This window comes from Novosphingobium sp. G106 (assembly GCF_019075875.1).
Taxonomy (GTDB): domain Bacteria; phylum Pseudomonadota; class Alphaproteobacteria; order Sphingomonadales; family Sphingomonadaceae; genus Novosphingobium.
On sequence record NZ_JAHOOZ010000001.1, the window covers coordinates 3,926,824 to 3,982,507 of the forward strand.

The following is a 55,684-nucleotide window of genomic DNA, read 5'->3' on the forward strand; positions in this document are numbered from 1 at the left end:
CCTCACCGAACGATTTGTGACTCGGCCCGGTGACGGCCTTGGCAGCGGACGCCGAAGCGCGCGTCTCCACCCGGTCGAGCAGCGCCACCACGGCCACCGTCAGCGCCTCGCTGCCCGTCAGGATGGCGCGGACATAGTCGGCGTGCGCGGTGCTCAGACCCTCGTCCATGAGGAGCAGTTCGGCGAACCCGCTGATCGAGTTCAGCGGGTTCCTGAGCTCGTGCGAAATCTGATGGAATACAGAGCCGAAGCCCTGCGCATCGGTTTCAATTGTAGTGAATTCATGCCCCTGTATGCCCATCACAAGAACCCCGTGTGAAATCTTAAACAGCCCAGCGATTCGCTGTTAACCATGTTGGGGTAACCCACGTTCGGGGCACTCCCTTCACAATCAGCGACACTGGATTGCCAATCCAAGACTCTTGTTCTCGGACGGTAGAATCACCGTAAGGGGCATGTCTATTGAGACGATGCCTGCCAAATATTGGCTTGGATTATGTAAGTTAGCTGACGGTATTTAACGTCGCGCGATCTGGACTCAGCCAACCTCAGTAGGCGGCGGAAGCCAGCCCGCCGCGCGAACCCGGCATGGCCTGCGCGAAAGTGCCGCGCGGCGCGGGATCGGATGCGGGCGAGGGCTGCAGCCGCGTCCAATGCGCCATGTCGGCCGTGCTCAGCCACTGCGCCCGCGCGAAAGGCGTGGCGTTAGTCATGGCATAGAACGCCCGCGCCTCGCCCTCGCTCATGCCCATCGTCCGGTAGTAGTCGAGATAGGACCGGTTCTTCGGCGCATCGACCGAATAGTCGTTCGGCCCGCGGCCGGTGTCGTCCTCCCACGAATGCACGGCGGATCGTGCGGTGGGCTCGGCCGAGCGCTGCGTGCCGGCGAGGAACAGCTCGACTGCGCCCGAAGCGACCCAGCCATTGGCCGGAACATAGGTGACGAGGCCCTTGGCGCGGATCATCCGGCCGAGGCGCAGGTTGGCGCGGTCGTCCTCCGTCCCCGGGCAATCGACCATGTCGAGCCGGGCGATGCCGGGATAGTCGCGCAGCATCGCCTCGAAGGCGGCCGGGGTGCGTGCGTCGGTGACTCCCGCCATTGCCGCGTGGGTATCGTCGATTACCCGGAAAGGACCGTAAATGACCGGCCGTGTGGCCGGCGAGGCGGGCGCGGCGCGGGCAAATTGCGGCGCGTCTGCCTGGACCGGCAACGGCTTGCGTGCGGGATCGTCGAACCGCGTCCAGCGGTCCATCTCGCCCGCGGTCATCCACTTGGCGCTGGAGAAGGGCACCGAGTTGGTCATCGCGTAGAACGAGCGCGCCTCGTCCTCGCTCATGCCCATGGCGCGGTAATAGTCGAGGTAGGCGCGATTCTGCGGCGCGTCGGCGGCATAGTCGCCGGGTTCGCGGCCGGTATCGTCCTCCCACGAATGCACCGCGAATTCCGCGCCGGGTTCGGCGCGGCGGCGGACGCCGGCGAGGTAGAGCTCGACCGCACCCGAACCGACGAAGCCGTCGCCGGGGACATGGGTCGCGATGCCGCGGGCGCGGATCATCCGGCCGAGGCGCAGGTTGGCGCGATCGTCCTCGGTACCGGGGCAGTCGATCATCTCGATCGTCGCGATGCCGGGATGGTCGCGCAGCATTGCTTCGAAGGCGGCGACGGAGGTTTCGTCCGTAATCCCCTCGAGCGCGGCCCGGGAATCGTCGATCAGGCGAAACGGGCCATAGGCCTGGCCGCCGTGCGAGGCTTGCGGCTGTGCCAGTTCGACCACCCGCTCGCTGCCATTGTCCGGCACGGGCGAGACGGGCGCGGGATCGGCTTCGACGAAGGCGAGATCATAGGAGATGACCTGCGCCGCGATCGGCTGCGGAAGCAGGGCAAGCAGGGGAAGGAGGGAACGGACAAACTGGCGCATGCCGCATTGCTGCGGCCGAGCTGGTTACAGTGAGGCTGAATTCCACGGTTAAAGCAGAGTTAACCATGCGATTTAGCTACAAACGACTAACCCGGATCGAAGCGCGACTGTTTCGCCGCAGTCCAGCGCGGTGGCAGGCACAAAAAAACGGAGAGAGCCGGCACGGCTCCCTCCGATATTCGAGGTTGAGGAATGATCTAAATGCGACTCAAGTATGCGGGTAGAGGAAAAGAGGAACCCCGCACGCTGTCTATCTTGCATGGATTAGCGCAGCTTGCTTCGCGGATCGCGACGATAGTTTTGCAGTTTTCGCCAAAATCGTCGGGGGGACGGGGAATTTCCAACCTCGGCCAGGCTCGCCCGAATGGGCCGCGATTCTCCCGGAATCCCGCGCGCCCCTTGACCTGACGCGACGGAACGCGCATCGGCGGCGCCAACAGAATCCGTTCCGCGCTGCAGCATTTGCTTGGCCGCGGGCCGCTCGGCACAGACAAAAAACCATCGAGGGAAAAAAGGCGCATGACCCAGGTCGGACAGGACTCGCTCGGCACCCGCAGCACCATGAACGTCGGCGGCCAGGAGGTCGCTTATTACTCGCTCAAGAAGGCGGGCGAGAAGCTGGGCGACATCAGCCGCCTGCCTTTCTCGATGAAGGTCCTGCTCGAGAACCTGCTCCGCTTCGAGGACGGCGGCTTCACCGTCTCCACCGCCGACATCCAGGCGCTGGCCGACTGGCAGAAGAACCCGCGGGAATCGCAGAACGAGATCCAGTACCGCCCGGCGCGCGTGCTGCTGCAGGACTTCACCGGCGTGCCCTGCGTGGTCGACCTCGCGGCGATGCGCGATGCCCTCGCCAAGCTCGGCGGCGACACCAGCAAGATCAACCCGCTGGTTCCGGTCAACCTCGTCATCGACCACTCGGTCATGGTCGACGAGTTCGGCCACCCCAAGGCCTTCGAGCAGAACGTCGAGATCGAGTACCAGCGCAATTTCGAGCGCTATGACTTCCTCAAGTGGGGCTCGAAGTCGCTCAACAACTTCTACGCCGTGCCCCCGGGCACCGGCATCTGCCACCAGGTGAACCTCGAGAACATCGCCAAGGCGGTCTGGACCAGCAAGGACCAGAACGGCGTCACCGTGGCCTATCCCGACACTTGCGTCGGCACCGACAGCCACACGACGATGATCAACGGCCTGGGCGTGCTCGGCTGGGGCGTCGGCGGGATCGAGGCCGAAGCCGCGATGCTCGGCCAGCCCGTGTCGATGCTCATCCCCGAAGTCGTCGGCTTCAAGCTGACCGGCGAGCTGCAGGAAGGCGTCACCGCGACCGACCTCGTGCTCACCGCCACGCAGATGCTGCGCGCCAAGGGCGTGGTTGGCCGCTTCGTCGAATACTTCGGCCCGGGCCTCGCTTCGCTGAGCCTGGCCGACCGTGCGACCCTGGCCAACATGGCGCCCGAATATGGCGCGACCTGCGGCTTCTTCGGCATCGACGACAAGACGCTCGACTACATGCGCCTCACCGGCCGCACCGAAGAGAACATCGCGCTGGTCGAAGCCTATGCCAAGGAGCAGGGCTTCTGGATCGATCCGTCGGTCGAGCCGATCTTCACCGACACGCTCGAGCTCGACATGGCCACGGTCGTGCCGTCGCTCGCCGGCCCCAAGCGCCCGCAGGACAAGGTCGCGCTGACCGAAGTCGACGACGTGTTCAACAAGGACCTCGCCGAAGTCTACAAGAAGGCCGCCGCGCGCGTTCCGGTCGCGGGCAAGATCCACGATATCGGCGACGGCGACGTTGTCATCGCCGCGATCACCTCGTGCACCAACACCTCGAACCCCAGCGTGCTGGTCGCCGCCGGCCTCGTCGCCAAGAAGGCCAACGAGCTGGGCCTGACGCCCAAGCCCTGGGTCAAGACCAGCCTCGCCCCCGGATCGCAGGTCGTCACCGACTACCTCGTGCGCGCAGGTCTGCAGGAGCATCTCGACGCGGTGGGCTTCAACCTCGTCGGCTATGGCTGCACCACCTGCATCGGCAACTCGGGTCCGCTCGCCGAGCCGATCTCGGCCGCGATCAACGGCAACAACCTCGTCGCCGCCTCGGTCATCTCGGGCAATCGCAACTTCGAAGGCCGCGTCAGCCCCGACGTCCGCGCCAACTTCCTCGCCTCGCCGCCGCTTGTCGTCGCCTATGCGCTGAAGGGCACGGTCACCGAGAACTTCACCACCACGCCGATCGGCAAGGGCAAGGACGGCAAGGACGTGTTCCTGCGCGATATCTGGCCGACCAATGCCGAAGTCACGACCGTGATGAACGGCTGCATGGACCGCGCCATGTTCCAGGCGCGCTATGCCGACGTCTACAAGGGCGACAAGCACTGGCAGGCGATCAATGTCGAGGGTTCGGACACCTACAAGTGGCGCGCCGGCAGCACCTACATCGCCAATCCGCCGTACTTCGAGGGCATGACGATGACCCCGGCGCCGGTCACCGACATCATCGACGCCAAGCCGCTGGCGATCCTCGGCGATTCGATCACCACCGACCACATCAGCCCGGCCGGCAACATCAAGGCCGACAGCCCGGGCGGCAAGTACCTGATGGACCACCAGGTCGCGAAAGCGGACTTCAACTCCTACGGCGCCCGCCGCGGCCACCACGAAGTCATGATGCGCGGCACTTTCGCCAACATCCGCATCCGCAACGAGATGGTCCCCGGCGTCGAGGGCGGCATGAGCCGCCATGGCGACGAGGTCGGCTTCATTTACGACGTTGCCATGAAGTATAAGGCCGAAGGCACGCCGATGGTCGTCGTCGCGGGCAAGGAATACGGCACCGGCTCGTCGCGCGACTGGGCGGCCAAGGGCACCAACCTGCTGGGCGTGCGCGCGGTCATCGTCGAGAGCTTCGAGCGTATCCACCGCTCGAACCTCGTCGGCATGGGCGTGCTGCCGCTGCAGTTCAAGAACGGCGACACCCGCCAGAGCCTGGGCCTGACCGGCGACGACACCTTCACCATCCTCGGCGTCGGCAAGCTGCAGCCGCGCCAGGACGTCGCGGTCAAGGTCACCCGCAAGGACGGCTCGAGCTTCACTTTCGCCGCGCTCTGCCGGATCGATACCGCCAACGAGGTCGAGTACTTCATGAACGGCGGCATCCTGCAGTACGTGCTGCGCAAGCTGGCGGCCTGATCATCGGCTCGTCGTCCCGGCTCCGGCCGGGACGACGCCGCATTCAGCGCGCATAAACCCGATGCGCAGCAATCTTCCGTCCCGACAGGGATGCGGGAGATTGCCATGAAGCATGCTTTGACGGCTCTGCTGGCGGCCTTCGCCGTGCCCGCGGCAGCGCAGGAACGCCCGGCCAATCCACAGTTCGACTATGCCGGCTTCTCACGGCTGGTCGAGGAACTCGGCCCGGTGCGCGAGGCGCATCGCCTGCCCTGGGCTGAATTTTACGCCCGCGCGCGGACTGGGGGCGCCATCCTGCTCGATGCCCGCTCGACGAGTGCCTTCGCGCGCGGACACCTCAAGGGCGCGGTCAACCTGCCTTTCAGCGACTTCTCGGCCGAGACGCTACGCGAAGCCCTGGGTACGGACACGAACCGACCTATCTACATCTATTGCAACAACAATTTCCGCGATCATCGCCCACCGGTCATCCTCAAGGCCGCGCCGCTGGCGCTCAATATCCCGACTTTCGTCAACCTTCACGGCTATGGCTACACCAACGTCTGGGAGCTTGCCGACCTGATCGGCACGACCGACGCAGGGGTCGAATGGGTCTCCTTGGAAGGTGCCGAACCCGCCACGGCGGCGCCGCTCGGGCGAATCCGCTAGCGGTTTCAACTGCTAAGCGCTTGTCGGCGAAAGCGGAGCAGGCTGCGCTGCGATGTCCTAGGGGTCATCGTGAGCCAATCGGTCGTTTCCGTCCCTCCTAGGGCCGGTTGGCTCCACCTTTCGCGCTCTTCGCAGGCGCAGCCCCGGTGGAGTTCCAATGGACATGTTCGAGCCGCCGTTCTCCCAGTTCGCTGCCGGCCTTGCCGGGCGGCTGCGGCGGCGCGCGCAGGCCATCGGCGCAGAAGCCGATACGCAGGAGCGCATGCAGGCGATCGCCGAATATGCGATCCTCGACACCGCGCCCGAACCCGCATTCGATTCGCTCGCCCAACTCGCCGCGGAGATCTGCACCACCAACATGGGCGCGATCTCGCTGGTCTGCGATCATCGCCAGTGGTTCAAGGCCGCTTACGGCACGAGCCTGCGCGAGACGCCGATCGAGCAATCGATCTGCGCCCACGTCATCGCCGATACGGGCGTCTTCGTCGTCACCGACGCGCAGAACCATCCGGTGTTCGGCAGCAACGAACTGGTCCGCGGCGAGCCGGGTGTGCGGTTCTACGCCGGCGTGCCGATCCATTCGCGCGACGGCGTGCCGATCGGCGCGCTCTGCGTGGTCGATACCGTGGCCCGGCCCGAGGGCCTCACCGCGGTCCAGGCGCGCGCGCTCACCGTTCTGGGCCAGCAGGTCGAGACCCAGCTCGAGCTGCGCCGCGAGATCCTCGTGCAGGAAGGCCGGATCGAGCGCGAACAACGCCTGTCGCGCAAGCTCGAGCATTCGGCCAACCACGACAGCCTGACCGGGCTGGCCAATCGCGGCCACCTGATCCGCGAGTTCGAAAAGCGCATGAGCGCGCCGCTCGGCTATCGCCACCCGCCCGCGCTGCTGCTGATCGACGTCGACAATTTCAAGACGATCAACGACGGCTTCGGCCATGCCGCGGGCGACCTCGTGCTGATCGAAGTGGCGAACCGCCTGCGCGAGACGCTGGGCGAAGATGCCGTCGCCGCGCGCGTCGGCGGTGACGAATTCGCCATCCTGCTGCGGCAATGCGCTTCGCCCGAAGCGGCGGTGGAGATCGCAGGCACCCTGCTCCACGCGGTGAACCTGCCTTTCATCCACGACGGGCGGACGCTCGATTGCCGGATCGGCATCGGTTATGCGCTCGCCGAGGCGGAGGACGAGACCTTTGCCGCGCTGCACCGCAAGGCCGATCTCGCGCTGGTCAGCGCCAAGGCCGCGGGGCGCGGCTGTGCCCGCGCCTTCAACGCCGTCCTGGCGTGCGCCTACGATCGCGAGCGCGAGATGATCGAGCAGGCGCAGGACGCGCTCGTTGATGGCCGCATCGTGCCTTTCTACCAGCCCAAGGTGGAACTCGGGACCGGGCGTCTGGCCGGTTACGAAGCCCTGCTTCGCGTGCTGACCCGCGAGGGCCTGGTCGAGCTGCCCGCCTCGATCGCCGCAGCCTTCGAGGACCGCGAGCTTGCCGTCGCGATCACCGACTGCATGGTCCACTGCGTGCTGTCCGACATCGCCGATGCCATGGCCCGCGGCATCGACCTCGGCCATGTCGCGATCAACACCACCTCGTTCGACTTCGCCACCGGGGACTTCGCCGACCGTCTGCTCGCCAGGCTGGCGCTGCGCGGCATCCCGCCCGCGATGATCGAAGTCGAGGTCACCGAATCGGTCGTGCTGGGCCGCGGGCGCGACCATGTGCGCCAGGCGCTGGTCGAGCTGGCCGAGGCCGGCGTGCGCATCTCGCTCGACGATTTCGGCACCGGCTATGCCTCGCTGACCAACGTCAAGCAGCTGCCGATCACCCCGCTGAAGATCGACCGCAGCTTCGTCTTCGATCTCGGCAGCGAGACCGACGATTCGATCATCCTCGCCATATCGACGCTCGGCACGCGCATGGGCCTGGCCATCGTCGCCGAGGGCATCGAAACCGAGCGCCACATGACGATGCTCCGCCGCTTCGGCGTGCCCTATGGCCAGGGAAATTACTTCAGCCCGGCCGTGCCGAGCGGGCAGTTCGCCAGGCTTACGGAAATGTCGGCGAGCGGCCGCTGGGCGCCTGCCAAGCCGGACAGCACCGGCGAGAAGACACAAACGGCCTGACGGGTACGGCCTATGCCGCAAAGGCGGCGATCACCTCCTGCGGCGGTGCCTTGCGCCAGGCGGCGGGGGACTTGCCGAACTCCTCGGTGAACCAGCGGCTGAACGAGCTGATCGTCGAATAGCCGAGCAGCAGCGCGATATCGGTCACCGACTGATTGGAACCGCTGAGATAGCGCAAGGCCAGCTCGCGCTTTGCCTCGCTCAGCAGTTCGCCGAAATTGGTATCCTCGCGGCTCAGGATGCGCTGCAGCGCGCGCGGGTGGATCGCCAGGTTCTCGGCGACCTTTTCCTTGGTGGCATTGCCGCTGCTGATCAGCAGGAAGATCGCCTGGCGCGCCTGCTCGGTCACCGAGCTCGAAGGGCGCTGCTCGGTCAGCATGTCGATGAAACGCTGCGCATGCGCCGCCATCGCCGGGTCGGCCCAGGGGTTGGGTACGTCGAGCGAGGCGGAAGTGCAGAGGATACCGTCGAACTCGCTGTCGAACACGATCGGGCAGCCGAAGACGCGCTTGTGCGTCGCCAGATCCGGGGGGCTCCATGGCGGAAGTGGATGGATTCGGGCTGCCAGGCGCCGACCATGAGCTCGCAGTAGGACCGGCAGGCGATCGCCACGGTCGATTCGATCGTCTGGCGCGAGGCGAAGCCGGGCAGCATCTCGATCCTGACCATGGCGATCTGGCCATCGTCCTGGATACGCGCCTGGACGATGTCATTGAGCAGCCGCATGTTGATCGCGACCTGATCGATGATCGAACGGACCGTGGGCTGGTAGCGTAGCAGCAGGCTGATCGGCCCGAGCGACGCGACGCTGCGGCTTTCCGCGATCAACAGGCCGAAGTCCGGCCGGCCCGAGGCGACGGCACTGTCCTCGTAGAGCTTGAGCAGCGCGCTCGCCGCAATCATGTTCTGGGGGTCGGCAATATCTTCGGAACGGATGTTGTTCTTGCGCATCCAAAGATAAGGATCGAGCCCAACGAATCGGGCAACGCTGAAGTAGGTTTGCAACGCGGAAGCCCGGACCTGCCGTATGAGACGCGGTCCCATCGCCTTTGTCATAGCTTTGCACCGATTCTTATCTTTGGGTGAGCCTACTCTCAACTTATTGATGCGATACCGGAAAACTAATCCGATTTGGATACGACCCGACGAAACGAGGTTCCCGGTCGTTCAGTCCATTCCATAAGAAAAGGGCGGCCTTTCGGCCGCCCTTCCCCCCGCTTTCAATGTACCGGATCTCAGGCCGCAGCGCGCTGCTTCGCCAGGCGGCGACGGCCGAAGACCGTCGCCGCGGCGGCGCCGAACAGGACCAGCATCGGCGGAGCGGGAACCTTGTGCCCGCCGCTCGTGCTGGTGCTTCCGCTGGTCGAGGAGGAACTCGACGACGAACTGGAGGACGACGAGCTCGACGACGAAGACGAACTGGTCGATCCGCCCGACGAAGTCGTCGTGGTGCTCGTCATGCCGCCCGTCGAGGTCGAGGTCGAACCGCTCGACGACGAGGAGCTGCTGCCGCTGGTGCTCGTGCTGGTCGATCCGCCCGAGGTAGCGCCGCTGGAAGTCGCGCCGCCCGAGCTCGAGGTCGACGAGGAGCCGCTCGACGAGGACGAACCGGACGACGAGCTCGAACCCGACGAACCGCTGGAACCGGAGCTGCCGCTCGATCCCGAGCTGCCGCTGCTGCCGTGATGGCCGCCCGAACTGCTGCCGTGATGATGATCCTTGCCGCCGGTGCTGCCGCCCGACGAACCCGACGAGGAGCCGGAGGACGACGACGAGCTGGAACTCGAAGACGAGGACGACGAAGAGGACGAACTGCTCGAACCGCCCGACGAGGTGGTCGTCGTGCTGGTCATGCCGCCCGTCGAGGTCGAGGTCGAACCGCCGCTGGTGGAAGTGGAGCCGCCGCTGGTCGACGTCGAGCTGCCGCCCGTCGTGCTCGTCACGCCGCCGGTAGTGCTGGTAACACCGCCGGTCGAGGTCGAGCTGCCGCCCGAGCCACCGCTGGAGGTCGAGGTGGAACTACCGCCCGATCCGCCGCTCGAGGTCGAAGTCGAGCCGCCGGTGCTGGTCGACGTGATGACGATCGAGCCGCCGCTGCTACCGCCGCTGCCACCGAAGAAACCGCCGAAGAAGCCGCCGCCGAAGCCGCCGCCGCTCGATCCGCCGACAATCACCGGCGCGCCGCCACCCGACGTGGTCACGACGACCTGCGGCGGCGGGGGCGGAATGTAGGCCGGGGAGCAGGCTGCTCGATCACGCGGCGGGCAGGCGGTTCGATCACCCGCGCCGCCCGCGGCACGACGCGACGCGCCGGACGCTTGACCACGCGGCGGGCCTTAGCCTGCTTGACGTGCTTGACGTACTGCGGGTTTTTGGCCGGCGGCTCGGCGACGTGAACCGCCCCGCCCCCGATCAGCGCACCGCCCGCAACGGCGGCGGACAATTTCGCGATGGCCATACGAACCGACATAAGCAGTGCTCTCTTCGTTTCCCTGTGCGACGGCCTTGGAAAGGTCCTGGCCAGATCGCCCCATGTCATGAAAAGCGCAGAGAGTTATTAATGGGACAACGGCGTTAACCCTGTTCCGCCTGTCCCGAAGTGAGATTTTTCCTTTATTTACCAAGTGTCGAACAGGACTGTCCCGGAATGGAACTGTTCATTAGCAAACCCCAAACAAACCCGACTATCGCCGCCTAGAAAGGTCCGTCATCAGGGGCTGGATCGAAAAGGCCCGTCTGGCTTCCCGCCGGCGGTGAAAGCTCCAGATGGCGCCAGGCGAGATCGTTGAGGCAGCGCCCACGCGCGGTGCGCGCGACGAGACCGAGCTGGATCAGATAGGGCTCGATCACTTCCTCGATCGTGTCGCGCGGCTCGCTGAGACCGGCCGCCAGCGTCTCGACACCGACCGGGCCGCCTTTGTAGATTTCGGCGATCATCCGCAGGTAGCGCCGGTCCTGTGCATCGAGCCCGAGCGGATCGACTTCCAGCCGGGTCAGCGCATCGTCGGCGCCGGCGCGCGTCACCACGGCGCTGCCCGCGACATGAGCGAAATCGCGCACGCGCCGCATCAGCCGGCCCGCGACGCGCGGCGTGCCGCGCGCCCGGCGGGCGATCTCGCGCGCGCCGGCCGGCTCGATCGCCATGCCGAGCAGGTTTGCGCCGCGCGTGACGACGCTCTCGAGCTCATCCACCGTATAGAAGTTCAGCCGCACCGGAATGCCGAAGCGGTCGCGCAGCGGCGTCGTCAGCAGGCCCTGCCGCGTGGTTGCGCCGATCAAGGTGAACGGCGGCAGGTCGATCCGCACCGAGCGCGCCGAAGGCCCCTCGCCGATGATCAGGTCGAGCGCACGGTCCTCCATCGCCGGGTAGAGCACTTCCTCGACCACGGGATTGAGCCGATGGATCTCGTCGATGAAGAGGACGTCGCCCTCTTCCAGATTGGTCAAAAGCGCGGCGAGGTCGCCCGACTTGGCGATCACCGGGCCTGAAGTGGCGCGAAAGCCCACGCCCAGCTCGCGCGCGACGATCTGCGCCAAGGTCGTCTTGCCGAGCCCCGGCGGGCCGAAGAACAGCACATGGTCCATCGCCTCGCGCCGCGACCGGGCGCTCTCGATGAACACGCGCAGATTGCCCTTGGCGGCCGCCTGGCCGACGAATTCGTCCAGCGTCTTCGGACGCAGCGCCGCGTCGACATCTTCGGCCTGGCGTTCGGGCGCAGTGATGCGCTGCGGTTCAGTCACTGTGCTCTATCCCCTCGCCGACGATCTCCACCCAGGGATGGCGGCGATCTTCGTAGACCGAGAACCAGGGTGCGGGAAACGCCGGATCGGCGAAGGCGCCGATCGGGACCGCAACCGCGTCCGACAACGGCCGCGACCGGTACCAGACCGTCGAACCGCATTCGGGACAGAAATGATGCTCGACCGGCTGGCCGCTGTCGGCGATCCGCGTCCATTCGCGAGATTGCCCTGCGATCCGGACCTGCGCGTCGGGAAACCGCACCTGCGCAGCGAAAGGTCCTCCGCTGCGCTTCTGGCAGGCAAGGCAATGGCAGACCGAGATACGCACCGGCTCGCCCCAGCAGGCAACCTGGAGCTGGCCGCACTGGCAGGATGCGTGCCGCGCGTCGGCGGGGATGGGGGCGTCAGCCATTCCGCTCCTCGGGCCACCACTTGGCCAAGGCCTGCTCGACCTTGCTCCAGGCCTGCGCGACGGCCTGTACGCCCGGCGAGCGGCGCGAGGTGAACGCACCCAGCGGCGCGCGGCGCTGGCTCATCGCTTCGAAAGCGCTAGCCATCGGGATCACAGGCCAGTCGGGCTCGGCGGCAAGCGCGTCGCGGTGGAGCGCGCGGCGGCGGTCGGTCATCGAGAAGACCGGCAGCAACGGCGCGTCGAAGGCCTTGCGCCCCGCGACGTGCTCGGCGACGGTCGCCAGCGCGCGTTGGGCGAGCGGCGACGGGATCACCGGCACGACCACCAGATCGGCCGCGCGCAAGATCTGCTCCGAGGTGTCGGTCAGCCCCGGTGGGCAATCGATGACGATCAGCTCGCGCGACGGACCGCCGAGTTCCTCGGCCATCTTGGCCAGCCGCTTCTTCTTGTCGAGATCGTGGAAGGTCACGTCGAGATCGCGCAGCGAGGCGTCAGCCGGGAGCAGATCCAGCCCCTCCACCGCAGTCGGTACGACGAGCTTCGCGGCATCGCCGCCCTTGCGGATCGCGGCTTCCGCCTTCTTTCCGTCAGCGTCATGGCCCAGCAGGTAGGTTGCCGCCGCCTGGGCATCGAGATCCCAGAGCAGGGTTCGCCGGCCCGACAGCACCGCCGCCGCCCAGGCCAGATTGACCGCCAGCGTCGTCTTTCCGACGCCGCCCTTGAGGCTGTAGACCGCCACGATCGGAGTTTTCATCTCGCCGCCTTTTTCAGCGCCACGCGGATCAGCGCATCGAGCTGAGCGCCTTCGCCCAGCTCGTCAAGCGCCTGCGCCACCGCTTGCGTGGCGACCAGAGGCTTGAACCCGAGATTTTGCAATGCGGAGACAGCGTCGTTGCTCGCCGCACCGGCGGGCAACGCGGCGGCCAGGCCCGGCGCGCCGGGAGCCGTGGGCAGCGCGCCGGCCTTGTCCTTGAGCTCGTTGACGATGCGGCTTGCGAGCTTCGGCCCGACGCCCTGCGCGCGCGCCACCGTGGCCGCGTCGCCGCCGCCGCAGGCGCGCTGCAATTCCTCGGTCGACAGCGCCGAAAGTACCGCCAGCGCCATCTTGCTGCCGACGCCCTGGACGCCGGTGAGCAGCCGGAACCACTCGCGCTCGGCGCCGCTGGCGAAGCCGATCAGGCGCATGTCGTTCTCGCTGACCTGGAGCTCGGTATGCACTGTGGCGACATCGCCGCGAATGCCCAGCGCGGCCAGCGTCTTGGCCGAGCAATGGACCAGATAGCCGACGCCGGCGACATCGATCACCGCCCAGTCGGGGCCGGTATCGTCGAGTATGCCGGTCAATTTGGCGATCATGCTTTGTTCCTGCCGCATGTCGGCAGGCGATGCAAGCTAGCCGAGCAGCGTGCTCAACAGGTCCGGGTGGAAAGCCCAGCCCATGAAGCCGCAAAGCCCCATGAACAGCCCGAAGGCGCCGAAGAACCACGATGCCCAGAGCAGCCAGCCACTTTCGGCAAGCGCCGCCACAGCCGCGATCGAGATTGCCGTGGCAGTCGCCGCATCGCTGGCGTCGAACTGGTCGTCGTGGACGTTGAGCGCGTCGTAGAGCGCCGATTGCTGCTTGGCCTGAGCAGACAGCGCCGGGCCTTCGGTGCGGTACTTGGCGATGTCCCCGTCGAGCTTCGCCAGCGCCGGCGCGGCTAGAGCGGGACTGGCCGTCAAGGTAGCGATCTGCAGGCGGCTGTTCTCGGCGAGGTGCAGCTTCGTGCGGCTCGCCTGATATTCGTTCCAGCGGTCGACCGAAGAGGCCTGCGCCTGCTGCATGGCCTGGACGATGTTGCCGTCCTTGATGTTGCAGAGCCCGGCGCAGACCGAGAGCACGACGACGGTCACGGCGACCTGGCGGTTGAGCCGCTTGTCCTTGGCTTCGGCGCTGACTTCGATCTCCATGCCGCCTGAATGACAGGCGCGACATGGCGCCAGGGTGGCCCCGACCCTACCGTTTCTTCATCTTGTCAGCGGTGGCTGCCGAGCATGTTGCCGTGGGTGATCGCCACCGCGAGCGCGTCGGCCGCGTCTGCCCCGGCGAGCTTCACGCCCGGCAGCAGGATCCGCAGCATCGCCTGGACCTGCTGCTTCTCCGCGCCGCCGGTGCCGACCAGCGCCTTCTTGACCACCTTGGTCGGATATTCGGCGACGGGCAGCCCGGCCCGCGCCAGGCTGAGCATGGCGACGCCCCGCGCCTGGCCGAGCTTGAGCGTCGACTGCGGATTGACGTTTACGAAGACCTCCTCGACCGCGCCGGCATCGGGCTGGTGGCGCAGGATCACGTCGGTAAGCGCGGCGTCGAGCTCGACCAGCCGCTCGGCCATCGACAGCGCAGTATCAGTGCGGATCTGGCCGTTGGCGACGTGGCTGAGCCGGCTCCCCGCCTTGGCGATGATGCCCCAGCCGGTACAGGTCAGACCGGGGTCGATGCCGAGGATGATCATGTCAGAGCCGGATGCCCAGGCTCGGCCCGAACCGCGCCGTCACGAGATAGAGCGCCACGGTCAGCGCACAGCCCAGCCCCAGCGAGAGCCAGAAACCCACGCCGTGTCGCAGCAGCACCGGGATCAGCAGGAACATCGGCAGCGAGGGCAGCACGTACCAGAATGTCGCCTGCGCATGCACGGCCATGTTCTCGGCATCGGGCCGGGCGCGCCAGAGCAGGATCATGCCGAGCACCGAAACCAGCGGCAGCGAGGCGACGAGCGCCGCCACCGTGGGCATACGCTTGCCGATTTCCGAAATGAGCGCGATCAGCAGGCCGGAGACGAGCGCCTTGGCGAGCAAGGCGCCCATATCAACCGAGCTTCTCCATGATCTCGTCGGAGATGTCGTAGTTGCCCCAGACGGTCTGGACGTCGTCGTCGTCGTCGAGCACGTCGATCAGCTTGAGCAGCGTGCGCGCCTCGTCCTCGCCGACTTCGGCCTTGAGGCTGGGCCGCCAGGCGAGCTTCACCGCCTCGGCCTCGCCGAGCGCCTTCTCGAGCTCGCGCGACACGGGGTGGAGGTTCTCGACAGAAGTCCAGATCGAGTGAATGCCGTCCTCGCCGGTATCGCTCTCGACGTCGTCGGCACCGGCCTCGATCGCGGCTTCGAGGACCTTCTCCTCGTCACCGACCTTGGCCGGGTACTCGATCAGGCCGAGCCGCTCGAAGCCGTGGCTCACCGCGCCGGAGGCACCGAGGTTGCCGCCGTTCTTGGCGAAAGCGGTGCGGACATTGGTGGCGGTGCGGTTGCGGTTGTCGGTCAGCGCCTCGACGATCAGCGCGACGCCGCCGGGGCCGTAACCCTCGTAGCGCACTTCCTCGTAATTCTCGCCGTCACCCTTGCTGGCCTTGTCGATCGCGCGCTGGATGTTGTCCTTGGGCATCGACTGCGCCTTTGCGGCGTTGACCGCGGCGCGCAGGCGGGGGTTCATGTCGGGGTCGGGCATGCCCATCTTCGCGGCGACGGTGATTTCGCGGCTGAGCTTGGAGAACTGCGCCGAGCGCTTCTTATCCTGCGCACCCTTGCGGTGCATGATGTTCTTGAATTTGGAATGGCCTGCCATTGGGTTGCCTTCGGGCTCGTTTCGTCAGCGGGATTGGTTGCGCCGCCCCTAGCCCAGCAAAGCCAAATCGGCAATCCGCCCCCGCCCGCTGCGCGGGCGAGGGAACATGCAGTCCTCAGCCCCGGAGATCAACCAAGCCCGAGCGCGGCCTTGTAGAGGTCGAGGATCGCTTCCATTTCCTTGCGGTCGTCAGGCGCCATCTTCCGCAGGCGGACGATCTGGCGCATGATCTTGACGTCGTAGCCGACGGCCTTGGCTTCCAGGTAAACGTCCTTGATGTCGTCGCCGATGCCCTTCTTCTCTTCCTCGAGGCGTTCGACTCGTTCGATCAAAAGGCGCAGGCGGTCGTCACTGGCATCGGCCATCGGGGTGTCTCCAAGGGTCAGGGTGAATCGGTTGGCCGGGCCTTAGCGGCGGCTGGCGAAACTGCAAAGCGCGGCGAGGCTACTTTCCCCCCTCCCGCTTGCGGGAGGGGTCAGGGGTGGGCCTTTTGGTCGTGGTAGAGCATCTCGCAGCTGCCTCGTGAGACAATGCCGAATCTAGTCCGTGATTTCTACCAGGCCCCGTACTGCATATCGCAGGATATAAGGCATCTCGGCGGGCTTACCCTCTGGGAAGACCTGGCCGAAGAACGCGATATAGCAATCGAACATGCCCATCTCGTCGTCGAACCAGCAGTGAACCACTATCCCGAATTCGGAGGTAGGATGCTCGTCGTCATTCCAGACGGCATCCCGGCGAACTTTCGTGCCCGGAGCGATATAACGATCTTCTAGAACCATAGCAGAAACGGTCCTCCCTCATGCAAAACGAGGGCGGGAGATTTCAATGCGTCCCGCCGTTCAGCTTCAGGCTCTCTTCCATCCGCGCCATCTGCTCGGGCGTGGCTTCGGCCTGGAACTTGTCCTTCCACTCGCCCGCCGGCATGCCGTGGATCAGCTCGCGCGCCGCGGCCTTGTCGCCCTCGTAACCGGCATCGCGAATCCAGTCGGCCAGGCAGTTGCGGCAGAAGCCTGCGAGGCCCATCAGGTCGATGTTCTGCGCATCGTGGCGGTTGCGGAGGTGGCGCACCAGCCGGCGGAAAGCCGCCGCGGCCTGTGCGTCATCCAGCGTATCCAACTTGTCATTTGGCTCGGTCATCTTGGGGCCTCTCGATTTTCGGACGCGATCATCCTTGGTCTTTGCCCGCCGCTTTGCCATAGGCCGGTCGCCTTTGGAATTGGGCGCATTTGAAAGAGGTATCGTCTTGGCCAAACCCGCTCCCCGTTCTCCCTCGGACGAACCGCCGGTCGAGGGCCGCAAGGTCAAGATCCTGGCGACGCTCGGGCCGGCCAGCCGCAGTCCGGAGATGATCGGCAAGCTGCTGCGCGCCGGCGCCAACGCCTTCCGCGTCAACATGAGCCACGGCGACCACGAAACCCACGCCGCGACGATCGCCGCGATCCGTGCCGCCGAGAAGGATTTCGGCAAGCCCATCGGCGTGCTCTGCGACCTGCAGGGCCCCAAGCTGCGCGTCGGCACGTTCAAGGACGGCCGCGCGGTGATTCGCCACGGCAGCCATTTCACCCTCGACCGCGATCCGACCCCCGGCGACGAGACACGCGTCTGCCTGCCGCACCCCGAGCTGTTCGGCATCCTGCAAAAGGGCCAGCGCCTGCTGATCGACGACGGCAAGCTGCGGCTGCGCGTGCTCCGCGCCGATGCCGACGCGATCCTCTGCTCGGCGGAAGTCGGCGGGCCGATCTCCGACCGCAAGGGCGTCAACGTGCCCGATGCCGTGGTGCCGGTGCCGGCGCTGACCGACAAGGACCGCCGCGACCTCGCCTTCGCGGTCGAGCACGGCGCCGACTGGATCGCCCTGTCCTTCGTCCAACGTCCCGAAGACGTGGCCGAGGCGCGGCGGCTGATGGGCGGCTACGGCGCGCTGATCGCCAAGATCGAGAAGCCCGCGGCGATCGACCGGCTCGACGAGATCATCGAGCTGTCGGACGGCATCATGGTCGCGCGCGGCGACCTCGGCGTCGAGCTCAATCCCGAGGAAGTGCCGCCGCTGCAGAAGCGCATCGTCGCCGCGACGCGCCGCTCGGGCAAGCCAGTGATCGTCGCCACGCAGATGCTCGAATCGATGATCGAGAGCCCGGCACCGACCCGCGCCGAAGTGTCCGACGTCGCCAACGCGGTCTACGACGGCGCCGATGCCGTGATGCTCTCGGCCGAAACCGCCGCGGGCGCCTGGCCGGTCGAGGCGGTGACGATCATGCACCGCATCGCCACCCAGGTTGAGAACGACCCGGGCATCGGCGAGCAGATGTCCTATTCGAAGGTCGTCCCCGACCACACCACCGCCGATGCGCTGGCCGCGGCCTGCGCGCAGATCGCGAGCACGGTGACGCTGTCAGGGATCATCGTCTTCACCGGCTCGGGCTCGACCGCGCGGCGCGTCGCGCGCGAGCGGCCGGCCGTGCGGATGCTGGTGCTGACCCCCTCGCTCAAGACCGCGCGCAAGCTGGCGCTGCTCTGGGGTGCCTATCCGGCACACACCAAGGATATCGGCTCGTTCGAGGAGATGATCGCCAAGGGCAAACGCATGGCGCTGCGCCACGGCTTCGGCGTGGCCGGCTCCAAGCTGATTGCGCTGGCCGGCGTCCCCTTCGGCACGCCGGGGGGCGACGAACCTGCTGCACGTCGTGACGCTCGCCGGCGACGAGTTGAAACGGCACGGGGGGTAGGATCAGGTCAGCGACCGATCGAGTTATCCACTTCGGACCTATTCGGCATTGTGAATCAATGCCATATCGAGCAGAATATAGCGGGGCTGTCGTCCTCGCGACCTCTATTCCCGTTTACCACCCCAAACGGGGCGGCGACGGCAGCCTCGTTCGACCCTATCCGCGCGCGCCGAACAGGGCCGAGCCCACGCGAACATGCGTCGCGCCGAGCGTGACGGCGGTATCGAAATCGTCGCTCATCCCCATCGACAGTCCGGTCAGGCCATGGTCGTCGGCCAGCTTGGCCAGCAGGGCGAAGAAGGGAGCCGGCTCCAGCTCGAGCGGCGGCACGCACATCAGCCCGGCGAGCGGGATCTGCGCGGCACGTGCTTCGGCGAGCAGCAGCGGCAGGTCGGCAATCGCGCAACCGCCCTTCTGCTCCTCGGCGCCGATATTGACCTGGACGAAGCAAGGAACCTGCCGCCCGGCCTTGTCCATCGCCTTTGCGAGCGCGGCAACCAGCGAGGCACGGTTGAGCGAGTGGATGCAGTCGAACAGCGCGACGGCATCCTCGGCCTTGTTCGACTGGAGCTGGCCGACGAGATGCAGCGCGATGCCCTCATGCCGCTCGCGCAGCGCGGGCCATTTCGCCTCGGCTTCCTGGACGCGGTTTTCGCCGAAGACGCGCTGGCCGGCGGCGATCAGCGGCGCGATGCGCTCGGCGGCGTGCGTCTTGCTGATCGCGACGAGCGTGACTTCGTCCGCCTGACGGCGGGCAACCTTGGCGGCGGTGGCGATGCGGTGCTGAATGTCCGCGAGCAGGGTGGCTGGTTCCTCCATGGCGCGCTGCTATAGCGGCGCGATGCCGCAGCGCTACCCCGCACTTCCCCACATCTGGCTGATCAGCGATGCGCGCAACGACGCGCAGCTGGAACGGGCATTGGCCAACCTCCCGCGCGGCTCGGGGCTAATCTACCGGCACTATCACCTCGCGCCTGCCGAACGGCGCGCGCGGTTCGACAGACTAGCGAGGCTGGCGCGGCGGCGGGGGCACTGGCTGGTGCTGGCAGGTTCGGCTCGGGACGCCCGCAGCTGGCGTGCTGATGGCGCCTATGGATCGCCCACACAGCTCGCCGGCGGTGCCGCCATGCCGCGCCTGGTTACCGCGCATTCGCTGGCCGAGATCGGCGCGGCCCGCCACACCCGCGCCGACGCGATTCTGCTCTCGCCGGTCTTCGCCACGCGCTCGCATCCTGGCGCCGCTACGCTTGGCGCACTGCGCTTTCGCCTGCTCGCGGCCCACGCCGGCGTGCCCGTGATCGCGCTCGGCGGTATGACCGCGGCGCTCGCGCAGCGCATTGGCGCAACACATTGGGCCGCTATCGACGGACTGATTCCCAAGGATTCTTGACGGGGAGTCGCCGCAAGGCGCATTATCGAGCCAGGATCAGGGGAAGACCATGGCTACACGCGCAACAGTACCCAGCGGACGGATCGCCGCGCCGAACTGGCGGGCGGTGCTGCGGCGCAGTGTCCGCCGGTCCACCGAGATCGGCGGCGCGCTGCTGCTTTTCGGCGGAATGATCTTCCTCGCGCTCGCCATGATGAGCTACCACCAGACCGATCCCTCCTCGTCGACGGCCTCCGGCAGCGCGGTGCAGAACTGGATGGGCCCGCTGGGCGCCTATGCTGCCGAGCGCGCGCTGTTCCTGTTCGGCCCCGTCGCCGTGCTGTTGCTGCCGCTGCTCTACGTCTTCGCGCGCAAGCTCTGGCGCATGGTCGAGGAAGAGGACGGCGTGCTCGAACACAGCGACCAGCGCTGGTGGCGGCCGATCGGCGTGCTGCTGCTGGGCATGGCGCTGCTGTCGACCGTGCTGTCGCTGTCCTTCACCCAGCCCGGCGGCTCGCTGCCCGCCTCGATGGGCGGCATATCGGGGCTACTCGGCGCCAAGGCCATCCGCAGCCTGGCCGCATTGCTGCCGGCCGCTTTCCAGTCGTGGACGATCCTTGCTGCGGCGCTGGCCTGCCTGGGCTCGGGCGCCATGCTGGCGGGCCGGGTCTTCGCGCTCGACTGGGCGGCGCTGCTGACCCTGCCCGGGCGCCTGCGCGGCCTGCGCCGGTATCAGGAGGGCGACGAGGCGATGCCTTTCATCGCCCCGCGCGAGAAGAAGGTGCGTGAGCCCAGGCCTGCTCCCGCTTCGGCCCTCACCGAAGTCCAGCGCCGGCCCACCGAGATCGCCGATCCCACCCGCCCGGCCAAGCCCGCGCAACTCAGCGCGAAGAGCCGCCAGGGCGACCTGTTCGACGCTCACGAACTCCCGAGCCTCGACCTGCTCGACGATGCGCCGCCGAATGCGCACAAGAAGATCGACAAGCTCAGCCTCGAGCGCAACGCCCGCCTGCTCGAAACCGTGCTCGACGACTTCAACGTCAAGGGCGAGATCACCGCGGTGCGTACCGGCCCCGTCGTGACGATGTACGAGCTGGAGCCCGCGCCCGGCATCAAGGCCAGCCGCGTCATCGGCCTGGCCGACGACATCGCCCGCAACATGAGCGCGATCTCGGCGCGCGTCTCGTCGATCCCCGGCCGCACGGTCATGGGCATCGAGCTGCCCAACGCCGACCGCCAGATGGTCTCGTTCAAGGAGATGGTCGGCTCGGAAGTCTTTGCCGGCCACAAGGGCCTGCTGCCGATCATCCTGGGCAAGGACATCGCCGGCGAGCCGATCGTCGCCGATCTCGCGACCATGCCCCACCTGCTCGTCGCCGGTACCACCGGCTCGGGCAAGTCGGTCGGCCTCAACACCATCCTGCTCTCGCTGCTCTATCGGCTGACGCCCGCGCAGTGCCGCCTGATCCTCGTCGATCCCAAGGTGCTCGAGCTCAAGAGCTACGACGATATCCCGCACCTGCTTTCGCCCGTAGTCACCGAGCCGGCAAAGGCCGTGCGCGCGCTCAAGTGGGCGGTCGAGGAGATGGAACGCCGCTACCGCATGATGAGCGAGATCTCGGTGCGCAACCTCGCCGGCTTCAACGAGAAAGTCCGCACCGCCGCCGCCAAGGGCAAGCCCCTCGGCCGCCGCATCCAGATCGGCTTCGATCCCGACACCGGTGAGGAACTCTACGAGGACCGCCAGCTCGACTACGAGGTGATCCCGCAGATCGTCCTGATCGTCGACGAGCTCGCCGATCTCATGATCACCGTCGGCAAGGAGATCGAAGTGCTAATCCAGCGGCTCAGCCAGAAGAGCCGCGCCGCGGGCATCCACCTGATCATGGCCACCCAGCGCCCCTCGGTCGACGTCATCACTGGCGTGATCAAGGCCAACATGCCGACGCGCATTTCCTTTGCCGTGACCAGCCGCATCGACAGCCGCACGATCCTGGGCGAACAGGGCGCCGAGCAGCTACTGGGCAAGGGCGACATGCTCTACAAGCCCAACACCGACCCGATCAAACGCGTCCACGGCCCCTTCGTCAGCGACGAGGAGGTCGAACGCATCGCCGACCACTGGCGCGCGCAGGGCAAGCCCGAATATGTCGATTCGGTCACCGAGGAGCCCGAGGACGGCGGCTTCGGCTTCGACGACATCGACGCGGCTTCGGACAATCCCGACGAGCGCAAGTACCGCCAGGTCTGTCAGCTGGTGTTCGAAAGCCAGAAGGTCTCGGCAAGCTGGATCCAGCGGCAGATGGGCGTCGGCTACAACACTGCCTCGAAGTGGGTCGAGCGGATGGAGCAGGACGGCTTCGTCGGACCCGCCAACCACGTCGGCCGGCGCGACATCTATCGCGACCGGGACGGCAATCCGCTTTAACTAGCGGAAATCGCGGGCGAAGGTGCGCAGTTCGTCGATGAAGGCCACCGGCTGCTCGAAGGCGGCAAAGTGGCCGCCCTTGGGCATCTCGGTCCAGCGCACGATGTTCTTGTAGATCTGGTCTGCCCAGAGCCGCGGCGTCGGCCTGATCTCGGCCGGGAAGAAGGCGTGGCCGGTGGGCACGGTGATGTTCTGGATCAGCCCAGCGTTCTCGCGCCCCGGCCCACCCTCGTAGTAGAGCCGCATCGCCGAATTGATCGTGCCCGTGACCCAATAGAGCATGATGTTCTCGAGCAGCTGGTCCTTGGTGTAGGAGCTTTCGATATCGTCGCTGCAATCGCTCCAGGTCTTGAACTTCTCGACCACCCAGGCGGCGAGCCCGGCCGGTGAATCGGTCATGCCGTAGGCCAACGACTGCGGCTTGGTCGACTGGATGATGCGATAGCCGTGTTCGTGCAGGTCGTAGTTCGCCTTCCATTCGACCAGCGCGCGCTCCTTGTCGTTGAGCCCCGCAAGCGGGTTGGCCGGATCGGGAGGGAAGCCGACGATGAAATTGAGATGCAGCGCGATCAGCCGCTCGGGCGCCTTGGCCGCCATGGCGCTCGATATGCCCGATCCCCAGTCGCCGCCCTGCGCGATGTAGCGGTCGTAACCGAGCAGCTCCATCAGCCGCAGGTTCACGTCGGCCGCCTTTTCCAGGTTGAAACCCTTGTGCCGGGTCGGCCCCGAAAAGCCGTAGCCGGGGATCGACGGCGCGATCACATGGAAAGCGTCGCGCGGGTTGCCGCCGTGGCTGGCGGGATTGGACAAAGGCCCGAAGATGTCGAGGAATTCGGCGACCGTACCGGGATAGCCGTGGGTGATGATCAACGGCAGCGCGTCGGGCTCTGGCGAGCGGATATGATAGAAGTGGAGCTGCTCGCCGCCGATCTCGGTCATGAACTGCGGAAAGGCGTTGAACCGCGCTTCGGCCGCGCGCCAGTCGAAGTGATCGCGCCAATATCCGCAGAGCGACTGGAGGAAGCCCATTTCGGTGCCGTAGTCCCAGCCCGCGTCGGGCAGCTGATCCGGCCAACGCGTGCGCGCCAGGCGATCCTTGAGATCGGCCAGAACCTCGTCGGATACATGGCAGGTGAAAGGCCGGATTTCCTCGGTCATATTCCTCTCCGCAGCTGCATATTTCGAACGATATGCCGCAATTGGGAACGATCTTAGGCGGACGCGAAGAGGCGGGCAAGCCGTAAGGCCTGCCCGCCACTCCACAATGGTCCGGCTTACTTCTCCGTCGCCGCGCGTTCGATCAGGTCGGCGACCGCATCGGGCTTGGAGACGTAGATCGCGTGGCTGCCCGCCGCTTCGACGACCTTCGCCTTGGCGCGCGCCGCCATCTGCCGCTGCGCCGGCGGCGGGATCATGTGATCGTTCGAAGCAACGAGGTAGTAGCTCGGCTTGCTGCGCCAGGCCGGAACGGTCACCGCGCCGTTCAGCGCTTCGAGGCCCCAGGGCACCTGCGAGTCCGCCATGAAGCGGGCGGTGGCGGGATCGACGTCGGCGGCGAAGGACGCGGCGAACTTGCCCTTGTCGAGCGCCAGGAAACCGTCGACGGGCGGCAGGATCGGCGGAACGGGCGCGCCCAGAGGCGGATTGGCGATCAGGCTGGAAACGGATTCGCCTTTGTCGGGGGCGAAGGCGGCGATGTAGACCACCGCCTTGACCTTGGGATCGGTGCCCGCTTCGCTGACCACCACGCCGCCGTAGGAATGGCCGACGAGGATCACCGGGCCGTCCTGCTGGGCGATGGCGCGCTTGGTCACGGCGACGTCGTCGGCAAGCGAAATCGTCGGGTTCTGGACGATGGTGACGTTGTAGCCGTCCTTGCGGAGGCGGTCGTAGACGCCGCGCCAGCCGCTGCCATCGACGAAGCCGCCGTGAACGAGCACGACGTTCTTGGCACCGGCGGGGGTCTCGGCCTGGGCGGGCACTGCAAGCGTGGCAGCTGCGAGGCTGGCGGCGGAAATCAGGGTCTTGATCATGGCTGGCTCCTTTGCTTTTGCGATATTTGTTATCGCGACAATTATTATCTGCCATGGGCGCACGGGCTTGTAAAGCAGGTATTTATCGCGATATGCATTTTTGCGATAGCAAGGCCGCATCCGGCCCGGAGACCTCTCGATGACCAAGCCCGTCAGTTCTGCCCCGCCGCTCGATGCTCAGCTCTGTTTCTCCATCTATTCCGCGGGTTTGGCGATCAATCGCCTCTACAAGCCGATGCTCGATGCGCTGGGCGTCACCTATACCCAGTACCTCGCGCTCAGCGCTCTCTGGGAAAGCGACGCAATGACGATCTCGGCGATCGCCGCGCGTCTGTCGCTCGAACCGAGCACGATCACGCCTGCGGTCAAGCGACTCGAGTCGGCCGGTTTCGTCACGCGCAAGCGCAATCCGGCCGACGAACGCCAGGTCGAGGTGTATCTGACCGCCAAGGGCCGCGCGCTGCAGCCCGAAACCGATTGCCTGACCGAGACGCTGCTGCGCAGTTCGGGCCTCGACATACCCGAGATCATCGCGCTCAACACGCAGGTGCGCCAGCTCTGCGACCGCGTGCGCGAAGCGTCGGAAAGCGCATAACCGCACAGTTCGATTGAACCTCGGCCCAGCGCTGCCCATCTAGCGCGCGAGGGTGAAGCGAAAGGAACAGCCATGCGTGTCGGCACCGTCCGCGAGATCAAGGATCACGAGTACCGGGTCGGCCTGACGCCAGAGAGCGCGCGCGAGCTGGTGTCGCACGGCCATGAGGTCTGGGTGGAAAGCGGCGCCGGGCTCGGCATCGGCGCCACCGACCGCGACTACGAGGAGGCCGGCGCGGAGATCAAGGCGGGAGCAACCGAGGTTTTCGTCGGTTGCAAACTGATCGTGAAGGTCAAGGAACCGCAGCCCGCCGAGCGCAAGATGCTGCGCGAAGGCCAGGTGCTGTTCACCTATCTCCATCTCGCCCCTGATCCCGACCAGGCCGCAGACCTCGTGAAATCGGGCGTCACCGCCATCGCCTACGAAACCGTGACCGGTGCGGGCAATTCGCTGCCGCTGCTCAAGCCGATGAGCCAGGTCGCCGGGCGCATGTCGGTCCAGGCCGGGGCAACCGCGCTCGAGAAGGAGCACGGCGGTCGCGGGGTGCTGCTCGGCGGGGTTCCGGGCGTGCTGCCGGCGAAAGTCGCGGTGATCGGCGGCGGCGTGGTCGGCTTCAACGCGGCGCAGGTCGCGGTCGGCATGGGCGCCGACGTGACGATCCTCGACCGCGATCCTGAAGTGCTGGAAAGGTTAGGCATCCATTTCGAAAGCCGGGCCAAGACGCGCTTCTCCAACCGCGCCAACATTGCCGCCTGCGTCGCCGAGGCGGACCTCGTCATCGGCGCGGTGCTGGTGCCCGGCGCCGCGGCGCCCAAGCTCGTCACCCGCGACATGCTGCCGACGATGAAGCTGGGCGCGGTGCTCGTCGACGTCGCGATCGACCAGGGCGGCTGCTTCGAGACCAGCCATCCCACCACGCACAGCCACCCGACTTTCGTCGTTGACGGCGTGGTCCACTACTGCGTCGCCAACATGCCCGGCGCAGTGGCGCGGACCAGCACCTATGCGCTCAACAACGTCACCCTGCCGCACGTGCTCGCGATCGCCGAGAAGGGCTGGAAAGGCGCACTCCAGGCCAACCCACACCTCGCCGCCGGGCTCAATGTCCACGCCGGCAAGGTGACCTACGAAGCGGTGGCGCGCGAGCTCGGCTACGAGACCACCCCGCTCGCCGAAGCCTTGCGATAAGTTGCTTTGGATTAACCCTATTTTGAATGTCCGGGCGCTATGCCTGGACGATGATCTGGGGGCCGATCCGTTTGCTGGTGCTGTGGCTCGCCGCAGCCATCGGCGTGGCAGCGGCTGGGCCGGCATTCGCCCAGGCTTTTGCCCCAGGCTCGACCTGCCATGCCGCCGCAGCGACGGATGAGAGCTACGATCGACTAGCCCGCCAGCCAGCGCGTTGGGTCTGCACCACCGGCGACTGGTCGGTCGATGCCCCCGCAGGCCTCCTGCGCTTCGACCTGCGCGGCGCGGGCTATACGCCGACCGCCTTCACCACCCGGCTGACTCGCTTCAAGGCGATGCAGCTGACTGTAGTCGGCGCCAAGGGGGGACAGTGCGACCCGCGAGGTGACCCAGGCGGACATGACGCCAGCAACCAGCGATTGGCTGATGTCGACGCAGCTCCCCCGGATCGCCGGGCCGGTCGAGGCCGTGGTCGTGCGCGTCGAGGCATCGCGGCATGCCGGCATGCTGTCCGACGCCAGGCTCTCCGCCCAGGCCAGCGACACCCCCGAGACGCTGCGCCAGGAACTGCTCATCGCCGGGCTCTGCGGGATGCTGTGCATGCCGCTGCTGTTCAATTTCGCCTTCTTCCGCGTGCTGCGCGAGCGGTTCCTCCTGTGGCATGCGCTCTCGACCGCCTGCATGCTCGTGCACACGCTGGTGACTTCGGGGCTGATCAACCGCTTCGTCACGCTCAGCCTCGACCAACTCAGCATCATATCGTCGATCACGGTCGGGGGGGCATGGCCGCCGCCTCGCTGTTCTCGGCCGACCTCGTCGAGCCGGGCAAGCTCGATCCGATCCACCGCCGGCTGCTGCGCTGCGTCGGGCTCTGGGTCGCGCCGTGGACCGCGTTCTACCTCTTTGCCGACGGGCCTTTCCGGCCCTACGCCGCGCCGCTCTATCTCGCCTCGTTCCTGCCGCTGATCGTGCTGTTCGTATGGGCGATGACCGTGGCGAAGCGCCGCGGCAGCCGTGCGGTCAATTACCAGATCGCGGCCTGGCTGCCGGTGATGACCACGGCCGCGATCCGCATCGTATCGGCGCTCGGTGCCACCGACGCGCCGATCGAGATGCTGGTCGCGCAGCACTATGCGATGGGCATGGAAGTGCTGATCACCTCGATGGGCGTGTTCGACCGGCTGCTCGCGATCCGCCGCCAGCGCGACCTCGCCATGGCCGACCTGCGCATCTTCGAGGACCGCTCCGAGCGCGATCCGCTGACCGGGCTGCTCAACCGCCGCGCGGTCGAGCGGCGCTTCGAGACGCTCCGCGCCGACGGCTATCACACCATGGCGGTGATCGACCTCGACAAGTTCAAGTCGGTCAACGACACCTATGGCCACGTCACCGGCGACACCGTGCTGCGTGTCGCCGCCCAGGCGCTCGAGTCCGACGCCGACACCTTGGCGATCCGCATGGGCGGCGAGGAATTCATGCTGCTGCTACGCGGCAAGGACGCTGCGGGCCGCGCCGAGCGCCGGCGCCAGGCGATCGCGGTGCGGATCTCCGCCCAAGTGCCCGGGCTCGACCGCGTCGTCACCGCCTCGATGGGAATGGTCGAGCAGCCGCAGAACGGCGACCTCCGCGCCGACTTCGCCACGCTCTACGGCCACTGCGACCGCCTGCTCTACGAAGCCAAGCATGCCGGCCGCAACCGCACGATGCGCGAGAGGATGCAGAGCTTCGCCGCCGGCAAGAAGGCCCACGCCGCCTGATCAGACCATGAAAGTCGCGGTCACCTCGGCCGGCACGCGCATGATGCGGCCGCTGTTGCGGTCGATCATCACCCAGGTGGTCCGCGCTGCCACGATGACCTTGCCTGCGGAATTGCGGAATTCGACGCAGCGGTCGAACCGCGCGCCGCTCGGTTCGTCGGGAATGAAGGTCTCGGCGGTGACGCTCTCGCCCTCCAGTATATTGCCGCGATAGTCGATCTCGTGCCGCGACACGACCCAGGCATAGGCGGCCTGGTGCGCGGCCGGGGCGACCGCCTCCCAGTGCGCCGTGGCCAGCGCTTCCATCCACTGCACCCAGACCGCGTTGTTGACGTGGCCCATCACGTCGATGTGCTGCGGTTCGGCAGTGAAGGTCAGGGTGTAGCGATTGCTCACGATTCCCTCGCTAGAAGTTTCGCTCGCCTCCGGCTCACGACGGGACGCCGAGCTGCCAGAGGATGAAAGCGAATTCCTCGGCCGTTTCGCGCAGGGACTCGAACCGCCCCGACTTGCCGCCGTGGCCCGCGCCCATGTTGGTCTTGAGCAGCAGCTCGTTCTGGTCGGTCTTGAGCTCGCGCAGCTTGGCGACCCATTTGGCCGGCTCCCAATAGGTCACGCGCGGGTCGTTGAGCCCGGCGGTGACGAGCAGCGGCGGATAGGCCTGGGCACTGACCTGGTCATAGGGGCTGTAGGAGCGGATCAGCTCGAAGGCGGCCTTGTCCTCGATCGGGTTGCCCCATTCGGGCCATTCGCCGGGGGTCAGCGGCAGGCTCTCGTCAAGCATCGTCGCCAGCACGTCGACGAAAGGCACATGCGCCGCCACTGCGCCGAACAGGCCGGGGTCCGAATTGATCACCGCCCCCATCAATTCGCCGCCGGCAGAGCCGCCCGAGATGGCGATCTTGCCCGCCTCGGTATAGCCGCGATCGACCAGGCCCTTGGCGACATCGACGAAGTCGTTGAACGTATTGGTCCGCCGCTCGAGCTTGCCCGCCTTGTACCAGGCCCGTCCGAGATCATCGCCGCCGCGGATATGGGCGATGGCATAGGCGAAGCCGCGGTCGACGAGGCTCAGCCGCGCGGTCGAGAAGCCCGGATCGATCGAGATACCGTAGGCGCCGTAGCCATAGAGATAGAGCGGGCCGGCCCCCTTGCGGTCCTTGCGCATCACTACGCTGACCGGGATCGCCGTACCGTCGCGCGCGATGATCTCCAGTCGCTCGGTGCGGTAGAGCGAAGCGTCATAGCCCGAGGGAATCTCCTGCACCTTCAGCACTTCGAGGCGCTTGTCGGCAAGGTGGTAGTCGATGACCGAGGCGGGGCTCACCATCGACTCGTAGGACAATCGCAGCTTGTCGACCGCCCATTCGGGATTGTCGCCCATGCCCGCCGAATAGCTCGCCTCGGGGAAAGCGACCGGCTCCATCCGCCCAGCATTGACAGGATCATCGTCGTAGTAGCGCAGCTCGAGCTGATCGAGCCCGGCGCGGCGGCCTTCGACGACGTAGAAGTCACGGAACAGGTCGAAGCCGGTCAGGTAGAACGCGTCGCTGCCTTTGATCACCGTCGTCCATTCGCCGGGATTGGTCAGCGGTGCCGTGGCGAGGCGGAAGTTCTCGTGCGTGTCGTTGGCGTGGATGAATAGCGTGCCGTCGCGCTCGTCCACGTCGTACTCGACGCCCTTCTCGCGAGCCTTCACGAGGACCGGCGTTGCCAGCGGATCGGCCGCCGGAACCAGCCGGACCTCGCTGGTCTCGTGATCCGAGGCACCGATGATCAGCCACTTCTCATTGGCCGACAATGAGGAGCCCACACGGAAGCCCTCGTCGTCCTCGTGGTAAAGCTCAACGTCACTTGAGGTCGGCTGTCCGAGCCAGTGCAGCCGGGCATTGTCGGTCCGCCAGTTCTCGTTGGCGAGCGAATAGACGAGGCCCTTGTCGCCCGCGACCCAGACCAGCGAGGACAGCGTGCCGGGGATCTCGTCGGGCAGCTCTTCGCCCGTCGCCAGCATCTTGATCCGCGCGGTGAAGCGTTCCGATCCGTTGTCGTCGATCGCGTAGGCGAGCAGCTTGCCGTCGTTGCTCACCGAGATCGCGCCGAGGCGGAAATATTCCTTGCCCTCGGCCAGCGCGACCTCGTCGAGCATCAGTTCGTCCGCGGTACCATCGTCCTTGGCTGCCACGGGCCGGCGCCACCACTTCTTGTATTCAGCGCCTTCCTCGAACTCGATCCAGTAGAGGTAGTCGCCGTCCTTCTGCGGCACCGACTTGTCGGCTTCCTTGATGCGGCCGCGCATTTCCTTGAACAACGTGTCGATCAGCGGCTTCTGCGCCGCCATCCGCCCCTCGAACCAGGCGTTCTCGGCTTCGAGGTGCGCCAGCACTTCCTTGTCGGTGACTTCCGGGTAGCCGGGATCGCGCAGCCAGGCGTAGTCGTCCGCGACGGTGATCCCGTGATGGGTGACGCTGTGAGGCTTTTTCGCGGCGACGGGAGGGCGAGCACTTGTGGTATCGGTCATCCACCGCAAATATGGTTCAGAGCGAAGGACCGCAACCATGCTGATGAATACCCATGAAGCCCGCCTTGATGCGCTGCGCCGCGAACTGAAGGCGCGCGGACTCGACGGCTTCGTCATTCCGATCTCCGACGAGCACATGAGCGAATATGTCGGCGGCTATGCCCAGCGGCTCGCCTGGCTGACCGGCTTCGGGGGTTCGGCCGGCACCGCGGTGGTGCTGACCGACGAAACGCTGGAGCCGGCCGCGGCGATGTTCGTCGACGGGCGCTATACTTTGCAAGTGCGCGATCAGGTCGACGGGCGGTTCTATGCCTATGAAAACGTGCCCCAGACCAGTGTCGCCAAATGGCTGGGCGAGCATGTACCTGAAGGCGCCAAGATCGCCTATGACCCTTGGCTGCACGGCAAGGGCTGGGTTTCCGCCGTAAGCAAGGCGCTGGCCGAGAAGGGCGCCGAACTCGTCCCCGTCGATGGCAATCCGATCGACGCGGTCTGGGAAGACCGCCCTGCCCCGTCCGCGGCGCCGGCGCTGGTCCACGAGGACCGCTATGCCGGGCAGGCGAGCGAGGCCAAGCGCGCTGCGGTTTCCGAATGGCTGGCCGAGAAGAAGCTCGACGCTGCGGTGATCTCGGCGCTCGATTCGATCGCCTGGCTGCTCAACGTGCGCGGCACCGACGTCGACCGCACGCCGGTGACGCTGTCCTATGTCATCGCCCGCGCCGACGGCACCGCCGACCTGTTCATCGAGGATGCCAAGGTAACGCCCGAACTGCGCGCGCATCTCGGCAACGCCGTACGCATCGCGCCGCGCAGCGCTTTCGTCCCAGGTTTGGCCGAACTTTCGGGCAAGCGCGTCGCGGTCGATCCCGACAGCGCGGTCCAGGCGATCTTCGGCGCGCTGCAGGATGCCGGCGCCGAGATCGTCGAGGAGCGCGACCCTGCGGTCCTGCCCAAGGCCTGCAAGAACGAGACCGAGCAGGCGGGTCAGCGCGCCGCCCAGGCACGCGACGGCGCCGCGGAATCACGCTTTCTCCATTGGCTCTCGGTAGAAGCTCCCAAGGGCGGCGTCGACGAGATGGCGGCCGGCGAAAAGCTCCACCAGTTCCGCCGCGACACCGGCGACCTGCGCGACCTGTCGTTCGATACGATCTCGGGGGCCGGGCCCAACGGCGCGGTGGTCCACTATCGGGTCAGCGAGGAAACCAACCGCCCGCTCGAACCGTCGAGCGTCTATCTCGTCGATTCGGGCGGCCAGTATCCCGACGGCACCACCGACATCACCCGCACCGTCTGGATCGGTCCCGGTGAGCCGCCCGCCGAGGTCAAGGATCGCTTCACCCGCGTCCTCAAGGGCAATATCGCGCTCGCCCGCGCGGTCTTCCCCAGAGGCACCAAGGGCAGCCAGTTGGACGTGCTGGCGCGGCAGTTCCTGTGGTCGGCCGGGCTCGACTACCAGCACGGCACCGGCCACGGCGTCGGCTCCTTCCTGTCGGTCCACGAAGGCCCGCAGCGCATCGGCAAGAGCGGCGGCGCGCAGGGCGGCACCGAGCAGGAGTTGCTGGCCGGCATGATCCTTTCGGACGAGCCCGGCTACTACAAGGCGGGCGAATACGGTATCCGCATCGAGAACCTGTTGCTGGTCGAGGAGCGCGAGGTCGCCGGGGCCGAAGGCGAATTCCTTGGCTTCGAGACGCTGACGCTGGCGCCGATCGAGCGCGCGCTGGTCGACCGCCAGCTGCTGTCGGGCGAGGAGATCGCCTGGTGGAACGCCTATCATGCACGCGTGCTTGAAGTCGTCGGCCCGCTGGTCGATGGTGCGGCGAAGGCCTGGCTGCAGGAGCAGTGCCGGCCGCTCTAAAACATTGGGGAGAGATAGAATGATCGTCCACATCTGTTTCGGCACGACCGATCTCGAACGCGCCGGCAAGTTCTACGATGCGATCGCCAAGGAACTCGGCGCGGCGCGCGCCAATGCCACGGACACGGCGATCTACTGGTCGAAGCCCGGCTCGGGCATCGGCTTCGCCGCGACGATTCCCTATGACGGCAAGCCCGCGCATTTCGGCAACGGCGTGATGGCGACGATCGGCGCCGAGAGCCAGGACCAGGTCGACCGTATGCACGCCGCCGCGCTCGCCAACGGCGGCAGCGACGAAGGCGCGCCCGGTCCGCGGCCCAACGGCATGTACTGCGCCTACTGGCGCGATCCCGACGGCAACAAGATGAACGCCGTCGCAATGGGCGGCTGAGGCGCTTTCCCATGGCCGAGGCACGCTCGCTCGAACGCTTTCCGCTCCATCTAGGGCTGGGCGCAAGCGCCGTGCCGCAGCCCGAATTCACCGGCTTCGAATGGTACGCGGACTATGCCGCGCGCCATGACGGGGATGGGGCGGAGGGCCGCCTGGTCGCGCTCCACACGTTCAGCGAAAGCTGGACGAGTTGGGAAATGCACCCGGCTGGCGCCGAAGTGGTAGTCTGCACCGCGGGCGAGATCACGCTGATCCAAGAATCGCCGGGCGGCGAGACTGCCAGCGTCACGCTGCGCCCGGGCGAATATGCAATCAATCCCCCGGGCACCTGGCACACGGCGGACGTTGCCAATCAGGCGACGGCGCTGTTCATCACATCAGGGCTGGGCACCGATCACCGGCCGCGCTGAGGCGCAGAAACCGCTTTCCTACACGGGCGAAGTTCGTCAGCTTCCAACGGCTCTTTCTCGCCGTCACAAACCGTTCAAATCGCACGAGAAGTTATATTTTCGCGCTTGAACTTACCATGCGCGAAATGTGCGACCTTGGAGAAGTTCCGGCCGCCTAGGCGACCAGCTTCTTCGCCGCGCGTTCGAACAGCGGCACGTCGTCACCGACTTCGCCGAGCAGCACGACCTCGCCGCTTTCGAGACGCCGGGCGACAAGCAAGGTGAACTCGCTGCCTCCGCTGGGCAGGTCGGCCAGCGCGACATGCTCGAGTTTGCGCAGCTTGCGCTGCAGCGTCTTGCGCGGAGCCTCGCGCGGCGTGATTGCCTTGCCGCTTTCCTCGCGGCGCAGGCGGCGCTCGTCGGCGACGATGCCCTTGAGGCCGCCGGGCGCTTCGACGAGGTGCCCGGCCAGCGCGCCGCGGTCGAGACCGACGCGCTGTGCGTAGCCCAGCACCGAGGCATATTCGGCAAGGCGCGTCTTGTCGTAGTCGGCGCCGAAGACCAGCTTCACCACCGGGGTCAGCGGCGCGCGCTCCTGGACGACGAGGCCGGCGTCTTCGAGCAGTTCCTTGAACTGCTCAGGCTCGGCCGCCGCGGCGAGCGAGAAGTCATAGGCGCGGCCGATCGCGGCGTAGAGCGCCTGGTGCGAGCGGTCTTCGCTGCCGCGCGCCAGGTCCGCCAGTTCGCGGGCCGAGGCCAGCCAGTCGGCGAGTTCCATGCCGTCGGCATCGCTGTCGGACAGGACCGGAAGCGGCATCCCGTCCTCTTGGCCGGCTTCTTGGTCGTCCTCTTCGTCGGCAAGCTCGCGGAAATGAATGCCGCCGAACATGGGATCGGGCCAGTCCTGCCCGTCCTCTTCGGGATCGAGCATGGTCACGAGTTCGAGCACCGAATCTTCGGCCGGGCCATCGGCCCAGGCGGTCAGCGGCGACAGGTCGCGCATCGGTTCGACGGGGCCTTCGAGGACCTGGTCGATCTCGAGCAGCAGTTCGTCGGTGGTCTTCTGGTCGGCCAGTTCCTTCCAGTTGATCACGCCATAGATGTGGTCGATGCGCTCGTCGTCGGCCGAGAACGGCAGAAGGATACCGCGGTAGAGGATCGTGCTGCCGCGCTGGTTGACGAATTCTGCCTCGAAGCCGATTGGCGCCTGGTTGGCGAGGATCTGCATGTAGTGGTCGGTGATCCGCGACAGCAACGAACGGCGCGGCACGTCGGAAAGCTGGCGAATCGTGCCTTCGGCGCCGCATTCCTCGGCAAGCTGGGCGCCCAGGAAGCCGACCCCGGGGTTCTCGATGCCGTCGGTGAAATCGAGCAGCACGCTGTAGGGGCCGAAATCGGGAAGGTTGTTCGGATCGAGCTGATCGACCGAAGGGAAGCTGCGATCTTCGAGCATCGAGGCCCAGAAATTGTAGGCGCGCACCTGCATGCGGCGCTCGTCCTGGCCGATCGCGGCTGGTGGCGCCTCGCGGCCGGCATCGTCTTCGGCAGTGTCGAAATGGTCGTCGCCGTATGGCAGCGGGCTGTCCGACAAACGACCGTACAAATTATCCATGACGCATTCCCTGCTACCCGTCATTCCGAGTAGTGGCGCAACATGGTGAAAAAGATGTTAAGTCGCGCCGATCTGGCCGCGACAAGCGCGCGTTAGCTAACCCGGCCTTCGTCGGGCCTGGGCATCGGCGCGACGATCCGGCCGACGATCAGCATCACGACCAGGAAGATCGAGGCGGAATGCAGCGCGAATGGCAGGTCACGGACATCGGCCAGCGTCCCCCAGGCCCAGGAACCGAGCGCCATGCCGCCGAAGGTCGCCGCCTGATAGATCGACAGGCAGCGGCCGATGATCGCCTCGGGCGAACGCATCTGCATCGCGACGTTGAGGCTGGTCAACGACAGGACCCAGCCACCGCCGGCGAGGAAGGCCGCGGGCAGCGCCTGATAGACCGAACTTGCCTCCGCCAGCACCGACTGGGCGAGAACGAAAGACAGCGTCGCGGCCGCGAGGACCGCTTCGACGCCGAAACGCCGCCGCACCTTGCCGATGAACAGCGCCGCGGTGATCGAACCGATGCCGAACAAGCCGAGCATCAGTCCGAACTGCAATTCGCTGCCATGAAGCCGGTCGCGCACGGCCGCCGGGACAAGTGCCTGGTAGCCGGCGACACCGAAGCCGAAGGCACAGCCGCGTATCAGCACGCGCCGCAGCGGCGACGAGTTGAAGCAGAACTTGAGGCCATAAGCGATGGCCGGAAGCATCGGCTTGCGCTCGATGGGCGGGAAAGTCGGCCGCCAGCGCCAAAGCACGACGATCATGGCGATGAAGCTCGCCGCGTTGATCGCGAAGGCCAGGCTGACGTTCCACAGCGAGATCAGCAGGCCGCCCAGCGCCGGCCCGACGCTGCGCGCCAGGTTGAACGAGATCGTGTTCAGCGAGATCGCCTGCGGCAGATCGGTCAGGCCCACCTGCTGGCGCACCGAAGCCTGCCAGGCGGGGGAGTTGAGCGCCGTGCCGATCCCGACCGTGAGCGTGAAGGCGAGCAGCAGGTAAGGCGTGATCAGCCCGGCCCAGCTCATCAGCGCGAGCAACGCCGAGGTCAGCAGCATGCCGATTTGCGCCGCCAGCATCACGCGGCGGCGATCGTAGTTGTCGGCGATGGCGCCGGCGAAGATGCCGAACAGCATGATCGGGATCGTTGCCGAGGCCTGGACCAGCGCGATCATCCGGTGCGATGTGGTCAGATCGGTCATCAGCCAGGCCGCGGCGACCGACTGGATCATCGAGCCGAGGTTCGAGGCGAGGTTGGCGATCCAGATGGCACGGAAGGCCGGATAGCGGAACGGCGCGAACGTGGAGCCCGGCTGCGTCAGCCGCGCCTTTTCCACTTCCACTTCGGTTTCGACGTCGGCCACAGGGTCGCGGTTAGGCAGGGTGCCCCACCGGCGCAAGTGCCCGGTCAAAATATGTAACGCATCCTGATGGTCTCGTGATGACCGGCCGCGCCGACGGCGAAGACGGCGCTGGCGAAGCGCGGCGGCCCCATCATGACCGGTGCGTTCCGCGAAAAGCCATAACCCTCGCGCGGAATCATCAGTCGCTTGTCGAGCTTGCCGTTACCGTTCTCGTCGTGGAACAGCGAGATGGCGTAGCGGCCTTCCGGAACCAGGCCGAAATCGAGCACGATGCTCCTTGCCGCGGCGATCTTGAGCGTCCTCGCATGGGGATCGCGATTACATTCGGGGAAGGTATCGGGGCGTGCTGTCAGGCAGGCGAGAACCTCGCCCTTGTTCGATCGCAGGTCGATCACGGTCGCACTGACGTCGCCTTCGGGCGTGGCGACTGTAGCGCCGGTCAGGAGGAGCGCACCGCAAAGTCCCCCCGACAATCCGCGATCCGTGCCGCAGAAGTGATCCCAGTGACGGAAGTATAGGCCGTAATTGCATGAATATGTCTCGTGGTGACGCTGGTGGTGGCTCGCGGTGATGAGCCAGCGGCCCGCACGAGAATGAACGAGGCGGCGGGGAAACATCTCCCAGCCCATGTGATTGGTGATGCCCATTACGGTCATGGTCAGGAGCACGAGCCCGAGCACCGCGGCGTGGACGGGGACGAGGAAGACCAGCGCCGGGATCACCACGGCGCCAGTCAGCGCCTCGATCGGATGGAAGCTCATCGCCGCCCAGGCCGTGGGCGGACGGCTGGCGTGGTGCACCGCATGGGCCAGGCGGAACGGCCGCGGCCGGTGCATCCAGCGGTGGGTCCAGTAGAACCAGGCGTCGTGGAGGAGCAGGTAGGCGAGGAACGAGCCCGGCAGCCACCAGAGCGGATAGTCCGCCACCTCGGTATAAACTTTCGTCCAGCCGTGCGCCTGCCAGCCCCAGGCGACCACCCCGGCCGGAATGCCGTAGATCGCCGCCGAAGCCAGCGACCAGCCGATTTCGCGCCGGATTTGTGGTGCCTGCCCGCGGTATAGTCCGGGGCGGACGCGCTCAGTGAGCCAGGCGAATAGACCGCTGGTGGCGAGATAGCGCAGCGCGACGATCGCCGTCATGGCAATCGCCGAAAGCAGCATCGCGGCCAGGGGAGAGGTATTCGCGCCGAACATTCCGCGCTTATGCCCTGCTCACCCGGCCGTCGATACTCTGTTTAGCCGGCGCGGCTGCCGCGGAAGCCGCCCTGACCGCCACTACTACCGCGGCGGCGAAACTCGCGGCGCTGGCCGCCTTCGCCCTCGGGCCGAGCCGGACGGCGATCCCCTTCGGGGCGCGCCGGACGGCGATCGCCCTCGGGACGGGCGGGACGACGCTCGCCCTCAGGACGCGGCGCACGCGCTTCGACGGTACCGCGTGCTTCGTTGCCGAGCGGGTTGAACACCGGGCCGCGCTCGCCGTTGCGGTCGCGGGCGATGCGCTCGTTGCGGGCGTGCTGGTCGCGCGACTGGCCGTCGCGGCTCTGGCCGCCGCGGCTGACGTTGTTGTTGCGCCTTTCGCCGCCACGACCGCCGGGACCACCACGACCGCGCGCATCGCGCTCGTCGCGGCGGGCGTCGCGGGCCTGCTCCTCAGGCTTGCGCGACGGTGCGGGCAACTTGGCGGCTTCGGCGAGGAAGGACTCGGGCAGCGGCAGCGAGGCGAGCGTGACACGGGTCAGCCGCTCGATGTCGCGCAGGTAGGGCTTCTCGTCAGGGGCAACGAAGCTCACCGAGACGCCATCGGCGCCGGCACGCGCGGTGCGGCCGATGCGGTGGACGTACTGCTCGGGGACGTTGGGCAGCTCGAAGTTGAAGACGTGGCTGACGCCCGAGACGTCGATGCCGCGCGCGGCGATATCGGTCGCGACGAGCACCGGAGTCGAACCCTGGCGGAAAGCGCCAAGCGCGGCAGTGCGCTGCGCCTGGCTCTTGTTGCCGTGGATCGCGGCGGCGTTGACGCCGGCGGCGTTCAGGTGCCGCACGACGCGATCAGCGCCGTGCTTGGTGCGAGTGAAGACCAGCGCCCGGTCGATTTCCTGCGACTGCAGGCCCTTGCGCAGCGAGATCGTCAGCAGCGCCTGCTTCTCGGACTGGTTGATGTGGATCGCATACTGCTCGACGCGCTCGGCGGTGGTCGCCTGAGGGGCGACTTCGACGCGCACCGGGTTGTTGATGAACTGCTTGCCGAGATCGGCGATCGCCTTGGGCATCGTCGCCGAGAAGAACAGGCTCTGGCGTTCCTTGGGCAGCATGGCAGCGACACGCTTCAGCGGCACGATGAAGCCGAGGTCCATCATCTGGTCGGCTTCGTCGAGCACGAAGATCTCGACGTTGCGCAGGGTCAGCGCGCGCTGGTCGATCAAGTCGAGCAGGCGGCCGGGCGTGGCAACTAGGATGTCGGTGCCGCCGACGAGGGCGCGTGCCTGCTTGCCGACGGGCACGCCGCCGAAGATGCACTGGACCGAAAGGTTCAGGTACTTGGCATAGCCGCGCATGTTCTCGGCGATCTGGGCGGCGAGCTCACGCGTGGGCGAAAGCACCAGCATGCGGCACGAGGCGTTCTGGCGCGGCTTGGGGTTGGCGGCGAGGCGGTGCAGCGAGGGCAGTGAGAAAGCTGCGGTCTTGCCGGTGCCGGTCTGCGCGATGCCGAGGATGTCGCGGCCTTCGAGCAGCGCGGGGATCGCCTGCTGCTGAATCGGGGTGGGATCGGAATAGCCCTTGGTGCCAAGCGCGCGGAGAATGGGCTCGGCCAGACCAAGGTCGGAAAAATAGGACATGAAAGTCTCTCAGATTGAGCATGCGCGCCGGGCATCAGGCCGCGGCGCGGAGCAAGGGTTCGTTCAAAAAGCGACCCTGCGTGAAGAAGGAAGCATCAGCTTGTCGGCAACCGTAAGTCCGGGCAGGTCCTGCGCTGAAACGCTGACCTCACGCTGTCCGGGCTGCGGCGGGACAAGGCCCGCGCGCCGATTGCTGGACGGCCATCTAAGGTGCGTTGCAGCAAAACGCAAGAAAATTAGCGCAGGGTGACACAAGTGACACCCTGTAACCTGCCGGTAGGCGGTTTATCTACTTGATTATCAATACTTAATTTGGACTCTGCCATTGGCGACGTTATGGGGAGTCATAAAAAACCCGATCGGGTTTCAATGGATCTCGACGATTTCAAGGAGCGGCTGGCAGGATCGCATGAACCGCGAGGTGTAGGAAAATGCTTTTTCGAACGCGCCTCGCAGTGACTTGCAAATGATAATCATTCGCGATTATTATGTGCCTGCAACGGACAGGGGGTGCCACACATGAACATTGCGATGCGCGTAACGACGACCATGATCGCGGCCTTTACGCTATCGGTGCCGGCACTCGCCCACATGCCCTATGTCGAGCCCGGCCTGTTCGACATAGGCGAGCGCAAGGCGGTGACGATCGAGGCCTCGTTCACCGAAGACGCCTTCCGCCCCGACATCGCGATGAAGGATGCGCCTTTCGATATCACCGCCCCCGACGGAAAGGTCACCAAGCTCGGCGCGCCGACGCTGCTGACCGACCGCGCGGTGATCGAAGCGCCAGTCGCGGGCGATGGTGTCTACCGCCTCTCCTCGGGCCAGCGGCTCGGCCGCATGGGCAAGATCTTCCGCGCGGGGACCGAGTGGAAAATGGTCGGCGAGGAAGGCGCCGCGCCGGCCGGCACCGAAGTGGCCGCCGTGCAAAGCACAACGCTCGCCGACGCCTATGTCCTGCGCGGCAAGCCCACCACGCCGGGCGCATTGACCCCGCGCGGAACTGCGCTGGAGATCCACCCGCTCGCCGATCCGACCGCGCTCGGCGCGACCGCCCCAGCGCAGTTCGAGATACTCTACGACGGCAAGCCGCTCGCCGGCGCCAGCGTCGCGCTGTTCCGTGAGGCCGGACTCTACGACGGCAAGAAGGAAGTCGCCGACGTCAAGACCGACGCCGCCGGCCGCTTCTCGGTCACCCCGCCCGACGCCGGGCGCTACCTGCTGCTCGTCCGCCACCGGGCCGCGGCGCCCGCCGGATCGCCCGCGCCGTTCTACAGCTATACGGTGACGCTGGCTTTCGAAGCCGGCTAAAGTGATTTGAAATGTTTGGTGCTAGGGACGTGCAAATGTTTCTGCGTCAGCCGCCCTCCCCCCTGCATCAGCGTCTGCCGGATCGATCCGGCGACGGGCTGGTGCGAGGGCTGCGCGCGCACGCTTCAAGAAATCGCCGACTGGCCGATGCTGAGCGTACGCGAGAAGGACACGCTGTTGATCCGGCTGGCCGAGCGCACCAAGACTGCTCAGTAGAACGTACCCAGCTTGCCGTGGTCCCAGCTGACCGTGCGGAACGGGGTGAAGCGCAGCAGCACGCGCTTGGCGATCGACGCCCGGACCTGTTCGCTCATCGCGCCGCTGATGCTGCCCGAAAGCTGCGCGTCGGCATTGATCCGCGCCATGCCCGCGGCGATCTGGTCCGGGTCGGTCACGATCTCGGCATCGGCATAGGCGATCACCGACTTGAGCTCGGCATAGGTCTCGCCGCTTTCGACGAGCAAGGTCGCGCGCGGATCGCGTTCGAGATTCGTCACCTTCTGCGCCTTGCGGAAGCTGGTGATCAGGATGCGGCTTTCGTCGTCGAGCCCGTAATTCATCGGCACCGGATGCGGCATGCCGTCGGGGCCGTTGGTGACCAGGATGATCCGCCGCTGTGACAGCAGGTAGGCACGGACCTCCTCGGGCGTCATGCGGATCAGCTCACGGCGTGACGGCATTGGCTCTCCCTTCCCTCTCACGGTGGTGTATTACGTCGCCAGCCGTTTTGCTCGACAAAACCACCGCCAGGCGGGAAAGCGGAAGAGACACAGACGAAGCGGGGGTCGATGGCAGTTTTCGCGCAAGAACCGGGTCCTGCCGTGGCGCCCCCGCGATCGCAGCCCTGGTACCGCCACCTCTACGTCCAGGTGCTGATCGCCATCGCCGCCGGCGTGTTGCTCGGCCACTTCTTCCCCGCGACGGGCGAGGCGATGAAGCCGCTGGGCGACGCCTTCATCAAGGCGGTCAAGATGATCATCGCGCCGGTGATCTTCCTGACCGTGGTGACCGGCATCGCCGGCATGCGCGACCTGTCGCGCGTCGGCCGGGTCGCGGCCAAGGCCTTCGCCTATTTTCTGACCTTCTCGACCCTGGCGCTGATCGTCGGCCTGATCGTCGCCAACGTGGTTCGGCCAGGCGCCGGGCTGCATATCGATCCGGCGACGCTCGATGCCGGATCGGTCGCGCAGTACAGCAAGCAGGCGCATGAGACGACGGTGACCGGCTTCCTCCTCGCGATCATCCCCCAGACGGTGCTGTCAGGGCTGAGCGAAGGCAACGTCCTGCAGACGCTGTTCATCGCCATCCTGTTCGGGGTGAGCCTCGCCTCCGTCGGCGCGCGCGGCCAGCGCGTGCTGGCAGCGCTCGAGGAACTGGCGACGATCCTGTTCAAGCTCGTCGCGATCGTGATGAAAGCGGCGCCGATCGGTGCCTTCGGCGCGATGGCCTTCACCATCGGCGCTTTCGGCATCGGCACGCTGGCCAACCTCGCCGCGCTGGTCGCGACCTTCTATTTCACCTCGCTGCTGTTCGTCCTGGTGGTGCTGGGCAGCGTCGCCCGGCTCGCCGGCTTCTCGATCCTCAAGCTGATCTTCTACCTCAAGGACGAGCTGCTGCTGGTGCTCGGCACCTCTTCGTCGGAAAGCGCGCTGCCCTCGCTGATCGAGAAGATGGAGCGCGCGGGCTGCCCGAAGTCGGTGGTCGGCCTCGTCGTGCCGACCGGCTATTCGTTCAACCTCGACGGCACCAATATCTACATGACGCTCGCCGCGCTGTTCATCGCTCAGGCAACGGGTGTGGAGCTGACGCTGGGCCAGCAACTCCTGTTTCTTTCGGTGGCGATGCTGAGCTCGAAAGGCGCGGCCGGAGTGACCGGATCGGGCTTCATCACCCTGGCGGCGACGCTGTCGATCGTGCCAAGCGTGCCAGTCGCCGGCATGGCTCTGATCCTAGGCGTCGACCGCTTCATGTCCGAATGCCGTAGCCTGACCAATTTCATCGGCAATGCTGTGGCGACCGTGGTCGTCTCCCGCTGGGAACGCGCGCTCGACCGGGACCAGTTCGACGCTGCGCTGGCCGGCCGATTGCCGAGCGTCGATCAGCTGCCGCCGGAGATGGTCTCGGCAGAGTGAGCGCCGGTTAGACCCACTGCGCCAACCAGTCGGCCAGGGCCTGCGGGGTCATGTGCCGCGCGTCCGACAGCGCGAAGATGCGGTCGGCGTTGACCAGCCTGTCGGACCTTGGGTCAACGACGAGCAGCGCGGGCACGCCTTTCAGCCGGTCGATCCCATAGTGCCTGGCGATCTGGGTGTTCTTGTCCAGCCGGCCTATATCGACGGTGACGAACACGTAGTGCCGCCGGACAAAGGCACTGACCTCGGGGAGTGCAATGATGCCGGCCAGGACGCGGCAGTCGGGGCACCAGTTTCCGCCGAGGTCGATCAGCAGCTTCTTGCCTTCGGCCCTTGCCCGCGCCTTGGCGGCTGCGACCTGACGATCTGCGTCGGCCGCCTCGTCGTAAGGCAGCGGCAGCGGCTGGTGCAGTCCGTCGATGCTAGCGATGCTTACACGCGGGCCGGGTCCAGCGATCGCGCTCGTCGCGCCCGCGGCCAGCAAAACGGCGGCCATGGAATTGAACAGGATCTGGCGTTTCATCGGTACTCCTCGGGTCCGGCCCCCACCGCGCCACGCGGCGCCGCCGATTTGGCGCGTACCGAGGACAAATGCTAGCCCTCGATCCCCCACTGCAGCGTATGCGGGTCGGCCCCGGTGACGAGCCGGCGCAGCGAAGCGCGGGCGAGGCGTTCGGTCTCCACCTTGCGCCGCGCTGCGGCGAGCGGGACCAGCGGGGCGGGGCGCAGGATCTCGGCGTCGTAGCCGTCGGCGACGATCACGCCGCAACGCTCGGGCAGGAACATCGGCGTCTCGAGCGGGGCGCGGTCGAGCTCGGGCGGCAGGCCCCAGTAGAACCGGTCGCAATAGTCGAGATAGTCGGGCCACTTGCCATCGCCGAGCAGGTCGGCGCGGCTCACCTTGATCTCGACGATGATGATCCGGCCCTTGGCGTCGACACCCATCAGGTCCGCACGGCGGCCGCAGCGCAGCGGCATCTCGGCCAGGCACCAGGTATCGTTGCGCGCGAAGAGCCGGCAGATGCCTCGCGCCACCGCCAGCGCGCGGCGTTCTTCGCCGGATGAAGGGACTGCGAGGGGGGAATCGGATTCGGCCATGCCCCCAGCTTAAGGGAACATATAGCGAACTTGCAAGTGTGGTTAGCGAATGATGACCGCGGGATCAGTCGCCCCGTCAGTCTCTGGGAAGGACCACCGTGAGCAGGGCATCGCGCGCGGCGGTGAATTCCTGCCAGAGCGCCGCCGCCGGTACGGTCGCGTCGCCGCCGCGGCTGCGCACGGCGATCAGCGCGGCTATGCCCGGCTGCATGATCGCGGTGAGATCGTCGACGCCGTGCTCGATGAGTTCGCGGCAATAGTGCGGTGCGCCTGCAACCGCGCTGGCGAAGTCGTAAAGCTCGGCGGCTAGCGGCTGCTGCGGCACGCGGGCTAGCGCCGCGACGACCGCCGCGGCATCGTGCAGCGCGGTCCATTTGAGCGCCGTCACGTCCGCGAAATCGAGAGCGCCTGGCGCCATTCCCGCTTCGAGCGGGATCGCCGTTTCGAGGTTGATCGGAGTCGCGTCCATAGACCGATTCGCATAGAGGAACAGCCTTGCCAAATTGCTAAAATCGCCCTCCGGGGCCTTGCGCCCAGCCGCAAAGCACGATCAAACGGACCCGAAAAGAAGCCGGAGAGCAGGATGGTTACGGGCAGCACGGGATCGGGATTCGGAGAGCTGCGCCAGCATTGGCGGGTGCTCCCTCCGTGCACGCTCGGTATCATGCTCTGTTCGACCCACGGCTATTCGCTGGGGGTGATGATCCCGGCGGTAGAGCGCGAGTTCGGCTGGCCGCGCGCCGAGATCTCGATGGGCATGATGATCATCTCGATGATCGCGCTGTTCGCCGCGCCGCTCGTCGGCATGGCCACCGATCGTGTCGGCCCGCGCCGGATCGCGCTGGCCGGCATCCTGCTGTTCAGCTTCGCATTGGCCATGCTCTCTGCCGCGACCAGCCTCGTCTCGTGGTGGCTGCTCTGGGTGCTCGTGGGCGCGGGCAACATGCTGATCCTGCCCACGGTCTGGACCAAGGCGATCAACTTCTACTTCGACGCCAACCGCGGGATCGCCCTGGCGCTGGCGCTCTGCGGTACGGGCGTCGCTGCGGCCTTCGTGCCCTCGCTGACCAATGGCCTGGTCGAGCACTTCGGCTGGCGGCAGGCCTATGTCGGGCTCGGCGTGATCGGCGCGGCGGTGACTTTTCTGCCAGCCTGGTTCCTGTTCCACGTGCCGTCGGGCAACGACCAGCCGAAACCCGGCGCGGTCGCACCGCCGAAACAGATCCAGGGCGTCTCGGCCCGCGACGGCTTCGCCCAGCCGCGCTTCCTCAAGCTGGCGGGGGCCACCCTGCTGTTCTCGGTGACGATCTGCGCGCTGACCACCAACCTCGTCCCCGTCCTGCTCTCGCGCGACATGACCGCGGCGACGGCGGCGGGCATTGCCGGGCTGCTCGGCATCGGCTCGATCACGGGGCGGCTGGTCGGCGGCTTCCTGCTCGACCGCTTCGACGCGGCGAAAGTCGCGGCAGCGAGCGTGGTGATGCCGGTGGCGACCGTCCTGCTGCTGCTCGCCTTCCCGAGCACCGGCGTCGCGGCGCTGGCCTGCCTGATCCTGGGCCTCGCCGTCGGCACCGAAGTCGACTGCTGCGCCTACCTCGCCGCGCGCCACTTCGGCCTGCGCGCCTTCGGCACATTGTTCGGGACGATGAACGGGCTGATGCTGTTCGGCAACGGCATCGCGCCGGTCCTGGCCAACTACTGCTACGACGTGACCAAGAGCTACGACATCGTGCTTTGGGTGCAGATCCCCGCCTGCCTGGGCACGGCGATCCTGTTCCTCGTGCTCGGCCCTTATCCGGACCTCGACTCGGAAGAAGCCCCGCCACAGGCCGCTCTGACGGATCCGGCGACGGCTTAAATCGACCGGCACGACATTGCGCTTGGCAATCGCGCCAAGGCTCTGCTAACCGCACGCGGCCCGCACCCGTAGCTCAGCTGGATAGAGCGCTGCCCTCCGAAGGCAGAGGCCACAGGTTCGAATCCTGTCGGGTGCGCCATGATTTCAAATAGCTACATCGCCCACGCCGATTCCGCCAGGTACCAACTAGGTACCGCGCGCTTTCGGACATCTAAGTGACTTCGATCGCGCAGCGCCGAGCTACAGCGCATGGGCGGCCCTCCGCTGGCCCGATTTCGTCGTCCCACACGGGGACCCGCCCGTTATGCCTCCCCTGTCACGTCTAACTTTCCCATGTTAGCTTAACCGACCAAAGTTAGCTTCAGGGGGGCAAGAATGAAGCGCTTGATGATCGCGATGTTGGGCACATCGCTTCCACTTTCCGTCCAGGCCCAAGCGCCCATCCAGGCGACGGCCATCCAGGCGTCCACGGTACTGCCGCAAAACACGCCGGTGTATCTCACGCTGAACGACACGCTCAGCACTCGCAGCAAGCAGGTGAAGGCGGGCAACACGTTCACCCTCAGTGTCTCGCGCAACGTGCGCCTCGGCCAGTATATCGTCATCCCCCGAGGGGCGAAGGCGATCGGCACGATCACATGGCGGACCAAGAAAGGTGGATTTGGCAAGTCGGGCAAGATGGAGTTCTCGCTCGACTACATCGAAGTCGGGGACCAACGCATTCCAATCGAGGGCAAGCACCGCGAGGAAGGCGAAGGCAACTCGACCGCAACGGTTGCGACCTTCGTTTTCGTCTCCATGCTCGGATCGGGCTTCATCACCGGTCACAGCGCTGAGATCCCGGCTGGTCGCGAATTCACGGCCTGGACCAAGGAAGACGTGCCAGTTCAATTTCCTGGCGCCGATCCCGCTTCGGTGCCGGCGGCCGGCGTGGTTATGGCTGGCATGCCTGCCAACGCGCCCATGACGACTGCCGCGCCGCTGCCTCATGAATTCGGAAATCGGCACGTGAAGTGCGAGACGTGCCGCTGATCGGGGGCGCCTCAGGGGAGTTTGATGAGCACTTACACACAATGCATTTTGGTTGGTCTGGCAGCCGGGATCATCTGTTTCATGATCGGCGTGGATTTCTGGACCAGCGTATCAATTGGCTTGGGCACCTTCATGGGAGGGTGGGCGTCTTCCAGTAAATGGCGGAGCTAGCTCGCCGCATTTACATGGATTGGCGCCTGAGGCTGCAAATCTGCAGCCCATCGCATTGGAGATCCCTACGGTTGGTTCTGCATAGATGACATCCCGGACTGCCATTATAGAGCTGGGGTCGTGCGCTCGGTCGGACCCCGGAGCGCGACAGGGCCGGGCCTGCGACCAGGGGGCAGGCAGTGCTCGGCCCGCACCCCCACGCAACAAAATTGGCGCTGCTGCGCTTACCAATTAGCTGTCGTTGCCGCCGCGGTATCCCCCTGATGCTTCCGTGTCGGTGGCGGCAGTCCCGCGCAAAGTGCCATTCGCGGATTGGTCCAGGTCGGACGTTAATTTGCTCGACTAATGCCCGGCTGCCCGAAAGATGTGCTGATTCAACGGGGTTTGACATGCGAGTCGTGACGATACTGGCGGCGGCAGTCGCACTATGGGCGATGCCGGCGAGTGCGGCGGTTCTATATCCTAACATTTCGGTGAACGTCGCAGCGTTCGGCGTCGGCACAAGGATTGAATTTGCCCTGCTCGATCCGCTGCCGCCCGGCACGCAACTGAACTTTCCCAGGTTTAATCAATACGCCTCGTACAAATTGGTTTGGGCCGGTGATCACACCACCTCCGCAGAGTACACTCCCTTGTTTAATTATGAATTCGTAACTCGGATTGTTGAGCAGACACCAACCAGCTTCATAATTGATTACGGCGCAACCGGAGACTATGCAGATTGTGGTCCATCATCTGTAATAGGCGAAGTCTGCGGGTTTGTGCACGAGGGATTTTCAAATTCTTCTAACTACCCGGTCACGACTCCCGACTTCAGCCAAACACTAAACATACCATTGCGCTACACACTTATCACGCGCACCGGAGCTGAATATAATCCGACGATTATGCCACCCGAAGCCGTACCAGAGCCGGCGACATGGGCGCTGATGATCATGGGAATCGGACTTGCGGGAAGTGCGATGCGGCGCCGGCAGCGTCACGCGGTAAGCTATAAGTTTGTCTGATTGCTTATGTCCGACCCTTATCGGCATCGCTAAGCTGCGCGCAGCCGATGAAGAGCGATCTATCATGCGATGGACCAGGCATGCATATCGTGGCCGATCAACGACCGCGGTGAGATGCTGTAAGCATTCAACCGTGTGCTGGAGTGCGACTAGCCTCGGATTAAGGGAACAACGGCGCCATCGGTGCGCTTCATCGCCAAGGAGTAAGGCGATGTCAGATGAGAAAGGGGCTGGAAGGCCAAAGCCAGCCGAGCACGACACAGAGCCCAAAAAATCCCAACGTACCGAAAGAGCAGAAACGTCAGGACGAAGGTCAGCAGTCGGCTTGCTGCAAATGCCCTACCACCGACGAATTGCGCGGCTTGTTCCCGGCACTAGGCGGAAGACAGCTTCGTGGATTACCGGACGCGCGCGCAGCGTGAATGCCGGAAATGTCGGCGGAGATCTCGAGGAAGCGGCGGTGCTGTCACAACATGACCTGGACCTCGCCCGCAGTTCCTTGGCGCTGCGAGCGAGGCCTTGTTCCTATTGGCCGAAATTATAGCGCAGTCGCACCCCGTAGAAGCGCGGCTGGTTGAGCAGGATTTCGGCAACACCCGCCGAGTTCCAGCCGCCGCCGTTGGCAACCGTGTATCTTTCCTTGGTCAGGTTGGTGACGAAGAACGCAGCGTCGACGGTCGAGCCAGCGATGCCCTTCCAGTCGAGGTTGAGATTCACCAGGTCGTTCGCCGGCGTGAAGCCGACCGGGATGCCGTTTACGAAGGCCGGGACCGAGTAGTCGTTGACCGAGCTCGAGGTGTGCACCCAGGTCGCGCCGAAGCTGATCTTGCCGATGCTTTCGTCGAGCGGCAGCGTGTAGTTGGCCGTGACGGTCAAACGATGCTTCGGCGTATTTGAGAAGGGCGAGCCGACGATCGAGGTCGGGATGATCCGGTCGAACGGCGAGCCCACGATAAGCTGACCCAGCTCCGAACCGTCGCCACGGACCGCCGCGGTGCCGCCCGCGGTGATCTTGGTATCCAGGTAGGTGTAGCCCAGATCGAAGCGCAGGCTTTCGAAGAAGGTCGCCGAAGCATCGACTTCCGCGCCATAGATGCGCGACTTACCGGCGTTGATCACCGCATTGCCGCCCGCGACGCCCAGCGCCGCATTGACCGCATCGGCGACGAGACCGGCGAAGACCTGCTGGTTCGAGATCTTGTTGTAGAAACCGGCGAGATTCAGATAGCCGCTGACCGCCCCGCGGAAAGTCGCCTTGGCGCCGACTTCGAAGTTGTCGGTCTTTTCAGGATTCCAGCGCTCGACGCCCGGGTTGGTGAAGTTCAGGCCGCCTTGGCGGTAGCCACGGGCATACTTGGCATAGAACAACAGATCCGGCGTCGGCTTGAAGTCAAGGTCGATCACCCAGGTGGGCTTGCTCGACTTGTTGGTCAGCGTGGTGGTGCAGACACTACGGTCGGCCGCCGGCGGATTGGCGATGACCTTGGGGTCGGCGTTCGGGCCCACGCGGTTGTGACGCAACGAGTCGGTGCAGGCACGGGCGATATTCACGCCGCTGACCGGGTCGGCAAAGAGCGGTCCGGTCGTGGCGTTGGCGGAAAAGCCCGCGCGAGTGCCGTTGGTCAGGCCGACGATCTTGTCGAAGGTGTAACGGATGCCACCGGTCAGCGCGAGCTGGTCGGTGAAGTTGTAGGTCGCCTGGCTGAAGACGCCATGGTTGTCGAAGTTCAGCTTGGTCGACGATTCCGAGATCGAGCCGAACAGCAGCGGGTTCGTACAGGCCAGGTTCTGCGGGCGCGTGCAGTTCAGGAAGATGCCCGTGCGGCCGGCGCTGAATCCGGTCGGCCGCGCAAATTCAAGATAGCCGCCCATGACGAAGTTGAGCTTTTCCCAGCTACCCTGGATCTGCAGTTCCTCGGTGAAGCTGCCCTGCGCAGCATTGGCCGAATTGTCGCCGGCAGTGTCCAGCACGATACGGCCGTAAGCCGTGCCGTTCGGGGCAACGACGTTGGGCAACTGTGGGCTGATGCGGCGCAGGTTGAAGCCGGTTACCCCGACCTGACCGGTGAGAGTGGCGCCGACGTCCCGGCCATTGACTACGAAATTGGCGCTACCGAGGTCGAAGTTCGCGCGTTCCTGGAATTCGCCGTAGCTGGCGATGTTCTTGATCGTGATGTGGTCGCTGGCCTTCCACGTCGTCGTGTTGATGACTTGCCACTGCGTGATATCGAGGAACGGGTTCGCGTTGCTCGTCTCGATGTCATAGAGACTGTCGCCGCGGGTATTCTGGCGTGCAAGCTGGACGAGGCAGGACGTCGCTTGAAGGTCACGTGTGCCGCTATAGCCGGCGGTCCCCACATTGATGTTCAGCGGGCTGATCGGCGAGGTCGGCGTGGCGCATCCAACGATGCGCGAAGCATAACCGTTGGTGGTCGACTTCGAATAGTGGAAGATCGTGTAGTTCTCGAGGTCCGGCGTCAGATCGGCGACGAGGCTGATACGGCCGTAGAAGTAATCGAGATCGTTGTAGGCGTCGGGACCGACGCGGTTTCCGGCAGCGTTGGCGGCCAGGTTCTTCATGTAGCCGTCGCGCTTGTTGCGGTCGATCGAGAGGCGGACCTTGAAGGTATCGGCCAGCGGAATGTTGATCGCCGCTTCGACGCGCTTCTCGTCGTAGTTGCCGTAGGTGCCCTGGACATAGCCTTCCAGGTTATCGCCGGGCTTTTTCGGCGTCAGCAGAATCGCGCCGCCCGTCGTGTTGCGGCCGAACAGGGTGCCCTGCGGCCCCTTGAGGACCTGAACGTTCTGCAGATCGGTGAAGGCGCCGGCAGGGACCGAGTTGCCCGAGGTCGTGCCGCCCTGGGCGCGCACGCCGACGACTTCGGCAAAGTACAGGCCGACGGTCGGCGCGGTCGAGGCGTCCTGGTTGAAACCGCGGATGTTGAAGGCGGACTTTTCGGGGCCGTAGCGCTGGTTGATCGAAAGCGACGGCGTGTAGGCCGCAAGATCGGCCGCGACCGCAATGTTGCGCTTGGTCAGCTGATCCTGGTTGAACACGGTGATCGAGATCGGCACGTCCTGCAGGCGCTGTTCGATGCGCTGGGCGGTGACGATGATGTCACCGGTGCCGCTGTCATCGACTTTGCTCTGGGCCATGGCCGGGCTGAGCGCGGCAGTGCCGGCGAAAGCTGCGCCGACCAGCAAGCTCGATCTGATCGAAATGGTATTCATATTTTCCCTCCCCGATTTATTGTATAGCGCCCTCACATCCAGAAATATTCCATTGTCCAACACATATATTTGTTTATAAAATTATGTTCTTGCCATTAATTTCTTAGGAATATTAATGGAAATGCATTTTATGGAGCACGCCTCATATCGCATAAATTTTTCATTTCATTGAATTCTTTGGCGTCTTTTCCCTGAAAATTACCACAATAAGATGGAAAAATTCGAGCAGCAACAAGGCTTATGGTGTTAAATACTGGTCCTATGGAATAGGATTTATCATTCAATCGCGTAATGTACCCGACGTCCGTGAGACCGGTCAAAATCATATGGCAGGTTGATCTGCTAAAATTCACCTGCTTGGCAATTTCGACATAAGAAAAAGATCTATCACCATTGTCCGATAAGAAATTGAGAATTTTCGAAACCCTATGGACTCCAGGATGTAACTTTGACATTTTACATCCTCCAGTTACGCCATATATCCTCTCTGCTCTATGTATGCCGTGCGCTTTTCCAGTATCTCATAGTTCAAGATTTCCGAGAACCAGATAGGCAAAGTTATCTGATAATATTCTTATATGGATTCGCCGACTATCGAATCGGAAAACCAACACAATTCAGGCGTGCACAAACGCCACCGCTTTATGGTGAAAATAAATATTATTTGTGATTGCCTATGGTTTTAGGAAATCCGCCAAATCGCCCCTCCACGATATCCCGAATGCTGGAGAGAGAATCTCGACAACACTGGGATAGTCACCCCGACAATGACTTTATAGTGTAGCAATATATTCTATTGTTCAACCCAAATGTACTAATCAAACTTAGCTTATTAAATTACTGACCAATATTATCTTTTTGCATTCTGTCTTTTTGCGCACACAGGCGGATAGGGGCACACATACGATCGTGCCTTTCAGTCATAAGACGACACCGACGGCGATTTCCGCAGCCACTGGCTAAACAAAGCCGCATGGCGTTGCGCGACCGGTAGGCTGCATCGCGTGCACACGCAGGACGCAACGCGAGGTGGGGCCGAAGCCGCCGGCTTTCGATCGATGCCCCCGGAAATCGCCTAGTAGGACGAATCCGGCTGCGCACGGCTCAAGAAGTTCCTGCCGCTGCGAACCGTCGAGGCGCGGCTCGCCTTCGCCAAGTCGAAGATGGGCGATGACGGCTCGATCGGCCCGATGCCGAGAACGGGACCATGGCCTTCCGCAATGGCTCGCACCGCCAAGGCGTTACGGGCGACTACCGCACCTAAGGCGACGACAACCTGCCCGACGCCCCTCGGAGTCCTAGACGAGACGCAGTTTCACCGGATCGCCTAGCCACGCATCCTCAGAGCTCCTGCAGCTCCTTCACGAGCTGCTCGGCCATCTTCTTGGCATCGCCGAACAGCATCTGGGTGTTCTCGTTGAAGTAGATCGGGTTATCGATCCCGGCGAAGCCCGCGGCCATGCCGCGCTTGACGATCATCACCGTCCTGGCCTTGTCGGCCTCGATGATCGGCATGCCGGCGATGACGCTATTGGGGTCGTCGCGCGCGGCTGGATTGATCGTGTCGTTGGCGCCGATGACCAGGGCGACGTCGGTCTGCGGCATCTCGGGGTTGATGTCCTCGAGCTCGACCAGCTTGTCGTAGGGCACGTCGGCCTCGGCCAGCAGCACGTTCATGTGCCCAGGCATGCGGCCCGCGACCGGATGGATCGCGAACTTCACGTCGACGCCCATTTCCTCGAGGTGCTCGTAGAGCTCGGCGACGCGGTGCTGCGCCTGGGCGACGGCCATGCCGTAGCCCGGGATGATCACCACCGAGCTTGCCAGTTCGAGCACGGGCGCGGCCTCCTCGGCGCTCATCGAGCGGACCGGGCGCTCCTCGACCTTGCCGGCGGGGCCCGCGGCAAGCTGGCCGAAGCCGCCGAACAGCACGTTGGAGAACGAGCGGTTCATCGCCTTGCACATGATGACGGCAAGGATGAAGCCCGAAGTGCCGTCGAGCGCGCCGACGATGATGAGCAGCTTGTTGTCGAGCGCGAAGCCCATCGCCGAGGCGGCGAGGCCGGCGTAGGAATTGAGCAGCGCGATCACCGTAGGCATGTCGGCCCCGCCGATCGGGATGACCAGCAGCACGCCGAACAGCAGCGCCAGGGCGATGAACAGCGGGAAAAGCTGGCTCGAAGTCGGCACGAAGATCAGCATTCCGGCGCAGCCGAGCGCCGCGGCGAAGATGAGCACGTTGAGCACGCGCTGGCCGGCAAACATGATCGGCCGTGTCGGCATGATCTCCTGCAGCTTGGCAAAAGCGATGACCGAGGCCGTGCAGGTCAAGAAACCGAGCAGCATCTCGAGCATCAAGGCCCAGAGCACGAAGCTCCCTGCCGGCAATGTCGGCGCGAGCTTGTAGTATTCGGCCGCACCGATCAGGCCGACCGCGAGCGCACCGAAGGCGTGACTGATCGCGGTCCGCTGCGGGATCGCGGTCATCGGCATGAGATAGGCCATCGGCGCGCCCACCGCCGTGCCGATCAGCATGGCGATCAGCACGAGGTCATAGCTGACCACGTCGTGCCGGATCAGCGTACCGACCACGGCGAGCAGCATGCCCACTTCGCCGCAGCGCACGGCGCGCCGCGCAGTCTTGGGGCTGCTCATCCACATCAGCGCGAGGACGAACAGCGCGGAGGCGGCGAGGTACGCGCCCTGGACGATCAGTTCGGTGTCCATCCTACTCGCCCTTCCTGCGGAACATCTTGAGCATGCGGTCGGTGATCAGCAGGCCCGAGACCGCATTGATCGTCGCCGCGGTGACCGCGATGAAGCCCAGCGTCTTGGCCAGCGGCGTCGCGTCGGCCGCGCCGGTAATGGTGATGGCGCCGACGATCACGACCGCGGCGATGGCGTTGGTCAGGCTCATCAGCGGCGAGTGCAGCAGCGGCGAGACGCGCTTGATCAGCTGGAAGCCAAGGAAGGCGGCCAGCATGAACACGAACAGCAGGTCCGTGGTGGAGGATGCTTGGTGCATGAACGCGCTCCTCAGGCGTTGCCAGGCTGGTCTTGCAGCCGTTCGTTGACGATCCGGCCGCCTTGCGTGAGGCGGACCGCGCGGGTGATCTCGTCCTCGTCGGGCAGGACCGGCCGCCCGGCCTCCTTGCTCCAGAAGGCCGAGAGGAAGTTGTAGAGGTTGCGCGAGAACAGCGCCGAGGCGTCGGCCGCCAAGCGCGAAGGCACGTTGCGGTGCGCGACGATCAGCACGCCGTGGCGCTCGGTCACTTCGCCCAGGACCGCGCCCTCGACATTGCCGCCCTGCTCGGCCGCGAGATCGACGATCACACTGCCCGGCTTCATCGTGGCGATCTGCGCGTCGGTGATCAGGCGCGGCGCGGGCTTGCCCGGGATCAGCGCCGTGGTGATGACGATGTCCTGCTTGGCGATGTGCGACGAGACCAGCTCGGCCTGGGCCTGCTGGTATTCCGCCGACATCTCGCTGGCATAGCCGCCCGTGCCCTCGCCCTCGATGCCGGCGACGTTCTCGACGAAGATCGGCTTGGCGCCGAGCGACTGGATCTGCTCCTTCGTGGCCGAGCGAACGTCGGTGGCGGAGACCTGCGCGCCCAGCCGCCGCGCCGTGGCGATCGCCTGGAGGCCGGCAACGCCGACGCCCATCACGAAGACGCGCGCCGCGGCGATCGTGCCCGCCGCAGTCATCATCATCGGGAAGGCACGGCCGAATTCGTGGGCCGCGTCGAGCACCGCGCGGTACCCGGCGAGGTTCGACTGCGAGGACAGCGTATCCATCGACTGCGCACGCGTGATGCGCGGCATGAATTCCATCGCCAGCGCCTCGATGCCGAGGGCGGCGTAACCCTCGATCCGGGCGCGGTCGGCATAGGGATCGAGATTGCCGACGAGCCAAGCGCCGGGCTTGATGCCCGCCAGCGAAGTGGGTGCTGGCCCCTGGATCGACAGCACGATATCGGCCTCGCCCAGCACGCTGGCCCGATCGGCAATGGCGGCGCCCGCCTCGGCATAGGCCGCATCCGCGATCGAGGCGCTCTCACCGGCACCCGCTTCGACCGAAACCACCGCGCCCAGCGCGATGAACTTCTTCACCGTCTCCGGCGTCGCAGCAACGCGCCGCTCGGCTACTGCGCTCTCGCGCAGCACGGTAACGTGAATCGATGACATCGTCGGAATCCCCATTCATGCCCGCGCGCTTTGCCGCATGTCGCCGCGCGCGCGTACTGATCGTACTGCCAGTTCTGTGCTTCCCGCTCAGGGCAGCGGGGGCATGTTGTCCGGATCGAGCTTCAAATCAATCAGAATAGGACGATCACGCCTGGCGATCGCCGCGGGCGCGATCTCCACTTCGGCCTCACAAATGCCGAACGCCGGCCAGGATTACCGCGGCCCTCCGCCTCAGCGTGCCAGGCAAGTCGAACTCTTCGGCAATGCTCCACTTCGCGATCGCGCCCATGGCGATCGAGGAAATCAGTTCCGCGATTTCGAGCGAGCCGAGAGTCCTGGGCAGTTCGGCGGCTTCCTGTGCATGCGCGATGACGACCGAAAAGGCGCGTGTCATGCCGCCGGCGGCGGAGTCGCGGGCCAGGCTCTCGGGCGCCTGGTCGCGGATCTGCAACATTCGCCGCACCGCCGCCTTGGGCGATCGGGCAACCATCTCGCCAAGCTGCCGCATGATCTCGTCGATGACTTCAGCCACCGGCTGCCCGGTCATCAACGAACGCAGCGACAGCTCGTGGATCTGCTCTGCCGTGGTCCAGGCGATCTCGCGGAGGATGTCCTCCTTCTTGGGGAAGTAGTAGTAGACGCTCGCACGCGAAAGGCCTGCGCTTTCCGCGATTTCATCGACCGTCGTGGTTTCGAACCCTTCGTCGAAGCCGCGCTGGCTCCACAGCTTGAGCGCAGCGCTGACGATGTTCTTGCGCGTCGCGCGCGAACGCTCCTGCGTCAGCTTGGCGGCGGGGAGGGGGCGGGAGACGGCCATTCGCGGGCACCCTAGGTGAGATTGTGCCCGACTGCGAGCGCCAGCGTGTGAAGCTGCTCGACGTCATAAGCGTCGACCGGGCGGAACGGCTCGCTCTGGTTGAACGAATACTTGCTGTGGCGCGTCACGTTCGCCGGCCGGGCGGC

General features: G+C 65.6%; 55 protein-coding genes, 1 tRNA gene and 3 pseudogenes (2 of these 59 running past the window's edge). 22 read left to right on the top strand and 37 right to left on the bottom strand.

Translation table 11 applies throughout. The features are described from left to right. Together KRR38_RS18715 and KRR38_RS37425 are read right to left on the bottom strand one after the other, a co-directional pair. Positions 1-301, bottom strand: the 5' portion of a protein-coding gene (locus KRR38_RS18715; RefSeq protein WP_217404419.1) for a histidine kinase dimerization/phospho-acceptor domain-containing protein. The gene continues 95 nt to the left of window position 1, outside the view; 301 of the gene's 396 nt are visible here — the first part of the coding sequence; its start codon is at positions 299-301; its stop codon lies beyond the left edge, outside the window. Between the two features lie 247 nt (positions 302-548). Continuing rightward, positions 549-1,919, bottom strand: coding sequence for a hypothetical protein (locus KRR38_RS37425; protein WP_309141084.1), 1,371 nt, complete (start codon positions 1,917-1,919; stop codon positions 549-551). Positions 1,920-2,438: 519 nt separating this feature from the next. Here KRR38_RS37425 and acnA point away from each other — a divergent pair. The 3 genes from acnA to KRR38_RS18735 all read left to right on the top strand — a co-directional run bounded on the left by acnA (position 2,439) and on the right by KRR38_RS18735 (position 7,881). Then, the gene (gene acnA, locus KRR38_RS18725) at positions 2,439-5,111 is read left to right on the top strand and encodes an aconitate hydratase AcnA (protein ID WP_217404421.1); all 2,673 of its coding nucleotides are present in this window, start codon (positions 2,439-2,441) and stop codon (positions 5,109-5,111) included. A gap of 105 nt (positions 5,112-5,216) precedes the next feature. After that, positions 5,217-5,759, top strand: a complete 543-nt coding sequence (locus tag KRR38_RS18730; protein ID WP_217404423.1) for a rhodanese-like domain-containing protein — start codon at positions 5,217-5,219, stop codon at positions 5,757-5,759. Between the two features lie 157 nt (positions 5,760-5,916). Continuing rightward, on the top strand, positions 5,917-7,881 hold the full coding sequence (locus KRR38_RS18735) for a bifunctional diguanylate cyclase/phosphodiesterase (RefSeq protein WP_217404425.1): 1,965 nt from the start codon (positions 5,917-5,919) through the stop codon (positions 7,879-7,881). A 10-nt stretch (positions 7,882-7,891) separates the two neighbouring features. Here the strand turns inward: KRR38_RS18735 and KRR38_RS18740 are convergent, their stop codons facing one another. Further along, positions 7,892-8,290: a helix-turn-helix transcriptional regulator gene (locus tag KRR38_RS18740; protein WP_217404428.1), complete on the bottom strand. Its 399-nt coding sequence runs from the start codon at positions 8,288-8,290 to the stop codon at positions 7,892-7,894. Beyond that, positions 8,254-8,886: an AraC family transcriptional regulator ligand-binding domain-containing protein gene (locus tag KRR38_RS18745; RefSeq protein WP_217404430.1), complete on the bottom strand. Its 633-nt coding sequence runs from the start codon at positions 8,884-8,886 to the stop codon at positions 8,254-8,256. The genes KRR38_RS18740 and KRR38_RS18745 overlap by 37 nt, the downstream gene beginning before the upstream one ends. Positions 8,887-9,210: 324 nt before the next feature. On the opposite strand from KRR38_RS18745, the gene KRR38_RS18750 reads away from it, so the two are divergent. Both KRR38_RS18750 and KRR38_RS18755 read left to right on the top strand, forming a co-directional pair. After that, on the top strand, positions 9,211-9,567 hold the full coding sequence (locus tag KRR38_RS18750) for a hypothetical protein (protein ID WP_217404432.1): 357 nt from the start codon (positions 9,211-9,213) through the stop codon (positions 9,565-9,567). Between the two features lie 33 nt (positions 9,568-9,600). Beyond that, positions 9,601-10,113 (top strand): hypothetical protein, encoded by a 513-nt coding sequence (locus KRR38_RS18755; protein WP_217404434.1) that lies wholly within the window; start codon positions 9,601-9,603, stop codon positions 10,111-10,113. On the opposite strand, the gene KRR38_RS18760 is transcribed toward KRR38_RS18755, so the two are convergent. The 12 genes from KRR38_RS18760 to KRR38_RS18815 all read right to left on the bottom strand — a co-directional run bounded on the left by KRR38_RS18760 (position 10,079) and on the right by KRR38_RS18815 (position 16,772). Further along, complete coding sequence (locus KRR38_RS18760) at positions 10,079-10,351, bottom strand: hypothetical protein (RefSeq protein WP_217404436.1); 273 nt, start codon at positions 10,349-10,351, stop codon at positions 10,079-10,081. The genes KRR38_RS18755 and KRR38_RS18760 overlap by 35 nt on opposite strands. A gap of 224 nt (positions 10,352-10,575) precedes the next feature. Further along, entirely contained in the window at positions 10,576-11,622 is a 1,047-nt protein-coding gene (gene ruvB / locus KRR38_RS18765) for a Holliday junction branch migration DNA helicase RuvB (RefSeq protein ID WP_217404438.1), read from the bottom strand. Continuing rightward, positions 11,615-12,034 (bottom strand): GFA family protein, encoded by a 420-nt coding sequence (locus KRR38_RS18770; RefSeq protein WP_217404440.1) that lies wholly within the window; start codon positions 12,032-12,034, stop codon positions 11,615-11,617. Before KRR38_RS18770 ends, ruvB begins: the two co-directional genes overlap by 8 nt. After that, on the bottom strand, positions 12,027-12,788 hold the full coding sequence (locus tag KRR38_RS18775; protein WP_217404442.1) for a ParA family protein: 762 nt from the start codon (positions 12,786-12,788) through the stop codon (positions 12,027-12,029). Before KRR38_RS18775 ends, KRR38_RS18770 begins: the two co-directional genes overlap by 8 nt. Then, positions 12,785-13,390: a Holliday junction branch migration protein RuvA gene (gene ruvA, locus KRR38_RS18780; protein ID WP_217404443.1), complete on the bottom strand. Its 606-nt coding sequence runs from the start codon at positions 13,388-13,390 to the stop codon at positions 12,785-12,787. The genes KRR38_RS18775 and ruvA overlap by 4 nt, the downstream gene beginning before the upstream one ends. Positions 13,391-13,426: 36 nt before the next feature. Beyond that, positions 13,427-13,984: a DUF4337 family protein gene (locus KRR38_RS18785; protein WP_217404444.1), complete on the bottom strand. Its 558-nt coding sequence runs from the start codon at positions 13,982-13,984 to the stop codon at positions 13,427-13,429. Between the two features lie 65 nt (positions 13,985-14,049). Then, a complete protein-coding gene (ruvC, locus tag KRR38_RS18790; protein ID WP_217404445.1) occupies positions 14,050-14,526 on the bottom strand; it encodes a crossover junction endodeoxyribonuclease RuvC in 477 nt (158 codons plus the stop codon). A gap of 1 nt (position 14,527) precedes the next feature. Then, complete coding sequence (locus KRR38_RS18795; RefSeq protein ID WP_217404447.1) at positions 14,528-14,878, bottom strand: DUF3147 family protein; 351 nt, start codon at positions 14,876-14,878, stop codon at positions 14,528-14,530. A 1-nt stretch (position 14,879) separates the two neighbouring features. Further along, on the bottom strand, positions 14,880-15,632 hold the full coding sequence (locus KRR38_RS18800; RefSeq protein WP_217404449.1) for a YebC/PmpR family DNA-binding transcriptional regulator: 753 nt from the start codon (positions 15,630-15,632) through the stop codon (positions 14,880-14,882). Positions 15,633-15,760: 128 nt separating this feature from the next. Next, a complete protein-coding gene (locus KRR38_RS18805; RefSeq protein WP_217404451.1) occupies positions 15,761-15,997 on the bottom strand; it encodes a DUF2312 domain-containing protein in 237 nt (78 codons plus the stop codon). A gap of 174 nt (positions 15,998-16,171) precedes the next feature. Beyond that, positions 16,172-16,414: a hypothetical protein gene (locus KRR38_RS18810; RefSeq protein WP_217404453.1), complete on the bottom strand. Its 243-nt coding sequence runs from the start codon at positions 16,412-16,414 to the stop codon at positions 16,172-16,174. Positions 16,415-16,457: 43 nt separating this feature from the next. Further along, entirely contained in the window at positions 16,458-16,772 is a 315-nt protein-coding gene (locus tag KRR38_RS18815; RefSeq protein ID WP_217404456.1) for a DUF1244 domain-containing protein, read from the bottom strand. A 106-nt stretch (positions 16,773-16,878) separates the two neighbouring features. Here KRR38_RS18815 and pyk point away from each other — a divergent pair. After that, a pseudogene (gene pyk, locus KRR38_RS18820) lies at positions 16,879-18,361 on the top strand (pyruvate kinase). A gap of 156 nt (positions 18,362-18,517) precedes the next feature. Here pyk and KRR38_RS18825 read toward each other — a convergent pair. Next, the gene (locus tag KRR38_RS18825; protein ID WP_217404458.1) at positions 18,518-19,180 is read right to left on the bottom strand and encodes a YggS family pyridoxal phosphate-dependent enzyme; all 663 of its coding nucleotides are present in this window, start codon (positions 19,178-19,180) and stop codon (positions 18,518-18,520) included. On the opposite strand from KRR38_RS18825, the gene KRR38_RS18830 reads away from it, so the two are divergent. Together KRR38_RS18830 and KRR38_RS18835 are read left to right on the top strand one after the other, a co-directional pair. Next, positions 19,179-19,751 (top strand): thiamine phosphate synthase, encoded by a 573-nt coding sequence (locus KRR38_RS18830; protein ID WP_217404460.1) that lies wholly within the window; start codon positions 19,179-19,181, stop codon positions 19,749-19,751. The genes KRR38_RS18825 and KRR38_RS18830 overlap by 2 nt on opposite strands. Positions 19,752-19,800: 49 nt before the next feature. After that, positions 19,801-22,158: a DNA translocase FtsK gene (locus KRR38_RS18835; RefSeq protein WP_217404462.1), complete on the top strand. Its 2,358-nt coding sequence runs from the start codon at positions 19,801-19,803 to the stop codon at positions 22,156-22,158. On the opposite strand, the gene KRR38_RS18840 is transcribed toward KRR38_RS18835, so the two are convergent. Beyond that, on the bottom strand, positions 22,159-23,316 hold the full coding sequence (locus tag KRR38_RS18840) for an epoxide hydrolase family protein (RefSeq protein WP_217404464.1): 1,158 nt from the start codon (positions 23,314-23,316) through the stop codon (positions 22,159-22,161). Positions 23,317-23,432: 116 nt separating this feature from the next. After that, a complete protein-coding gene (locus KRR38_RS18845; protein WP_217404466.1) occupies positions 23,433-24,191 on the bottom strand; it encodes an alpha/beta fold hydrolase in 759 nt (252 codons plus the stop codon). 139 nt (positions 24,192-24,330) lie between these two features. Here KRR38_RS18845 and KRR38_RS18850 point away from each other — a divergent pair, with 139 nt between their 5' ends. From KRR38_RS18850 to KRR38_RS36255, 4 genes and pseudogenes are all read left to right on the top strand, one after another. Further along, positions 24,331-24,786, top strand: a complete 456-nt coding sequence (locus KRR38_RS18850) for a MarR family winged helix-turn-helix transcriptional regulator (protein WP_217404468.1) — start codon at positions 24,331-24,333, stop codon at positions 24,784-24,786. A gap of 72 nt (positions 24,787-24,858) precedes the next feature. Further along, positions 24,859-25,974: an alanine dehydrogenase gene (gene ald / locus KRR38_RS18855; protein WP_217404470.1), complete on the top strand. Its 1,116-nt coding sequence runs from the start codon at positions 24,859-24,861 to the stop codon at positions 25,972-25,974. A 600-nt stretch (positions 25,975-26,574) separates the two neighbouring features. Then, a pseudogene (locus KRR38_RS37805) lies at positions 26,575-26,670 on the top strand (hypothetical protein); the annotation flags it as partial. Between the two features lie 86 nt (positions 26,671-26,756). Next, entirely contained in the window at positions 26,757-27,731 is a 975-nt protein-coding gene (locus KRR38_RS36255) for a GGDEF domain-containing protein (RefSeq protein ID WP_254514867.1), read from the top strand. Here the strand turns inward: KRR38_RS36255 and KRR38_RS18865 are convergent, their stop codons facing one another. Both KRR38_RS18865 and KRR38_RS18870 read right to left on the bottom strand, forming a co-directional pair. Continuing rightward, the gene (locus KRR38_RS18865; protein WP_217404472.1) at positions 27,732-28,127 is read right to left on the bottom strand and encodes a thioesterase family protein; all 396 of its coding nucleotides are present in this window, start codon (positions 28,125-28,127) and stop codon (positions 27,732-27,734) included. Positions 28,128-28,161: 34 nt separating this feature from the next. Further along, entirely contained in the window at positions 28,162-30,249 is a 2,088-nt protein-coding gene (locus tag KRR38_RS18870; protein WP_217404474.1) for a S9 family peptidase, read from the bottom strand. 43 nt (positions 30,250-30,292) lie between these two features. Between KRR38_RS18870 and KRR38_RS18875 the strand changes: the two genes are divergently transcribed. From KRR38_RS18875 to KRR38_RS18885, 3 genes are read left to right on the top strand one after another with little or no spacing between them, the layout of a single operon-like run. Next, positions 30,293-32,107 (top strand): aminopeptidase P family protein, encoded by a 1,815-nt coding sequence (locus KRR38_RS18875; RefSeq protein WP_217407334.1) that lies wholly within the window; start codon positions 30,293-30,295, stop codon positions 32,105-32,107. 19 nt (positions 32,108-32,126) lie between these two features. After that, on the top strand, positions 32,127-32,498 hold the full coding sequence (locus KRR38_RS18880; RefSeq protein ID WP_217404476.1) for a VOC family protein: 372 nt from the start codon (positions 32,127-32,129) through the stop codon (positions 32,496-32,498). Between the two features lie 11 nt (positions 32,499-32,509). After that, positions 32,510-32,908: a cupin domain-containing protein gene (locus KRR38_RS18885; protein ID WP_217404478.1), complete on the top strand. Its 399-nt coding sequence runs from the start codon at positions 32,510-32,512 to the stop codon at positions 32,906-32,908. 154 nt (positions 32,909-33,062) lie between these two features. Here KRR38_RS18885 and KRR38_RS18890 read toward each other — a convergent pair whose 3' ends face one another. From KRR38_RS18890 to KRR38_RS18910, 5 genes and pseudogenes are all read right to left on the bottom strand, one after another. Beyond that, the gene (locus KRR38_RS18890) at positions 33,063-34,499 is read right to left on the bottom strand and encodes a hypothetical protein (protein ID WP_217404480.1); all 1,437 of its coding nucleotides are present in this window, start codon (positions 34,497-34,499) and stop codon (positions 33,063-33,065) included. A gap of 92 nt (positions 34,500-34,591) precedes the next feature. Then, positions 34,592-35,857, bottom strand: coding sequence for an MFS transporter (locus tag KRR38_RS18895; RefSeq protein ID WP_309141085.1), 1,266 nt, complete (start codon positions 35,855-35,857; stop codon positions 34,592-34,594). Between the two features lie 44 nt (positions 35,858-35,901). Then, on the bottom strand, positions 35,902-36,252 hold the full coding sequence (locus tag KRR38_RS18900) for a DUF2141 domain-containing protein (protein WP_309141199.1): 351 nt from the start codon (positions 36,250-36,252) through the stop codon (positions 35,902-35,904). A gap of 75 nt (positions 36,253-36,327) precedes the next feature. Next, positions 36,328-37,050: pseudogene (locus KRR38_RS18905) on the bottom strand (sterol desaturase family protein); the annotation flags it as partial. Between the two features lie 41 nt (positions 37,051-37,091). After that, positions 37,092-38,693, bottom strand: a complete 1,602-nt coding sequence (locus tag KRR38_RS18910) for a DEAD/DEAH box helicase (RefSeq protein ID WP_217404483.1) — start codon at positions 38,691-38,693, stop codon at positions 37,092-37,094. A gap of 519 nt (positions 38,694-39,212) precedes the next feature. Between KRR38_RS18910 and KRR38_RS18915 the strand changes: the two genes are divergently transcribed. Further along, complete coding sequence (locus KRR38_RS18915; RefSeq protein ID WP_254514868.1) at positions 39,213-40,004, top strand: DUF4198 domain-containing protein; 792 nt, start codon at positions 39,213-39,215, stop codon at positions 40,002-40,004. Between the two features lie 18 nt (positions 40,005-40,022). After that, positions 40,023-40,220, top strand: a complete 198-nt coding sequence (locus KRR38_RS18920) for a DUF1289 domain-containing protein (RefSeq protein ID WP_309141086.1) — start codon at positions 40,023-40,025, stop codon at positions 40,218-40,220. On the opposite strand, the gene KRR38_RS18925 is transcribed toward KRR38_RS18920, so the two are convergent. Beyond that, positions 40,214-40,684, bottom strand: a complete 471-nt coding sequence (locus KRR38_RS18925; RefSeq protein ID WP_217404485.1) for a pyridoxamine 5'-phosphate oxidase family protein — start codon at positions 40,682-40,684, stop codon at positions 40,214-40,216. The two genes, KRR38_RS18920 and KRR38_RS18925, sit on opposite strands and share 7 nt — an antisense overlap. A 108-nt stretch (positions 40,685-40,792) precedes the next feature. Between KRR38_RS18925 and KRR38_RS18930 the strand changes: the two genes are divergently transcribed. Then, complete coding sequence (locus KRR38_RS18930; protein WP_217404487.1) at positions 40,793-42,136, top strand: dicarboxylate/amino acid:cation symporter; 1,344 nt, start codon at positions 40,793-40,795, stop codon at positions 42,134-42,136. A gap of 7 nt (positions 42,137-42,143) precedes the next feature. Here KRR38_RS18930 and KRR38_RS18935 read toward each other — a convergent pair whose 3' ends face one another. From KRR38_RS18935 to KRR38_RS18945, 3 genes are all read right to left on the bottom strand, one after another. Continuing rightward, entirely contained in the window at positions 42,144-42,659 is a 516-nt protein-coding gene (locus KRR38_RS18935) for a thioredoxin family protein (RefSeq protein ID WP_375293425.1), read from the bottom strand. Positions 42,660-42,730: 71 nt separating this feature from the next. Beyond that, positions 42,731-43,234, bottom strand: a complete 504-nt coding sequence (locus KRR38_RS18940; protein ID WP_217404489.1) for an MmcB family DNA repair protein — start codon at positions 43,232-43,234, stop codon at positions 42,731-42,733. A 76-nt stretch (positions 43,235-43,310) separates the two neighbouring features. Beyond that, positions 43,311-43,703 carry a hypothetical protein gene (locus tag KRR38_RS18945; protein ID WP_217404492.1) on the bottom strand — a complete coding sequence of 131 codons (393 nt, stop codon included), beginning with the start codon at positions 43,701-43,703 and terminating at the stop codon, positions 43,311-43,313. Between the two features lie 114 nt (positions 43,704-43,817). On the opposite strand from KRR38_RS18945, the gene KRR38_RS18950 reads away from it, so the two are divergent. The 4 genes from KRR38_RS18950 (at position 43,818) to KRR38_RS18965 (ending at position 47,302) form a co-directional block, all read left to right on the top strand. After that, positions 43,818-45,092, top strand: coding sequence for an MFS transporter (locus KRR38_RS18950; RefSeq protein ID WP_217404494.1), 1,275 nt, complete (start codon positions 43,818-43,820; stop codon positions 45,090-45,092). Positions 45,093-45,154: 62 nt separating this feature from the next. Next, a tRNA-Arg gene (locus KRR38_RS18955) sits at positions 45,155-45,231 on the top strand. 236 nt (positions 45,232-45,467) lie between these two features. Next, complete coding sequence (locus KRR38_RS18960; RefSeq protein WP_217404496.1) at positions 45,468-46,124, top strand: hypothetical protein; 657 nt, start codon at positions 45,468-45,470, stop codon at positions 46,122-46,124. A gap of 560 nt (positions 46,125-46,684) precedes the next feature. Then, positions 46,685-47,302 (top strand): PEPxxWA-CTERM sorting domain-containing protein, encoded by a 618-nt coding sequence (locus KRR38_RS18965; RefSeq protein WP_254514869.1) that lies wholly within the window; start codon positions 46,685-46,687, stop codon positions 47,300-47,302. A 525-nt stretch (positions 47,303-47,827) separates the two neighbouring features. Here KRR38_RS18965 and KRR38_RS18970 read toward each other — a convergent pair. The 7 genes from KRR38_RS18970 to KRR38_RS19000 all read right to left on the bottom strand — a co-directional run. After that, positions 47,828-50,533, bottom strand: a complete 2,706-nt coding sequence (locus KRR38_RS18970; RefSeq protein ID WP_217404498.1) for a TonB-dependent receptor — start codon at positions 50,531-50,533, stop codon at positions 47,828-47,830. Between the two features lie 128 nt (positions 50,534-50,661). Continuing rightward, entirely contained in the window at positions 50,662-50,988 is a 327-nt protein-coding gene (locus tag KRR38_RS37810; RefSeq protein ID WP_217404500.1) for a winged helix-turn-helix transcriptional regulator, read from the bottom strand. 886 nt (positions 50,989-51,874) lie between these two features. Then, positions 51,875-53,260 carry an NAD(P)(+) transhydrogenase (Re/Si-specific) subunit beta gene (locus KRR38_RS18980; protein ID WP_217404502.1) on the bottom strand — a complete coding sequence of 462 codons (1,386 nt, stop codon included), beginning with the start codon at positions 53,258-53,260 and terminating at the stop codon, positions 51,875-51,877. A gap of 1 nt (position 53,261) precedes the next feature. Then, complete coding sequence (locus KRR38_RS18985) at positions 53,262-53,558, bottom strand: NAD(P) transhydrogenase subunit alpha (protein ID WP_217404504.1); 297 nt, start codon at positions 53,556-53,558, stop codon at positions 53,262-53,264. An 11-nt stretch (positions 53,559-53,569) separates the two neighbouring features. Continuing rightward, positions 53,570-54,721: a Re/Si-specific NAD(P)(+) transhydrogenase subunit alpha gene (locus tag KRR38_RS18990; protein ID WP_254514870.1), complete on the bottom strand. Its 1,152-nt coding sequence runs from the start codon at positions 54,719-54,721 to the stop codon at positions 53,570-53,572. Between the two features lie 187 nt (positions 54,722-54,908). Beyond that, positions 54,909-55,538 carry a TetR/AcrR family transcriptional regulator gene (locus tag KRR38_RS18995; protein ID WP_217404506.1) on the bottom strand — a complete coding sequence of 210 codons (630 nt, stop codon included), beginning with the start codon at positions 55,536-55,538 and terminating at the stop codon, positions 54,909-54,911. 11 nt (positions 55,539-55,549) lie between these two features. Further along, on the bottom strand, positions 55,550-55,684 hold the 3' end of the coding sequence (locus tag KRR38_RS19000) for an enoyl-CoA hydratase/isomerase family protein (protein WP_217404508.1). It continues 591 nt past the right edge of the window; the window shows 135 of its 726 coding nt (coding positions 592-726); the start codon falls outside the window, past its right edge — the gene reads right to left on this strand; its stop codon occupies positions 55,550-55,552.

Bases quoted from the DNA above. Each gene is read 5' to 3' on its own strand.
- ald (WP_217404470.1), top strand. From the start codon at position 24,859: ATGCGTGTCGGCACCGTCCGCGAGATCAAGGATCACGAGTACCGGGTC.
- KRR38_RS18875 (WP_217407334.1), top strand. From the start codon at position 30,293: ATGAATACCCATGAAGCCCGCCTTGATGCGCTGCGCCGCGAACTGAAG.
- KRR38_RS18970 (WP_217404498.1), bottom strand. From the start codon at position 50,533: ATGAATACCATTTCGATCAGATCGAGCTTGCTGGTCGGCGCAGCTTTC.
- KRR38_RS18935 (WP_375293425.1), bottom strand. From the start codon at position 42,659: ATGAAACGCCAGATCCTGTTCAATTCCATGGCCGCCGTTTTGCTGGCC.
- KRR38_RS18785 (WP_217404444.1), bottom strand. From the start codon at position 13,984: ATGGAGATCGAAGTCAGCGCCGAAGCCAAGGACAAGCGGCTCAACCGC.
- KRR38_RS18885 (WP_217404478.1), top strand. From the start codon at position 32,510: ATGGCCGAGGCACGCTCGCTCGAACGCTTTCCGCTCCATCTAGGGCTG.
- KRR38_RS18770 (WP_217404440.1), bottom strand. From the start codon at position 12,034: ATGGCTGACGCCCCCATCCCCGCCGACGCGCGGCACGCATCCTGCCAG.
- KRR38_RS18840 (WP_217404464.1), bottom strand. From the start codon at position 23,316: ATGACCGAGGAAATCCGGCCTTTCACCTGCCATGTATCCGACGAGGTT.
- KRR38_RS18995 (WP_217404506.1), bottom strand. From the start codon at position 55,538: ATGGCCGTCTCCCGCCCCCTCCCCGCCGCCAAGCTGACGCAGGAGCGT.
- KRR38_RS18985 (WP_217404504.1), bottom strand. From the start codon at position 53,558: ATGCACCAAGCATCCTCCACCACGGACCTGCTGTTCGTGTTCATGCTG.
- KRR38_RS37425 (WP_309141084.1), bottom strand. From the start codon at position 1,919: ATGCGCCAGTTTGTCCGTTCCCTCCTTCCCCTGCTTGCCCTGCTTCCG.
- KRR38_RS18940 (WP_217404489.1), bottom strand. From the start codon at position 43,234: ATGGCCGAATCCGATTCCCCCCTCGCAGTCCCTTCATCCGGCGAAGAA.
- KRR38_RS18930 (WP_217404487.1), top strand. From the start codon at position 40,793: ATGGCAGTTTTCGCGCAAGAACCGGGTCCTGCCGTGGCGCCCCCGCGA.
- KRR38_RS18925 (WP_217404485.1), bottom strand. From the start codon at position 40,684: ATGCCGTCACGCCGTGAGCTGATCCGCATGACGCCCGAGGAGGTCCGT.
- KRR38_RS18740 (WP_217404428.1), bottom strand. From the start codon at position 8,290: ATGGCGGCGCATGCGCAGCGTTTCATCGACATGCTGACCGAGCAGCGC.
- KRR38_RS18915 (WP_254514868.1), top strand. From the start codon at position 39,213: ATGAACATTGCGATGCGCGTAACGACGACCATGATCGCGGCCTTTACG.
- KRR38_RS18850 (WP_217404468.1), top strand. From the start codon at position 24,331: ATGACCAAGCCCGTCAGTTCTGCCCCGCCGCTCGATGCTCAGCTCTGT.
- KRR38_RS18950 (WP_217404494.1), top strand. From the start codon at position 43,818: ATGGTTACGGGCAGCACGGGATCGGGATTCGGAGAGCTGCGCCAGCAT.
- ruvC (WP_217404445.1), bottom strand. From the start codon at position 14,526: ATGATCATCCTCGGCATCGACCCCGGTCTGACCTGTACCGGCTGGGGC.
- KRR38_RS37810 (WP_217404500.1), bottom strand. From the start codon at position 50,988: ATGTCAAAGTTACATCCTGGAGTCCATAGGGTTTCGAAAATTCTCAAT.
- KRR38_RS18960 (WP_217404496.1), top strand. From the start codon at position 45,468: ATGAAGCGCTTGATGATCGCGATGTTGGGCACATCGCTTCCACTTTCC.
- KRR38_RS18980 (WP_217404502.1), bottom strand. From the start codon at position 53,260: ATGGACACCGAACTGATCGTCCAGGGCGCGTACCTCGCCGCCTCCGCG.
- KRR38_RS18805 (WP_217404451.1), bottom strand. From the start codon at position 15,997: ATGGCCGATGCCAGTGACGACCGCCTGCGCCTTTTGATCGAACGAGTC.
- KRR38_RS18825 (WP_217404458.1), bottom strand. From the start codon at position 19,180: ATGGAGGAACCAGCCACCCTGCTCGCGGACATTCAGCACCGCATCGCC.
- KRR38_RS18965 (WP_254514869.1), top strand. From the start codon at position 46,685: ATGCGAGTCGTGACGATACTGGCGGCGGCAGTCGCACTATGGGCGATG.
- KRR38_RS18910 (WP_217404483.1), bottom strand. From the start codon at position 38,693: ATGTCCTATTTTTCCGACCTTGGTCTGGCCGAGCCCATTCTCCGCGCG.
- KRR38_RS18760 (WP_217404436.1), bottom strand. From the start codon at position 10,351: ATGTCGGTTCGTATGGCCATCGCGAAATTGTCCGCCGCCGTTGCGGGC.
- KRR38_RS18810 (WP_217404453.1), bottom strand. From the start codon at position 16,414: ATGGTTCTAGAAGATCGTTATATCGCTCCGGGCACGAAAGTTCGCCGG.
- KRR38_RS18775 (WP_217404442.1), bottom strand. From the start codon at position 12,788: ATGAAAACTCCGATCGTGGCGGTCTACAGCCTCAAGGGCGGCGTCGGA.
- KRR38_RS18845 (WP_217404466.1), bottom strand. From the start codon at position 24,191: ATGATCAAGACCCTGATTTCCGCCGCCAGCCTCGCAGCTGCCACGCTT.
- KRR38_RS18815 (WP_217404456.1), bottom strand. From the start codon at position 16,772: ATGACCGAGCCAAATGACAAGTTGGATACGCTGGATGACGCACAGGCC.
- KRR38_RS18735 (WP_217404425.1), top strand. From the start codon at position 5,917: ATGGACATGTTCGAGCCGCCGTTCTCCCAGTTCGCTGCCGGCCTTGCC.
- KRR38_RS36255 (WP_254514867.1), top strand. From the start codon at position 26,757: ATGGCCGCCGCCTCGCTGTTCTCGGCCGACCTCGTCGAGCCGGGCAAG.
- KRR38_RS18880 (WP_217404476.1), top strand. From the start codon at position 32,127: ATGATCGTCCACATCTGTTTCGGCACGACCGATCTCGAACGCGCCGGC.
- ruvA (WP_217404443.1), bottom strand. From the start codon at position 13,390: ATGATCGCCAAATTGACCGGCATACTCGACGATACCGGCCCCGACTGG.
- KRR38_RS18730 (WP_217404423.1), top strand. From the start codon at position 5,217: ATGAAGCATGCTTTGACGGCTCTGCTGGCGGCCTTCGCCGTGCCCGCG.
- acnA (WP_217404421.1), top strand. From the start codon at position 2,439: ATGACCCAGGTCGGACAGGACTCGCTCGGCACCCGCAGCACCATGAAC.
- KRR38_RS18800 (WP_217404449.1), bottom strand. From the start codon at position 15,632: ATGGCAGGCCATTCCAAATTCAAGAACATCATGCACCGCAAGGGTGCG.
- KRR38_RS18890 (WP_217404480.1), bottom strand. From the start codon at position 34,499: ATGGATAATTTGTACGGTCGTTTGTCGGACAGCCCGCTGCCATACGGC.
- KRR38_RS18945 (WP_217404492.1), bottom strand. From the start codon at position 43,703: ATGGACGCGACTCCGATCAACCTCGAAACGGCGATCCCGCTCGAAGCG.
- KRR38_RS18830 (WP_217404460.1), top strand. From the start codon at position 19,179: ATGGCGCGCTGCTATAGCGGCGCGATGCCGCAGCGCTACCCCGCACTT.
- KRR38_RS18990 (WP_254514870.1), bottom strand. From the start codon at position 54,721: ATGTCATCGATTCACGTTACCGTGCTGCGCGAGAGCGCAGTAGCCGAG.
- KRR38_RS18870 (WP_217404474.1), bottom strand. From the start codon at position 30,249: ATGACCGATACCACAAGTGCTCGCCCTCCCGTCGCCGCGAAAAAGCCT.
- KRR38_RS18795 (WP_217404447.1), bottom strand. From the start codon at position 14,878: ATGGGCGCCTTGCTCGCCAAGGCGCTCGTCTCCGGCCTGCTGATCGCG.
- KRR38_RS18835 (WP_217404462.1), top strand. From the start codon at position 19,801: ATGGCTACACGCGCAACAGTACCCAGCGGACGGATCGCCGCGCCGAAC.